Here is a 56572-nt window from a genome sequence, read left to right as displayed (position 1 = left end):
TTTCATCCAGGGTTACCTGCTGAGCCCCGCCGTCGCCGCCAGCGACATTATTGGCGTGATCCAGGGTCTACAGATGCGCAACCCGCTTTCCCCGCACGCTGGCGAAGGCACCCAGGAGCCGCCTGTGTCCAGGGAGCCGGGCCCAGGCCGCGTCAGCCCTGCCTCTGTCGTCAGGCCAATCCGCTGACGCCGATTCTTTGGCATTTCGCCATCATCTAGCTAAAGAACGCCGACGAACGGCCGATTCAACTGAGTCCGGCGCGGATTCCCCTTGTAAATTCAAGGTTAAATCCAACCATTCAGGACTCAGGCGCACTGTAAAGTCGCGAACTCTCACTCAGTGATGGCTCCTTGCTTTTCCAGCCATCCGTCCAGGTACATGGCGACAATGACCTCTAAAAATAACGCTGCCACCGTGGTATCCGACGTGCTGCCAACAGCGCCTGCGCAAAAGCCTTCAGGTACCCAGTCATTGAGCAGTGCCCGCCCGCTGGCCACCCAGCAGTACTTGTACTTCACCGAAACCAATACCGACCGCATCCTCGATAACCTCGATGGCCTGCGCGACATGGTATTCCCGAGCGTGCCCCAGCTCGAAGGCGACGGCGACCCGCGCAACGAGCAGGAATTCCCCTCGGTCTGCCTGATCGGCCTGGGCCGCTGCGGGTCGAACATTGCACTGGACGTGGCGGAGCTGGTGTACAACGCGCGCAAGTTCTACCTGAACGAATTCAGCACGCAAGACAAAACGGCCGACAAGGGCTACAGCCCGACCCAGTGGATCCGCAACAACCTTCGCCTGGGCGGCGGCAAAGCGGCCAAACCGGTGTTCCTGGTGGAGCCCCTGGTGATGCTGGGCGACCTGGACAAGGACATTGCCGGGCGCATCCGGTTTTCGCGCAAGGGCGAAAAAAGCGGTTTTCTGCGCGACTACAGCAAGATGAAGATCATGGACCTGTCGGAGGTTCATGCCGGTGGCGCCGGCAACGCGCCGATCCTCGGCCAATACCTGGCCAAAATCATCCTCAACAAGGACACCCAGCGTTTTTCCAGCCCCGACTGGAAGATGATCCACTCGTACCTGATCGATTCGTGCGGCATCAAGGCCAACCAGTCGCGCCTGTACTTCTCGATCTTCAGCGCCGGCGGCGGCACGGGTTCGGGCATGGCTTCCGAGTTCGGCCTGGCCCAGCAACACTCGTACATGAATAAGACCTTCGACACCAAGCCCGCCGACGAGCACGACAGCAAAAGCGGCCATGCTTTCGTGTTCGAGCCGATCTTCACCAGCGGCATCTGCGTGCTGCCGAATATCTCCGACCACCGCAGTGAAATGTCCGAAGCGCTGCACATCAATGCCGGGCGCCTGTTATGCAAATACCTGTCGGAAGAATGGGATTTCTCATACAACTTCGACAATGAAGACAGCAGCGAAGCCAGCGTGAAGGGACGCATCCGCCCCTGGAACGCGATGATGCTGATCTCCAACGACATCATGCGTTACGCCGAAGAAAGCGATGACGGCAATATCCAGAACATCGACGTCAACGCCATGGAAAAGCACGCCAACCAGTACATTTCCCAGCAAATCTTCAACATCCTCACCGCCCAGGCGGTGACCACCGACTATGACCAGAACTACTTCCGTCGCGCCGGCATCGACATCGGCGAAACCATCCGCCTGGATGCCAACGACCTGTTCATGAGTCTGGCCGGCCCGGTGGCGATTGCCTATGCCGAGTCCGTAGTTCCGGAAACCCCGGTGCCGTCGAATGACAAATTCAAGGTGTTCGAAAAAGAGCCACAGCGCCTGAATATCGATGACCTGTTCTTCCGCTCCATCGACCTGCCGCACTTCAACAAGGTCACCCAGGCCATCGAAGGCATCAGCCTGCTGCCGATCGAGTCCAAACGCTATAAGGCGTCGCTGGAGCAATACAAAAATTCCGGCTATGACGCGGCGGCGCTGCATGACCTGCATTTTTTCAAGAACTGCTCGTCGGTGGTGTCCATCGTCTCGCTGCCCAAGGACTACAAGCTGTCCTACATGGACCTGAACCGCTTGAAGACCCACCTCAATAGCCTGTTCCCCAACACCACGCTCAAGCGTTATGCCTTGGTGATCGGGGCGTCCGCGAACTTATCGCTGACCACCCTGATCGCCAAGAGCCCGTGCCTGTCGGATGATTTCCTGACGCTGATCGTAGCGTTTATCAAACGCTGCTTTGCACGCAATCCGTACCGGTTTGATGACACGCTGGACAATTCGATTCTGGATTTCATCATCCACGAAGATTTCGATGAAGACCGGATTGATGAGCTGCTTAATGAGTTCGAGAACCCGGCGAAAATTCTGGATACCAACTGGTACGCGATCAAACCGATGTATGAGAAGAAGTATCGCGAGCTGATCAACGACAAGGACAAGTTCGTATCGATCAACGACATTCGTTTGTCGCGTGATTGTGTGAAAAAGGCGATCAAGTACCTGCGTGAGATCTATCGTCACCGGATAGGTAAGACCAAAGTTATTTCATTGAATAACCACACGGGTAAGACGGCCTGATTCACATAGGTACCAGTACGAGGGGAGACAGTGATTCGGGGGCTAGGCATTGCGCTGAATGCCTCCCTCCTCTCGCGGCATCTGCTGGCTATAAAGGGCGCCGCCAGACGAAGCTTGAAACAATTAAATCCCTGAATGGCAATCGGTGTAACTGTTCCCATGACGTAGACGTCAACCGACAGACTGGCGGGTTGTGACGTTTCTCCACGGCGAAAGGCCATCACTGGACTTAAGGTTACCCGCTTACCCACTCCAGACCGGCGCCATCCGCACCATTTTGATGCATCAATCCGCAGCGCATGCCCTTTCCTGAATCAAAATCCACGGCGAAACCACCACTGCCCACAGGCCCGGATCCCGTGTAACCAAGTCCACCGCCCGCGTCGCAGACACTTCGCCAAGACTCCCCGCAGCCAGCCAGGCAGCGACTTTGTCGCGATTGTCTTCGGCCATCGCCTCGGCAGCTTCGATCAAATCCAGGCCGGCGTCGACCCACAATAGGGCACCCTTGGCAAAGAACGGTTCGAGCTCCTTCCAGGAAATTTCGGCCGTTTCACCGAGCAGCTTGGCATAGAGGGTGCTAGGTTCTTGCGTCATGGGAGTTCACCTGAGTAAAAAATCGGCGCAATCATAGCGTTGTGTCTCAGCTAGAAAAACCCAGTAGCAAATGAGGTAGCGATTGAAAGTGTCGGAAAAGCCAAGGAATGCTTGAAAGGCTGGCATTACCCCGCCGCAATTCTGTCTTTTTCTTTCATTTAAGCGACACAACCCGGTTTTGCCCCCAGCAGCCAGCTTTTCAAGCGCTCAACCGGCGCTCTACACTGTACCGGTACAGTTGCCAGGGCGTTGCCGGGGGATATCCGAGATATCCGATCCGGTTCTGCAGCTCACAAGGCCGCTAGAACTATAAAAAATACAACAGCAAGAGTGGAGCACTATGAATAAGGCTACTAAGCAGATTTCCAAACTGTTTGCCGCTATGGTCCTGGCTGGGGTTGCCGGCCATTCGTTCGCAGCCGACACCATCAAGATCGGTATTGCCGGCCCCAAGACCGGGCCTGTAACGCAATACGGTGACATGCAATTCATGGGTGCCAAGCAAGCTATCGCCGACATCAACGCCAAGGGTGGCGTGGACGGCAAGATGCTTGAAGCCAAGGAATACGACGACGCCTGCGATCCTAAACAAGCCGTTGCCGTAGCCAACAAAGTGGTCAACGACGGCGTCAAGTTCGTGGTCGGTCACCTCTGCTCCAGCTCCACTCAGCCAGCGTCCGATATTTATGAAGACGAAGGCGTCATCATGATTACCCCTGCGGCCACCAGCCCGGAAATTACCTCCCGTGGCTACAAGCTGATCTTCCGCACCATCGGCCTGGACAGCGCACAGGGCCCAGCCGCCGGCAACTACATCGCCGACCACGTGAAACCGAAGATCGTTGCCGTGCTGCATGACAAGCAACAATACGGTGAAGGCATCGCCAGCGCCGTGAAGAAGACCCTTGAAGAGAAAGGCACCAAGGTTGCCGTCTTCGAAGGCCTGAACGCCGGCGACAAGGACTTCTCCTCGATCATCCAGAAACTCAAGCAAGCCAACGTCGACTTCGTCTACTACGGCGGCTACCACCCGGAGCTGGGCCTGATCCTGCGCCAGGCCAAGGAAAAAGGCCTGAACGCCAAGTTCATGGGCCCAGAGGGTGTCGGCAACGACTCCATCTCGCAAATCGCCCAAGGCGCTTCCGAAGGCCTGCTGGTGACGCTGCCTAAATCCTTCGACACCGATCCGGCCAACAAAGCCATCGTTGAAGAGTTCGCCAAGAACAAGCAGGACCCAACCGGTCCGTTCGTGTTCCCAGCCTACTCGGCCATCGAAGTGATCGCCGGTGGTATCAAGGCAGCCAAGAGCGAAGACACCGCCAAGGTGGCCGAAGCCATCCACGCCGGTACCTTCAAGACCCCGACTGGCGAGCTGAGCTTCGACGCCAAGGGCGACCTGAAGGACTTCAAGTTCGTGGTCTACGAATGGCACTTCGGCAAACCAAAAACCGAAGTTTCCCCTCAGTAAGCCAGGCGTTACTGGTCCAACAAGCCCACTGTGAGAGCAGTGGGCTTTGTTTTACGAGGTTTATGGGCCTGTCACCCGCGATCCGGGCGCTGGCTCACCTGAAAATCTTAAAACCGTCACCAGCGGTTCGCTGGCAAACGCTTTGTGCAAATGTGCTCACAGAACACAGCGCAGGGCCGGAACATGACTCCACCAGTGAAATGCGTATCGGGTTTTTAGGAGCGCTGTAATGCCTGAGATCTATCATTTTTTCCAACAGCTGGTTAATGGCCTGACCATTGGCAGCACCTATGCCTTGATAGCCATTGGCTACACAATGGTTTACGGCATCATTGGAATGATCAACTTCGCCCATGGCGAGGTGTACATGATTGGTTCCTACGTGGCCTTCATCGCCCTTGCCGGGCTGGCCATGATGGGTATCCACTCCCTGCCGCTGTTGATGACCGCTGCGTTCCTTGCGTCGATCGTCGTGACCAGTGCCTATGGCTACAGTATCGAGCGTGTTGCCTACCGTCCCTTGCGCGGCAGCAACCGGTTGATCCCGCTGATTTCCGCCATCGGCATGTCGATTTTCCTGCAGAACACCGTATTGCTGTCCCAGGATTCCAAGGACAAGTCGATTCCCAACCTGATTCCGGGAAGCCTCTCCTTCGGCCCTGGCGGTGCGGAAGAAGTGCTGATTTCCTACATGCAGATCCTGGTCTTCATCGTCACCCTGGTGGCCATGCTCGGCCTCACGCTGTTCATCTCCCGCTCTCGTCTGGGGCGCGCCTGCCGGGCCTGCGCCGAAGACATCAAGATGGCCAACCTGCTGGGCATCAACACCAATAACATCATCGCCCTGACGTTCGTGATCGGTGCTGCGCTGGCGGCGGTCGCTGCCGTGTTGCTGAGCATGCAGTACGGCGTGATCAACCCCAACGCCGGCTTTCTGGTAGGCCTCAAGGCCTTTACCGCGGCGGTGCTGGGCGGTATCGGCAGTATTCCGGGCGCGATGCTCGGTGGGCTGGTGCTGGGCGTGGCCGAAGCCTTTGGCGCCGACATCTTCGGTGACCAGTACAAGGACGTCGTGGCGTTCGGCTTGTTGGTTCTGGTGTTGTTGTTCCGTCCGACCGGCATCCTGGGCCGTCCGGAGGTTGAGAAAGTATGAGCAGATATCTTAAATCGGCGTTTTTCAGCGCCTTGCTGGTATGGGCCGTGGCCTTTCCGGTACTCGGTCTCAAGCTGAGCATTGTTGGCATCAACCTGGAAGTGCATGGCACTGGTCCCGTGACGCTGACCATCATCGCCCTGTGTTCGGTGCTGATGTTCCTGCGCGTGCTGTTCACCCAGCAGGTCGGCGCGCTGTTCAAGGGCAACCGTGGCCCGTTGGTGTCGCCCAAGGTCAGCCAATTCTTGACCCTGCCGCGCACCCAGCGCTACATCATCATCGGCCTGATCATCGCCGCGTTGATCTGGCCGTTCTTCGGCTCGCGCGGCGCGGTCGACATCGCCACCCTGATCCTGATCTACGTGTTGCTGGGCCTGGGCCTGAACATCGTGGTGGGCCTGGCCGGGCTGCTCGACCTGGGTTATGTGGGCTTCTATGCCGTGGGTGCCTACACCTACGCGCTGCTGTCGCACTACCTGGGCTGGAGCTTCTGGATCTGCCTGCCACTGGCGGGGATGGCGGCGGCCACGTTCGGCTTCCTGCTGGGTTTCCCGGTGTTGCGCCTGCGCGGTGACTACCTGGCAATCGTGACCCTGGGTTTCGGTGAAATCATCCGTCTGTTCCTGCGTAACCTCACCGATATCACCGGTGGTCCCAACGGCATCAGCAGCATCCCCAAGCCAACGTTCTTCGGCCTGTCGTTCGACCGTAGCGCCGCCGAGGGCATGCAGACTTTCCACGAGTACTTCGGGATTGCCTACAACCCGGTGAGCAAGGTGGTGTTCCTGTACCTGGTCGCCCTGTTGCTGGCGCTGGCGGCACTGTTCGTGATCAATCGTTTGTTGCGCATGCCGATCGGCCGCGCCTGGGAAGCCTTGCGCGAAGATGAAATCGCCTGCCGCGCCCTGGGGCTGAACCCGACCATCATCAAACTCTCCGCTTTCACCCTCGGTGCTGCGTTCGCCGGTTTCGCCGGCAGCTTCTTCGCCGCGCGCCAGGGCCTGGTGACCCCGGAGTCGTTCACCTTTATCGAGTCGGCGATCATCCTTGCCATCGTGGTACTGGGTGGCATGGGCTCGCAACTGGGCGTGATCCTGGCCGCGATCGTGATGATCCTGCTGCCGGAAATGATGCGTGAGTTCAGCGAATACCGCATGTTGATGTTCGGCGCCATGATGGTGCTGATGATGATCTGGCGCCCTCAGGGCCTGCTGCCCATGCAACGTCCACACATGGAGCTGCGCAAATGAGCCGCGAGATCCTGAAAGTCGAAAATCTGAGCATGCGTTTCGGCGGCCTGCTCGCGGTCAACGGCGTCGCCCTGACCGTCAAGGAAAAACAAGTGGTCGCGCTGATCGGCCCCAACGGCGCCGGCAAGACCACGGTGTTCAACTGCCTCACCGGTTTCTACAAGCCGAGCGGTGGCAGCATCCTGCTGGACGGCCAGCCGATCCAGGGCCTGGCCGGTCACGAGATTGCCCGCAAGGGTGTGGTGCGTACGTTCCAGAACGTGCGCCTGTTCAAGGACATGACAGCGGTCGAAAACCTGCTGATCGCCCAGCACCGTCACCTGAACACCAACTTCTTCGCAGGCCTGTTCAAGACCCCGGCATTCCGCAAGAGCGAGCGCGAGGCCATGGAGTACGCGGCGTACTGGCTGGACAAGGTCAACCTGACCGAGTTCGCCAACCGCCCGGCCGGCACCCTGGCCTATGGTCAGCAACGTCGCCTGGAAATCGCCCGCTGCATGATGACCCGCCCGCGGATCCTCATGCTCGACGAACCGGCCGCCGGCCTGAACCCCAAGGAAACCGAAGACCTCAAGGCGCTGATCGGCGTGTTGCGTGAGGAAAACAACGCCACCGTGCTGCTGATCGAACACGACATGAAACTGGTCATGAGCATTTCCGACCATATCGTGGTGATCAACCAGGGCACGCCGCTGGCCGACGGGACGCCGGAGCAGATCCGCGACAATCCTGAAGTGATCAAAGCCTATTTGGGGGAAGCGTAAAATGCTGCAATTCGAAAACGTTTCCACTTTCTACGGCAAGATCCAGGCCCTGCACAGCGTCAACGTGGAAGTGCGCCAGGGTGAGATCGTGACCCTGATCGGCGCCAATGGCGCCGGCAAGTCGACGTTGCTGATGACCTTGTGCGGTTCGCCCCAGGCCCACAGCGGCAGCATTCGCTACATGGGCGAAGAACTGGTGGGCAAGCACTCCGCCGAAATCATGCGCAAAAGCATCGCGGTGGTGCCGGAAGGCCGTCGCGTGTTTTCGCGCCTGACCGTGGAAGAGAACCTGGCCATGGGCGGGTTCTTTACCGACAAAGGCGATTACCAGGAACAGATGGACAAGGTGCTGCACCTGTTCCCTCGGCTCAAGGAGCGCTTCAGCCAGCGCGGCGGCACCATGTCCGGCGGCGAGCAGCAAATGCTCGCCATCGGCCGGGCACTGATGAGCAAGCCCAAACTGTTGCTGCTGGACGAACCTTCCCTGGGCCTGGCACCGATCATCATCCAGCAGATCTTCGACATCATCGAGCAACTGCGCAAGGACGGGGTGACGGTGTTTTTGGTGGAACAGAACGCCAACCAGGCACTGAAAATCGCCGACCGCGCCTATGTGCTGGAAAACGGTCGGGTGGTGATGCAGGGCACCGGCGAGCAACTGCTGACCGATCCGAAGGTGCGAGAGGCCTACCTGGGCGGTTAAAACGGTTGCAGCATGAACCGGCTTGAAATGTGGGAGGGGGCTTGCCCCCGATAGCGGTGGGTCAGTTGATAACTATATTGACTGACACTCAGCCATCGGGGGCAAGCCCCCTCCCACATTTGCTTTGTGTGATGCTTAAATTTTTTCCGGCTGGCTTGTAACGAAGTTCGTCACCCTCTCTCTCTAGCGGTGTAAGCAGGCACTCAAGCCTGCCACATAAACCCACTGCTGGAGATACACCATGACTACCAAACTGTCCGCTGCCGCCCTCCTCCTGGCCCTCGGTTCGACCCTGAGCCTGTCTGTCCTGACCGCCACCGCTCACGCTGCCGACGACATGCAGAAATGCTTCGGCGTCGCCGAGGCCGGCAAGAACGACTGCGCCGCCGGCGCCGGTACCTCTTGCGCCGGCACCTCGAAAACCAAGGACCAGGCCAACGCCTGGAAACTGGTCCCGGCCGGCACCTGCCTGAAGACCCCAAGCACCACCTCGCCGACCGGTTTCGGCCAGGAAGCTGCTTTCACCGCAAAGTCCTGAAGCCCTGCGCAACCTGAGTACTGACGATGACTCTTTCATCCCTGCAAGCTGTCTCCCGGACTCAGGTATCCGGCCTGCCGCGTCGGGCCGGGTTGGGACTGAAGACCGAGCACTTCGCTGACGTGCTCGGTACTTCACCCGACATCGGTTTCTTTGAAGTGCATGCCGAAAACTACATGGTCGCCGGCGGCCCTTTTCACCACTATCTGGGCTTGATACGCGAACGCTACCCACTGTCGTTGCACGGCGTGGGTCTCTCCATCGGCGGCGAAGGCCCGCTCGACCCTGAGCACCTGGCACGCTTGGCCAGGCTGGTCGAACGCTACCAACCCCACTCGTTTTCCGAACACCTGGCCTGGTCCAGCCACGGCCCGGTGTTTCTCAATGACCTGCTGCCCCTGGCCTACGATGCGCAAGCCCTGGCACGTGTCTGCGAGCATGTAGACCAGGTGCAAAGCACGCTCAAGCGGCCGATGCTGCTGGAGAACCCCTCCACCTATGTGCAGTTCAAACGCTCCACCCTGGACGAAACGGACTTCATCAGCGAAATCATTCGGCGCACCGGCTGTGGTTTGCTGTTGGACGTGAACAACGTCTACGTGTCGTGTATCAACCATCAGCGTGATCCGCTGGCCTACATCGATGCCATGCCGTTGCAGGCAATCGGCGAGATACACCTGGCCGGCTTTGCCGAAGACACCGATAGCCTGGGCGACAGGCTGCTCATCGACGATCACGGTGCACCAATCGATGACGCGGTGTGGCAACTCTACGAACAGTTGCTCAAACGCACGGGGCCGGTCGCCACGCTGATCGAGCGAGATAATCAGGTGCCGGCCTTCAGCGTGCTGCACGCGGAGGCCAGGCTGGCCGAACGGTTCCTGTCGCAGGTGGGTGCATGAGCCTTGAGAATGCATTCGCCAACGCCCTGCTCGCGGCGCACGGCTCGTGCCCGGATGGCCTGTTCAGCAGCAACGGCGCCGACCCCGCCAGCCGTTTTGCGGTGTACCGCAATAACGTCCACAGCTCGCTGATCAATGCCCTGGCGGCCAGTTATCCGGTGACGCTGCAACTGGTAGGCGATGAGTTCTTTCGCGCCATGGCCGGCCTTTTCGTGCAGGCCAACCCTCCCACCAGCCCGCTGATCAACGCGTACGGCAGCAAACTGGCCGACTTTATCCAGGCATTCGAACCGGCCGCCAGCGTGCCCTACCTGGCGGATGTCGCACGCCTGGAGCGCCTGCGGGTTCGCGCTTATCACGCGGCGGATATTCCGGCGCTGTGCCAGCAGCGCATTCTCCAAGGCCTGCAAGCTCAAACGGATGTGGGGCAGTTACGCCTGCAACTGCATCCATCGCTCGCCACCTTGAACTCTGCCTATGCGGCTGTGGCGATATGGGCTGCGCACCAGACTGACGGCGGCCATACTGACTTGAACCCCTGGGATGCCCAAAACGCATTGATCCTGCGCCAGGGCTTGGCGGTGAAGGTCTTCGCCATCGACAGCGGCTCGGTGGCCTTTATCAACTGCCTGAACCAAGGCACAGGACTGGAATTGGCGGTGGAGCACGCTGTACAGGCCTCGCCCGACTTCGACCTGAATCGGTGTTTGAGGCTGTTGATCAGCCACGACGCCATTACCCATGTACACCTGAAACAAAAGGTATCGCCATGAACCGCCCCGCTGCCAACCTCATCAACCAGGCCATCACCCTGTTCGAAAAAATCCCTTACAGCCTGATCGCCTTCATTGCGCGCTTCTCCATCGCGGCGGTGTTCTGGAAGTCCGGACAAACCAAGGTCGAAGGGTTTGCCATCGATCTGGTCAGCGGCACCTTCCAGCTCGGCGCACCCAAACTCGCCGCCTCGACCTTGCCGCTATTTCGCAGCGAATACCACGTCCCGCTGTTGTCACCCGAAGTCGCCGCGCACCTGGCAGCGTTTGCCGAGCACTTTTTCCCGGTGCTGATCCTGATCGGATTTGCCACGCGGTTCTCGGCCCTCGCCTTGATCGGCATGACCCTGACCATTCAGTTGTTCGTCTATCCAGACGCCTACCCCACCCATGGCACCTGGCTGGCGCTGTTATTGCTGCTGGTGGCCAGGGGCCCGGGCCGGTTGTCCATCGACCACTGGATCGCCCGTCGCTACCGCTGAAGACGGTCCAGGGCCGCGCCGCTGCGCTTGAACCAGCCCACCAGGTAGTCGGCCAGTACCTGGGTGCGCCGCGGCAGGCCACCCTGATAGGGATGCACCAGGTACATCGGCAGGCTGCGCGTCTGATAGTCACGCAGCAGCCAGCGCAATCGACCATCAGCCAACTCCGCCGGCAGCAGGTAGGATGGCAGGCGCGCGATACCGGCGCCCACCAATGCGGCCTTTTTCAAGAGGTTGTAGTGGTTGGAAGCGAAGGTGCCACTCACCCGCACACGCACCAACTCATGTTGCTGGTGGTACAGCCACTCCTCGCGGCCGCTGTAATGACTGTTGAGCAAGCAGGTGTGGCCTGCCAGGTCCGCCGGGCGCAGTGGTTCACCGTACTGCTCCAGATAGGCCGGGCTGGCGCAGGTCATCTCATGCCAGGCCAGCAGAGGCTTGACCACCAGCCGCTCATTCTCGACGGCCTCCGAGCGTACGCCCAGGTCGAACCCATCCCGCGCCAGGTCCCGATAGCGGTTGTTAAGCTCCAGCTCGATCTGCACCTGCGGGTATTGCTTGGAAAACTCCAGCAACAAGCCATCGAAGAAAGTTTCTCCAAGCGAAACCGGAACCGTCATACGCACCGGCCCGGCCAGATCATCGTTGAGCCGCGCCAATGCCTGACGCGCCCGTTCCACCTGCACCACCAGCGCCTGTGCCTGAGGCAGCAATGCCGCACCGGCGGCGGTAAGGCTCAGCTTGCGCGTGGTGCGATGCAGCAGCACCACGGCGTACTGCGCTTCCAGCTGGCTGATCCGCTTGGACAACTGCCCCTTGCTGCAACCCAGTTGCTCCGAGGCGAGGGTGAAACTGCCGGCTTCGACCAGCACGGCGAAGGCGGCCAAGTCATCCATTTCGCTCATCGATTGTTTCCAATTGAAAACCAATAGTTGCCTATTAGTGCGTTTATCCAGCGAAAAAGCCACACTAGACTCACCCTTCACCTAGCCCCTGGAGGAACAGCACGATGAAAATTCTTTTGATTGGTGCCAACGGCACGATCGGCTCTGCGGTCAAGGCAGAGCTGGCGCAGCGTCACGAGGTGATCGCCATTGGTCGCAATAGCGGCGAGTTCCAGGTCGACATCAGTGACAAGGCCTCGATTCGCAAGCTGTTCGAGCAGACCGGCACGTTCGACGCGCTGATTTGTGCGGCCGGCAACGTGAATTTCGTGGCGCTGGGCGACATGAGCGAAACCGACTTCGAACTGGGCCTGCGTGACAAGCTGATGGGCCAGGTGAACCTGCTGCTGATCGGCCGTGAGTTCGCCAATGACGGCGCGTCGTTTACCTTCACCAGCGGCGTTCTCAACCGTGACCCGATTCGCACCGGCGCCTCGGCGGCGCTGGTGAACGGCGCGCTGGATGCGTTCGTCAAGGCGGTGGCAATTGAATTGCCACGCGGTTTGCGCATTAACGCCGTGAGCCCGACGGTGCTGGTGGAAGCCATGGGCAGCTACGCACCCTATTTCCGTGGGTTCAAACCGGTGGCCGGCGCCGAAGTGGCTTTAGCCTACGCCAAAAGCGTCGAGGGCTTGCAGACCGGTCAGACCTTTATCGTCGGTTAAGTATCAGGTTTGTAAGAATCGCCTGAAGCTGGGCGGCGGGCTTGTGATGCAGCGCGAGCCTGCGTAACGTGACGGCACTTGCCTGGAGACCGAAAATGCGTGCCGCCTCGACCCTTACGTTGCTAGCCCTGTTCCCCTTGTTCGCCGCTTGCCAGATGTTCGACAGCGAGCCTGCCAAGCTGTCTACCGTCGGGCTGACCCGCATGCAGGGTGAATTGACGGCGGTGGGCGGCAAGCTGCTGTTCCAGCCTTGCAACGACCAGCGCAACTACGTGGTCAACGACACCGGCGGCACCAGCATCCTGCAAGAGGCCGCCTCCCTGGCCGGCCAGCAAGGCGCATTGTTTGCCGATTTGCGTGGCAAGTTTTCCGGCGTTGCCAGCGGCACCCAGGGTTCGGTGGACCTGCAACAGCTGTATCGCGTCGAACGCTCGACCTCAGCCTGTGGCGACCCGGATTTCAAGCGCATGATCCTGCGGGCCAACGGCCATAAGCCGACCTGGGCGATGAGCGTCACGGCCAAGGGTATGGTGCTGGAACGCGAAGGCCAACCGCCCCTGGCAGTGCCTTATGTCGAAGAACAGATGGGTGATGGTCGCTTCAACCTGATGACCGACGCCAATAACCAGCACATCGAATTGTGGGTCGCCCCGCAACGATGTGTCGACAGCGTGAGCGGCAGCCTGCAGCACATGACCGCCGAACTGCGCGTTAATGGCCAGGTACAGCGTGGTTGCGCAGCCTTCGGTGGCTCCCGGGACGATTGAATTGCGCCCTGCGCTGTTTTTTAACCTGACGGAAAAACGCCATTGGGGCTTATAATCGCCGGTTTGCAAAACCGCCGGCCTCCTTGCCCGCCGCCTACCGGATCCTGTCATGTTACGAATCACCGAACTCAAGCTGCCCATCGACCATCCCGAAGAAGACCTGCGGCCCGCTATCGTGCAGCGCCTGGGCATCGCCAGTGATGACCTGCTCGATTTCACCCTGTTCAAGCGCAGCTACGATGCCCGCAAGAAGTCCTCGGAGCTGTGCTTCATCTACACCATTGACCTGAATGTGAAGGGCGAAGCCGCCTTGCTGCTCAAGTTTGCCGATGATCGCAACGTCAATCCGGCACCGGATGTCAGCTACCACGTGGTGGGTAAGGCACCGGAAGGCCTGGTAGAGCGGCCGGTCGTGGTCGGTTTTGGCCCCTGCGGAATCTTCGCCGGGCTGCTGCTGGCACAGATGGGCTTCAAGCCGATCATCCTCGAGCGCGGCAAGGAAGTGCGCCAACGCACCAAGGACACTTGGGGCCTGTGGCGCAAAAACGTGCTCAACCCCGAGTCCAACGTGCAGTTCGGCGAAGGCGGCGCCGGGACCTTCTCCGACGGTAAGCTGTACAGCCAGATCAAGGACCCGAAATTCCACGGGCGCAAAGTGCTGCACGAGTTCGTCAAGGCCGGCGCGCCGGAAGAGATCCTCTATGTCAGCAAGCCGCACATCGGTACGTTCCGTCTGACCGGCGTGGTGGAAAACATGCGCCAGCAGATCATTGCCCTGGGCGGTGAAGTGCGCTTCGAACAACGGGTCACCGACGTACTGATCGAAGATGGCCAGTTGCAGGGCGTGGTCATCGACGGCGGCGAGCAAATCCTCTCCCGGCACGTGATTCTGGCCCTTGGCCACAGCGCCCGCGACACCTTCCGTATGCTTCACGGCCGGGGTGTGTACATGGAGGCCAAGCCGTTCTCGGTGGGGTTCCGTATTGAACACCCGCAGTCGTTGATCGACGCCGCGCGCCTGGGCAAATACGCCGGGCACCCGAAACTCGGCGCCGCCGACTACAAGTTGGTGCACCATGCCAAGAACGGTCGCTCGGTGTATAGCTTCTGCATGTGCCCTGGCGGCACCGTGGTGGCTGCAACGTCAGAGCCCAACCGCGTCGTGACCAACGGCATGAGCCAGTATTCGCGTAACGAGCGCAACGCTAACTCGGGCATCGTGGTCGGCATCACGCCAGAAGTGGACTACCCAGGCGGCCCGCTCGCCGGTATCGAACTGCAGGAGCGCCTGGAGTCCCATGCCTACGTGCTCGGCGGCAGCAATTACGAGGCGCCGGCACAGTTGGTCGGCGATTTCATCGCGGGCAGGCCGTCAACCGCTATCGGCAGCGTTGAACCGTCCTACAAGCCGGGTGTAGCCCTGGGTGACTTGGCCCTGGCCCTGCCGGACTTCGCCATCGAAGCCATCCGCGAAGCCTTGCCGGCGTTCGAGAAGCAGATCAAAGGTTACTCGCTGCATGATGCAGTCTTGACCGGTATCGAGACGCGCACTTCGTCGCCGCTGCGGATTACCCGTAATGAGTCGATGCAGAGCTTGAACGTGAAAGGCTTGTTCCCGGCCGGTGAAGGCGCGGGTTATGCCGGGGGCATCCTGTCGGCGGGCGTCGATGGCATTCGAATTGCCGAGGCTTTGGCGCGGGACATGCTAGGCATCAAGGCCTGAGAACGCCGCTGTACATATGTGGGAGGGGGCTTGCCCCCGATAGCAGTCGTTCAGTCGGAGCATCTTTGACAGATACACCGCAATCGGGGGCAAGCCCCCTCCCACATTTGGCTTGTGGTGTATCAGATATTGGCGCGCAGGACAGTGTCGGGTAGCGCATCACCGCGTTCGACACTTGCTGCGACTGCGGCGATCAGGCCCTCCAACGCATAGCCCTGCCCTGCCAGCCATGCCTGATCATAGTAAGTGGTGGCATAGCGCTCGCCCCCATCACACAGGATCGCCACGATCGACCCCGACTCCCCTGCCGCCTTCATCTGTTGCGCAGCCATCAGGGCACCGATCAGGTTCGTTCCGCTGGAGCCGCCCACTCGCCGCCCCAACCGCTCGGCCAGGTAATGCATGGCCGCCAGCGACAGCGCATCCGGCACCTTGACCATCGCATCGATCACAGCGGGCAAAAACGATGCCTCGACCCGCGGCCGACCAATCCCTTCAATCCGCGAGCCGCAGTCCAGGCGTAAGCTGGCGTCGCCACTCAGGTAGTAATCGAAAAACACCGAACGTTCGGCATCGGCACACAACACGCGGGTGCAATGCTGGCGATAACGCACATAGCGCCCAAGGGTCGCGGTAGTGCCGCCGGTTCCGGGGCTGGAAATCAACCAGCTTGGCTCCGGGTGTTGCTCAAAGCGCAACTGCTGGAAGATCGACTCGGCGATGTTGTTGTTCGCGCGCCAGTCGGTGGCACGTTCGGCGTAAGTGAACTGGTCCATGAAGTGACCGCCGCTTTCCCGCGCCAGACGTTCGGATTCGGCGTAGATCTGCGTGGGGTCCTGCACCAGATGGCTCTTGCCGCCATAAAAGGCAATTTGCGCGATCTTTTCCTGGGAGGTGGTAGCGGGCATCACTGCAATAAAGGGCAGGCCGAGCAGGCGCGCAAAGTAGGCTTCGGAGATTGCCGTCGAACCGCTGGAAGCTTCGATCACCGGTGCACCCGGCTTGAGCCAGCCATTGCACAACGCATACAGGAACAGAGAACGCGCCAGCCGATGCTTCAGGCTGCCGGTCGGGTGGCTGGACTCATCCTTGAAATACAACTCGATACCCGGCAAGCCCGGCAATGGCAAAGGGATCAGATGGGTGTCAGCGCTGCGCTGGAAATCCGCTTCAATGATACGAATGGCTTCGCGGGCCCAGGGACGGTGGTCGCTCATAAGGAGGCTTCTCTAAGAATTTCAGCGCGATATTAGGGGGTTTCCTACACTGCACACAGATACAGTGACGACTCAATTGGACACACAATAGCTAGGCTTAGACGCAACGCCAGTTGGGCCTGACGCTTATAACAAATAAGAATATAACTTTTGTTTTAACAACTAACGGTACGGGTTAGGGTACCCACCTATTGAACCTGGATTGGAGAGCATCCCTTGCCTCTGCGTAGCACTTTCACCCGTTTCTTCCAGCTGGAAGCCGCCAGCGGCCTGTTGCTGATCGCCGCTGCTGCCTTGGCGCTGATTATCAACAATTCGCCGTTGTCACACCTGTACGGCGCCTTTCTCGACACGCCCGTGGTGGCGCAGGTGGGCGCGCTGCAGATCGCCAAGCCCGCCCTGCTGTGGATCAACGACGGCCTGATGGCGCTGTTCTTCCTGCTGATCGGTCTTGAAGTCAAACGCGAGCTGCTCGATGGCCACCTGTCCAAACCGTCGCAGGTGGTCCTTCCCGGTGCAGCGGCAATCGGCGGCATGGTCGTACCGGCGCTCATCTACTGGGCGCTGAACAAGGACAACCCGGCAGCCCTCGCCGGCTGGGCAATCCCCATGGCCACGGATATCGCCTTCGCGCTGGGGGTACTGGCGCTGCTGGGCAAACGCGTGCCGGTGTCGCTGAAACTGTTCCTGATGACCCTGGCAATCATTGACGACCTCGGTGCCATCATCGTCATCGCGCTGTTCTACTCCGCCGACCTGTCCGGTGCTTCCCTGGCGGGCGCAGCGGCGTGCTTGATCGCCTTGATAGCCATGAACCGCCTGGGTGTGGTCAAGCTGGGACCGTACATGATCATCGGCCTGATCCTGTGGGTGTGCGTGCTCAAGAGCGGCGTGCATGCCACCTTGGCCGGGGTAACACTGGCGTTCTGCATTCCGTTGCGCACAAAGAATGCCGAAACCTCGCCCCTGCTGACCCTGGAACATGCCCTGCACCCCTGGGTGGCCTACGCGATCCTGCCGCTGTTCGCATTTGCCAACGCCGGGGTGTCCCTCACCGGCGTCAGCCTAGAGAGTTTCACCCATTATGTGCCCATGGGCATCGCCGCCGGCCTGTTGATCGGCAAGACCGTGGGTGTGTTCGGCCTTACCTGGCTGGCCATCAAGACCGGTATCGCCTCGTTGCCCAGCGGTGCGAACTGGGGTCAGGTGCTGGGCGTGGCAATTCTGTGCGGGATCGGCTTTACCATGAGCCTGTTTGTCGGCTCACTGGCATTCGTGCCGGGGGCCAGCGAATTTGCGGGTGAGGATCGGATGGGGATTCTGACCGGGTCGATATTGGCGGCGTTCATTGGCTATGCCGTGACGGCGATGGCGAGTCGAAAGAAAGCCGTCATTTCGTAGTCAGGCTTCCAAACACCAAAAAGCCGCCTCGACTTGAATCGAGGCGGCTTCACTTCTCAGACCTTACAGATCATCGAAGCTGTCCCGCAGGAATACCCACACGTGATAAACACGCAGGATATTCATTACGAGGTTCCACATACGTCGTGCAAACTTAGACATACTAGGCCCTCCTGATGTTGGGCCTTACCTCCAGCACACTTACCGGAACATGTGAGCCTTCAAATGCTGTCATTGCGTTCTGTGAGGCGGCAGGGTTGACGGGCCTTCCGCATCAATCCGGCACGGATTACTAGCCCGTGGCGGCCGGTCCAAAACCGTGTGCACTGACCCAATCGGCTCACAGAGTGACGAATGTAGAACGGCCTCGATACTAACTGAGCGGCTCGCCAAAGGTGTGACCATGCGCAGGAAGAGTCTACATATCTATTTCCGTTTTTTTCTGACAAAAAAAGTATCAGAAACGATAGTCGCCGTCATAACTGCACCTTGCGTGACACCTCAAGCGACAGTAGTATTCCGAGCACGTCATTGCGTTCTGTGAGCATGCAAGCCAAGCGTTGAAAGGCCTGCAACAAAAAACCGCCCTACTAAGGCGGTTTTTTATTACGTCCAACTTTTGCGTTTTTGGCCGATAGGATCACTAGGCAAAGAAAAACCCCAACCGGTTACCCGGTTGGGGTTTTTCTTTGCCTGTTGCCGACGCTGTTAGCGAGTAACGCGGCTGGTACCGTCGACCGTCATGATGCGTACGCGGTCGCCAATGCGGAAGATTTCATTTTCCTGCACGGCTTGCACGTAGGCGCGCATGCTGCCGTCGTCTTCACGGACGGTGATTTCCACACCCTGGGTACGGGTCAGGCCTTCTTCAGTGGCCGAGCCCAGCAGGCCGCCGGCTACGGCGCCGATCACAGCGGTAACGATGCTGCCACGGCCGCCGCCGATGGCGCTGCCGCCAACGCCGCCGATAACCGCACCCGCAGCACCGCCGATTGGGGTCTTGGTGCCTTCGATCTTGACCGGACGCAGGGATTCGATGGTGCCCATGCGAACGGTCTGTACGCGACGCGCCTCGTCACGGGAGTACGAGTCGCCGGTCAGACTCGAGGCGCAGCCACCCAACAGCAATGACAGGGTGGTAAAGCAGGCAACTAGTAAAACGGACTTACGCATAGCATCAACTCCAAAGGACAGGTATTCATTAAACGCTGCAGCCTGGCGCCTGTCACGGCGCGCCAGGCAGAAAAGTGCTTTCATTCAGCCTGAGTACAGGCTGCTGGCACCACAGAAATCGACGAGCGGTCGCTAGACCGAACCATGCCATAGCGTGCGTGATCAGTGTAGCCATATAGCCGAAAACGCCGAAATCTCTTATGCAGAGACTTCGGCGCGAAGGGCTTGATTCAGTTGGAATGACGAAAGGGAGCGTTTAGGGCGCAAGACGCTCGCGCGTCCATTGGCCCGCTTGCAGGCGATAGTTGAGGCGATCATGCAGGCGGCTGGCGCGGCCCTGCCAGAACTCGATGCGCTCGGGCAATAGACGATAGCCTCCCCAATGCTCGGGGCAATCGGGCTGGCTGTCGCTGAAACGTTCTTCGGTCGCCTTGAGCAGTGCCTGCAGTTCTTCGCGATCAGCAATGACTTTGCTCTGCGGCGACGCCCAGGCGCCCAGACGGCTGCCCAGCGGGCGCACCTGATAATAGGCATCCGACTCTTCAGGCGTGACCTTGACCACCCGCCCTTCAATGCGCACCTGGCGCTCGAGGGTCGGCCAGAAAAAGGTCATTGCCGCGAACGGGTGCGCCGCCAGTTGTTCACCTTTGGCGCTCTGATAGTTGGTAAAGAAGGTAAAGCCCTGCGCATCCAGGCCCTTGAGCAACAGGATGCGACAGTGCGGCCGACCGTCCTGGTCGACCGTGGCCAGGGTCATGGCGTTGGCCTCCACCGGTGCCTGCTCGGTGTTCACCGCATCGGCGAACCACTGGTGGAACAAGGCAAACGGTTCGCCCGGGGCTTGCGCCTCGCTCAAACCATCCCGTGTGTAGTCACGGCGCATATCGGCCAGTGCCTGGGTCATGCGGCGTTATCCTTCTGGTTCAACGGATCAGTTTTTCGCCTGGTCGTTGCTCGCCGGTGCAGCCGCCTTGGCTTTGGCTGGAGCCGGTTTCTTGGCCGCTGGTTTGGCAGGGGCCTTTTTAGCGGCTGGCTTGGCGGCGGCTTTCTTGGCTGGCGCTTTCTTCGCAGGGGCTTTTTTGGCCGCTGGAGCCGGTGCGGGAACATCCTGCACGGCAACCATTTCGGCCACTGGCGGGGTCTTGCCCGAGTTGTACTGGCTCAGCAGCGCCAACATCGTTGTACGCTGAGTGAACATGATTTCCATGCGACGATTCAGCGCACGGCCCTGGGTGCTGTCATTGGCGGCACGTGGCATCAGGTCGCCCATGCCACGCAGCATCAGGCGATCCTGTTTCAAACCGCTGAGGCTGAAAATCGAGGCAATCGACTGTGCACGTTCCTTGCTCAGCGCCTGGCTGGCCGGCGCGCTACCGGTGGCGTCAACGTGGCCCAGCACCAGTACGGCGGTTTTTGGATCCGCTTCAACGGCCTTGGCGACACGGGTGAACGGGCCCAGGGTTACCGGCAGCAGCATCGCCGGGCGTTTCGGGTTGTAGGAGCCGTCGACCGGGGCAATCACTACCAGTACGTTGTCACGGCGTTCCAATTGCAGGTTGCTGTCCTTGATGGCAGCACGCAGGCGCGGCTCGTAATCGTCCAACCAGGCCTGGGTGACTTTCGGATCAGGCATCTGCACGTTGGCCACGTCGACCTTGGCCAGAGGCTTTGGCTTGGTCTCGAACGGCCACCACCAGTGGGCTTCAGTGTCGGTCTTGGCCACGGCCGGTGCCGGCGTTGCAGCCTTGAGGTCAGCTTTGAGGTCAGCCTTGGCGTCGGCAGCCTTCTCGTCAGCGCTCTTGGTGGAGAACGGCCACCAGCTGGAGCCCGTATCGGCCTTGGCTGCCGGAGCAGGTGCAGAGGCAGCAGCCACCGGCGCGGCAGGCTTGGCATCGGCAGCAGGCTTGGCAGCAGGCTTGGCATCCGGCTTGGCGTCAGTTTGGGTCACTGCGTCCTTGGTAGCAGCCTTGTCTGATCCAAATGACCACCAATGCCCACCTTCGGCATCATTCTGTGGAGTTTGTGCACAACCCGTAATAGTGAGGCACAGCGCCAGTGCCAAGGACTTGTTCGATAACATGAGATATCCACAAAATGAGAAAAACCAGGGGGGCCAGATGCCCCGTTAAACCGACGCTTAAAGAACATTGAAGTTACATCATTGCGTTCAGCGTCTTCTTATACGTGCCTTTGTAACAAAAAATTGTGAAACAGCAAGGGGTTTATAGACAACCGGCCAATATTCCGACCAACTTCTGCGCCCGCGGATCCATAAGTACGTAGGGCCCCAGGGTATTAGTCACAAAACCGAATGCTACATCATGTTCAGGGTCGGCAAAGCCTACCGAGCCCCCTGCGCCGGGATGCCCGAATGCGCGCGGGCCAAGGCCGAACGTCGCATTGGGCAACTCCGGTTGATCCAACATGCAGCCCAGGCCAAAACGGGTTTGGGTCAATAAGGTTTTATCCGGGCCGATACTGTGTTCACGGGTCAATTGTTCGAGCATGTCGCTTTCCAGCAAACTACCGTCCAATAAACCGCTATAAAACCCAGCCAGGCTGCGCGCATTACCGTGACCATTTGCCGCTGGCTGCTGCATACGCCGCCACTCGGGTTTATTAGTGCTGGTCAGAATAGACGGCGGGTTGGCAAATGCACGCGTAGTCATCGCTGCGGGTTCGCGCATCATTACTTGAAGTAACCGTTGTGCCGCTGCATCGCCCATATTGCCTTTGCTGCGGGCTATATGGGCAACACGATAAAACTCTTCATCCGCCAGGCCCACGTGAAAATCCAGCCCCAAGGGGCGCGCCACCCGCGCCACGATCGACTCCCCAGGCCCGCGTCCATCGGCACGGCGCAGCAGTTCACCGACCAGCCAGCCATAGGTGATCGCCTCGTAGCCATGGCCCTGGCCGGGTGCCCACCACGGCGCTTCGGCCGCCAGGGTATCGACCATCAGTTGCCAGTCGTACAGCGCTTCGGTAGGCAGCATCTCGCGGATCGCCGGCAGCCCGGCCTGATGGCAGAGCAACTGGCGCAGGGTGATGGATTCCTTGCCAGCCGCCGCAAATTCCGGCCAGTAGTCGGCCACGGGCGCGTCCAGCTTCAGCTTGCCTTCGGCCACCAGTTGCAAAGCAGTGACCGCAGTAAAGGTCTTGGTGCAGGAGAACAGATTGACGATCGTGTCGCTGTGCCAGGCTTCGGCGCCGTCCTTGTCGGCGGTGCCGGCCCACAGGTCGACGACCGTCTCGCCGCCGACCTGGACGCAAAGCCCCGCGCCGCGCTCTTGAGGGTCATCGAACAAGGCGGCAAAGGCTTCACGTACCGCTTCGAACTGGAGCTCGTAATGACCCTGAATCTGCACCTGAGCGACCTCGAAAGAACATCATAAAAGTGGCCGACATTGTTCCAGTCATTATGGGATTTGTGAACCCGTCAACGACGATTCAATGACCATTTCCAGAGTGCCCACCCGCGTGCCCGGCGCCTTGGCCCGCGCCTTTGCCTGCCTGGCCTGCTCGGCCGCCCTCGCTTTCACGTGCCGCACCGGCCGCCTTGGCCTTTTCGGCTGCCTTACCCAGTTGGTCGATCGTCGCGAGATTGCTTTTACGCACGCTGTCGACGAAGCCCTGAAAGGGCACATCAGTGATGCCAACGAGGCCGAAGTGGCCGTTTTCACCGTCCAGCAAGCGGCCGGTCACCGGCTGGTCCAGGTACTGGAACCAGTGCACGCCGACAATCGACGGCTCTGCCATGGCTTGCTTGAGGAACGCTGCGTAGGCCGCCCCACGCTCTTCTTCTGCGGCCAACTGGGTCACCCCGCCCCAGAACGGGCCACGGTCGGTCGAGCCGAAATTGAATTCGGTGATCAGCACCGGCTTGTCGAGCGCACGCAGGGCGGCGAAGTCATAACCGTCCTGGGGCTTGAGGGTATACATGTTGAAGCTCAGCACATCGCAATACTGTGCACAGGCTGCCACGGCTTCGGGAGTGCTCACCGCATAACGCCCACCGAGCAGCAACTGGTTGGGCGCATGCCATTTCAGCGAGTCGGAGAGGGTCTTGAAGTAGGCGTCGGCGAAGGTCTTCTGGAAATATTTGAAGTCGGCCTCAATCTCAGGGTGCTCAGGATTCGGCATCGGCGGCTCGAAGCCAGGATCTTCCATCAGCTCCCAGCCGGCCAGTTGGATGCCCCAGGCTTTCGACAGCCCTTCTTCATTGCGGTACTTGTCGCGCAATTGCTTGAGGAAGGCTCGCTTGGCCGGCACGTCGGTGGTCATGCGCAGGGTGCCGTAGGCCAGCGCGTAACGGGATTTGGCATCACCGCCGGGGCCGGCCCAGGCCAGTTCGTTGTCGGCAAAGAAACCGATCAGCCACGGGTCGTCGCGATGATCGCGAGCGGCAATGGCCACGGCGCGTTCAGTGGCCATGGCAAAACGTGGGTCGAACGGGTCGGGCATGCCGCCCCACCAGTCGGTGCCGGTGCTGATGCTGGCGTAGTCACCCACAATCGACAGCGGCAAGGTGTAGGGCACGCGGTCGGCCGTGGCCAGGTCCGGGTCACTCCAGTTACCGACGGTGTTGAAGCCCCAGGCTTGCAAGCGATCGAGGGTGTGGGTCACCCAGCGCTTCTGGTCGAAACCGTCGGAGCCGGTTTCAGTGCCATAGGTGCGTTGCAGGTTGGCGCCATAGAAATCATACCAACGCCCCGCGCCATAACCGCGCCCCTCGCCCGCACCGTTGCCGGTACGGTTATCCCCGCTGCCGTAATACTTGTCGAAGGGTTCGCCGGCCTTGGGCAGCGCCGCAAACATCCACTCACGCCCGGCCACGTAGGTCTGGCTGTTGTCCGGGGCCACGGTGTTGACACCCAGCGAATAGAACGGATGGCCTTCGGGCGTGACCAGATACCAGCGACCGTCGCGCTTTTCAGTGCGGAAGAAGCCACTGGCATCGAACGCCGGGCCTTTGTTCCAGCCGCCGTACTGGTCCAGCGAGGACTTGTCACGCTCGGCAAGCCACACTTTCAGCTGTTGTTGCTCCTTGGCCGCCGCGACCTTGAGCTGCTCGTCGCTGCTGACCTTTTCCGGCCAGCGCGCGCGGGTGGACTGGCCGTAAGCGTCCACCAGTTCGCTGTAGGCCGTCTTGATCACCGGCTCACTGTCTTGCACGCCAAAGCGCTCCAGCAGGATGCTTTGGGCAGCATTCGGGTTAATCATCGACAGCGTCACCGACACCACCTGGCTGCGGTCGATTTCCCCGGCGCTGGCGGCCAACAAGACACGCTGGCCGTCCACGGTCATCGGCATCGGCGGGCCGGCCTTCATGCCCTGGCTCAGCGGCGAGGTGGCTTGCAGTGGCACGAGCAAGGTCTGGGCCGGGCCGGCCGGCAGGTCGATGCGGCTGACCAGGGTCTTGCCGTCGGAACTTTGTACCTTTACGTAGAGGGTCAACGCCCAATTCATGGCGCTCTGGATACGCAGGCTCATGGCGCCCGATTGCGACCAGTCCCACACGCCCGTTTGCGGGCTGAGTACCAGGCTGGGCTCGGCCGCCGGGTTGAACGTGATGCGGCGCAGCACCTCGCCTTCGGGGGTTTGTTCGGCGTTGTATTGCGGCAGGCTGGCGTCCTGGGTCGCCACCTTGACCACATCGGCGGGCCGGACGAAGTTGAACAGGGTTTGTTGCCCGGCAGGCGCGGCCATCAACGGCGCAGCGAACAGTAGGGCAAAAAGAGCGGGCAGCGTGCGAATCATACGAACAAGGTTCTCCCAAACGGCCGATGACTGGCCTGATGACATACATGAGATAGACCACGAAGTGGGCGAATTCGCCCACGGTGGCTTAAGAAATTTCGCGCCTGAACGGCGGCAAGGCATTCAGGATCGCCTTGCCATAGCGCTGGGTGACCAGGCGGCGATCGAGCAAGGTGATGGTGCCGCGGTCCTGCTCGGTGCGCAGCAAGCGCCCGCAGGCCTGCACCAGCTTCAGGGAAGCATCGGGCACCGAGATTTCCATGAATGGGTTGCCGCCTCGAGCTTCGATCCATTCGGCCAGCGCGGCCTCGACCGGGTCATCGGGTACCGAAAACGGAATCTTGGCGATGACCACGTGTTCGCAGTAGGCGCCAGGCAAGTCCACGCCCTCGGCAAAGCTCGCCAGGCCGAACAGCACGCTGGAATCACCGCCATCGACGCGCGCCTTGTGCTTGTTCAAGGTTTCCTGCTTGGACAGGTTGCCCTGGATAAACACTTGTTTACGCCAGTCTCGGTCAAGGCCGTCGAATACGTCCTGCATCTGTTTGCGCGACGAAAACAGCACCAGGGTGCCCCGCGAACCTTCGACCAGCTCGGGCAGGTCGCGGATGATCGCCGCCGTGTGCGCCGCCGCGTCCCGTGGGTCGGCCTTGAGGTCGGGTACCCGCAGTACGCCAGCGTCAGCATGGTGGAATGGGCTCGGCACCACCGCCGTGACGGCCTTTTTCGGCAGGCCGGCGCGCATGCGGAAGCGGTCGAAAGTACCCAGGGCGGTCAGCGTAGCCGAGGTCACCAGGCAGCCGTAGGCCACGTTCCACAGGTTGCGGCGCAACATTTCGGCAGCAAGGATCGGGCTGGCGTTGACCTCGATATCGAACAGCGCACCGCTTTCCGACAAGGTCAGCCAGCGCGCCATGGGCGGGTTGTCTTCCGGGTCTTCGACGGTGAACGCCGTCCACAACTCCCAGTTGCCCTGGGAGCGAGACAGCAGGCTGCCAAACAGCGGGTACCATTCTTCGGCCTGGTTACTGGCGATGCCGATGTTGACCTCGCCATCCATGCCTTCCTTGAGCAAGTCCGTGAGACGGGTAAACAGGTCGGTCAGGCGTGAAAAGCCCTTCTTCAGTTCGATACCCATTTCGCGCATATGCTCGGGAATCATCCCGCCCACAAACCGGTGACGCGGCCGCTCACGGCCTTCCACGTCTTCGCCGGGCTTGAAGTCGGCCACCTGCTCGCAGGCGCTGAACATGAACTGCTGCTGGGTCTTGATCTCCCGCGCCAGCTCCGGCACCTGTTCGATCAACTTGCCCAGGTCGCCCGGCAGCGGATGCTGGGCCAGCAGCTTGGTGAGGTTCTTGGCGGTGGTTTCCAGCCAGTCGGCGGTAGAGCGCAGCCGCGTGTAATGGGCAAAGTGGCCGATGGCCTTGTCCGGCAGATGGTGGCCTTCGTCGAACACGTACAGGGTGTCGCGCGGGTCTGGCAGCACGGCGCCGCCGCCCAGGGCCAGGTCGGCCAGCACCATGTCGTGGTTGGTGACGATCACGTCGACCTTGCCCATGCCTTCGCGGGCCTTGTAGAAGGCGCACTGACCGAAGTTGGGGCAATGGCGGTTGGTGCACTGGCTATGGTCGGTGGTCAGGCGCGCCCAGTCGGCGTCTTCCAGGGCGGTGGGCCAGCTGTCGCGGTCGCCGTCCCACTTATTGCCGGCGAGCTTCTCGATCATGCTGGTAAACAACTTCTGACTGGCCTCGTCGACCTCGATCTTGAAGCCTTCTTCTTCGAACAGCGAGGCCGTGGCGGTTTGCGCGTGGCCTTCCTGCAGCAACACGTCGAGCTTGGACAGGCACATGTAGCGGCCACGCCCCTTGGCCAGGGCGAAGGTAAAGCTCAGGCCGCTATTGCGCATCAGGTCGGGCAGGTCCTTGTAGACAATCTGCTCCTGCAGTGCGACGGTCGCCGTAGCGATCACCAGGCGCTTGCCCGCGGCCTTGGCGGTGGGGATCGCAGCCAGGCTGTAGGCCACGGTCTTGCCGGTGCCGGTGCCGGCCTCGACGGCCACGACCGCCGGTTCGCCCGCGCGGCGACCCTCGTCGTCCGTGTCGATATCCCCGAGGACTTTCGCCACTTCGGCGATCATCAGGCGTTGGCCGTAGCGCGGTTTCAAGCTCTTGGCTTCGAGAAAACGCGAATAGGCGCCCTGGATCGTGGTTTTGAGTTCAGTGCTGATCATGGATAGTCGGGCGCAAAAAACGCTGGATAAATTTTCAGTGGTTCGGATCGGCCGCTATCATACCCCGCTAATTAATCCCGCGCAGAACGGAGTACCACAATGACCGCGTTTAGCCTCGCTTACACCCTGCATGTATTGGCCGCCTTGATCTGGGTCGGCGGTATGTTTTTCGCCTGGATGATCCTGCGCCCCGCCGCCATGACGGCGCTTGAGGGCCCTGCCCGACTCAAGCTGTGGGCAAATGTGTTTCAACGTTTTTTTGTCTGGGTGTGGGTGGCGGTGCTGATTTTGCCGATCAGCGGCGTCGGCCTGCTGCACTTGCGTTTCAATGGCTTTGAGACTGCGCCGCGCTATGTGCAGGTGATGATGGGCTTGTACCTGGTGATGACGGCGCTGTTTATCCGCATCCAGGCGTTGAAGTTTCCGGCGCTGAAGGCGGCGGTGGCGGCCGAGGATTGGCCGGCGGGCGCGGCGGCACTGGGGCAGATCCGCAAGTTGGTGGGGATCAATCTGATCGTGGGACTGGTGGTGGTGGCGATTGCTTCGGCTCGGCCGATGTTTTAAGCGAATCTGTAGACCGCTATCGGGGGCAAGCCCCCTCCCACATTTGGAATGCGCTCCCAAGGTGGGAGGGGGCTTGCCCCCGATGGCGGACTACCAGACGACTCAAAGCCTTTGAATGGTCACAGACCCCGCCGGCCCCACCGGCCCCGGCTGCCCTTCCAAGCCCGGCCGGCCTTTTTCGCCGCCGTCGGCGCGGTACACCAGGCAGCCCTTGGACTGCCCGCCCTTGCCAGGCTTGCCTGCTACGCCGGCCAAACCACCTGCGCCGCCATCCACCCAGACCTTGATCCGGTCGCCAGGAAAGTCCTGAGGCAGCTCGACACGCACCGCTGCGCCCGCCGCCCCCGGCAGGCCATTGCCGCCGTTGTCACCGTTGAACCCGCGCCCCGCCGAACCCCACGTACACCCTGGGTCTTCGCCGTTGGCACCGTCCAGGCCCGCATACCCTTGGGCGCCAGCGCCACCACGGGCATCCACCGAGAGTTCTTCGGCTGTCAGCGAATCAATGCGCAAGGTCAAGTCACGTCCGGCCTTGGCTGGTTTTTCATGGGTGCCAGGCGCGCCGCGGGAAGTGATCTGGCTGCCGTGCTCCAATTGAGCCTGGCGCACCTGTAGCTGCAGCGCGGTATTGCCAGGGACAATGGCGATACGTGCGTCACGCCCCAGATGCAGTTGCTCCACCGAGATCTGGCCGATGGTGGCCGGAATCAGCAGGGTGCCGTAGTCCGCCACGTCCAGGCGCTCGAGCTGCAACACGCTGGTGCTGCTGGGCAGGCGCATCAACGAATTGGTCTCGACACTGACACTCTGGGCCAGGGCAACGGGGCTGACCAACAGGGCCAGCAGAAAAACCTTACGCATCATGGGGCTCCCGAGTGTTTTCAAATTTTTCTTTGGACGCACAGTAACGACTTCTACGGGCGATTTGCCAGTGAAGGATCAAAAAACTTCAGCCACCCGCAGTATTGACTGGAATGCCCTAGGCCCGCACGCCCAGCCGCGCTAGTCTCTACGGTCCTGATGTGAGGATCTGCGATGACCGCTGGTATTTCTTCCCGTACGCCCCAGCAAGCGCTGGCTGCGCTGCTGGACCTGCACGCCCCCAAACGCCTGTTGCTGTTGGGCGCCAGCCAGTTTCCCGCGCTGGATGCGTTTAAAGCGGCGCACCCCGAGGTGCTGGTCAGCGTGGCCCCGCCTGGCCCGCTGCCGGCCGAACTGGCGGCGCAGCGTTTTGACCTGGCGCTGGTGGTCGATTGCCTTGAACACCTGCCCAAACCCCAGGGTCTGACATTACTGGGTGGCATCCGCAACCTCAATGCCAGCCGCATCGCGGTGCTGGTGGACCTGGGCGCCTGCGACTGGAAGGACACCGATTTTTTCTCCCTGGCCCTGCAGGCCGGTGAGCGATTCCAGCGCGATGAACAGGTGCTGACGCTGTTTACCTACGATCTGCTTGACTATAAACAAGTACCGGACTGGCTCAACGCACGCTTCTGGGCCAACCCGGAAAATTTTGGAAAGTATTGGTGGTAACACGATGAGTACATCCATTTGCCCCTGCGGCAGTGGCAACCTGCTGGATGCCTGCTGCGGCCATTACCACGCCGGCCACCCCGCGCCGTGTGCCGCGGCGCTGATGCGTTCGCGTTACAGCGCCTACGTGCTGGGCCTGGTGAACTATCTGGTGAGCACCACCCTGCCCGCACAGCAGGCTGGCCTGGACCGCGACGCCATTGCCGCCTGGAGCGCCCAAAGCACCTGGCTCGGCCTTGAAGTGGAAAGCTCGGAGGTATTCGGCGGCCAACCGGAACACGCCTTCGTGACCTTCACCGCACGCTGGCATGACAGCGCTGGCGAGCATAGCCACCGCGAACGCTCTTCTTTCGTACAGAACGAGGGGCGCTGGTACTTCATCGATCCGACGGTGGAGGTGAAGGCCGGGCGTAATGATGTATGTTTGTGTGGCAGCGGGCAGAAATTCAAGAAGTGCTGTTCCAGCTACTTTTAGCAACCTGACAGGGATAACGCCAATGCTTCGCACCTTCGGCTTGATGCTGGCGTTAACCCTGGGCCTGACCGGCTGCGCCTCGTGGTTCGAAGACGATGCGCCGCCGCCCCACGTTTCACTGGTCAACGTCGAAGTGGTGCGGGCCAAGCTGCTGGAGCAGAAGTTCAAACTCTACTTTCGCGTGGACAACCGCGACGATGCCGACCTGACCGTGCGCGGCCTGATCTACAAGGTCACCCTCGGCGATCTGGTGCTGACCGAAGGTGAGTCCAACGAATGGCTGACCGTACCGCCGCGCAGCCATAAATTCTTCAGGGTCTCGGTACGCACCAACCTGTGGCCACGCATACGCGATGTAGTGCAGATGCTGAAAAATCCCGAGCGCCCCGTGCCCTATCGCCTGGAAGGCGAGCTGAAAACCGGATTATTCATCGGTAATGACGTGCAGGTGGCCCACAATGGCGAGATAATCCCCGGCGATTTTATTCCGGAGCGACATCGATGACTCAGCAACCCCATGTCCATGGTCCTGACTGCAACCACGATCACGATCACCATGATCACGACCACGGCCATGTCCACGGCCCGAACTGCGGCCACGCTCATCAGGAGCCCGTGCGCAACGCGTTGAAAGACGTGGGCCGCAACGACCCTTGCCCCTGCGGCAGCGAGAAGAAGTTCAAAAAGTGCCACGGCGCTTAAGCCACTTGAAAATTTAAACTGTGGGAGGGGGCTTGCTCCCGACAGCGGTCAATCAGTCAATGCCTATATAGACTGATGCACCGCTATCGGGGGCAAGCCCCCTCCCACATTGGTGTGCGCATACGCAATTACAAAACTCCCGCTTGCGTCGTTTCACCGCGCTCACTAACGTAGCGCCTTTAATGACGCTACCCCCCCGCAGGAGCTTTGCCATGGCCTCGCCAGCCCTTACACATTTTATTCCCCGGTTCGGCGTTGCCGCGGCAGTGGCCAGTGCATTGAGCCTGGCTGGTTGCCAGCTCCAGAACACCCAGGACACCCTGCCCCCCGTTGCCGGCGTACAGCCGATCAAGGGCCTCGCGCAAAACGTGTCCATACGCCGCAATGCCCAGGGCATGCCGCTGATCGAGAGCAACACCTTCCACGACGCGCTGTTCAGCCTCGGCTATGTGCACGCCACCGACCGGATCACCCAGATGGTCACCTTGCGCCTGCTGGCCCAGGGCCGCCTGGCGGAAATGTCCGGCCCCGAGGTGCTCGATGTCGACCGCTTCATGCGCGCGGTCAACCTCAAAAAGAGCGCCGGCGAGCTGTACAACGCCTCATCGCCACGGCTCAAGCGCTTCTTTGAAGTCTACGCACGGGGCGTCAACGCCTACCTGTTCCGCTACCGCGACAAGCTGCCGACCGACCTGGCCCAGACCGGCTACAAGCCCGAGTACTGGAAGCCGGAAGATTCGGCGCTGCTGTTCTGCCTGCTGAACTTCAGCGAGTCGAGCAACCTGCAGCAGGAAATTTCATCGCTGGTGCTGGCGCAAAAATTCGGTGTGGACAAGCTCGCCTGGCTTATCCCCAGCGCGCCGGACGAAGCAATCCCGCTGGCCGAAGCCGACAAGCTCAAGGGTGTGAACCTGAGCCAGATCACGGGCCTCGCCGGCTTGGACACGGTCAGCCAGCAACTCAACAGCCTCAACGCGTTGGGCGTTACCACCTCCAGCAATTGGGCCATCGGGCCGCAACGCAGCCGCAGTGGCAAAAGCCTGCTGGCCAACGACATCGCCGCCCAGCCACAAGCGCCGTCACCCTGGAGCTATGTGCAGATCCGCGCGCCGAAATATCAGGCGGTGGGCGCATCGATCGCCGGTCTGCCCACCCTGCTGTCGGGCTTCAACGGCAAGGTGGCGTGGAGCATGAGCGCGGTCAAGGGCGACACCCAGGACTTGTTCCTGGAGAAGGTCAAGCGCCAGGGCAGCGCGTTGTACTACGAGAACAACGGCAAATGGCTACCGGCCGGCGTGCGTAACGAGACCTTCTTCATCAAAGGCCAGCGCTCGATTCGCGAAGTGGTGTATGAAACCCGCCACGGCGCCTTGCTCAACAGCAGCCAGGCCCTCACCAACGGTTTTGGCCTGGCCCTGCAAACCGCCGACTTAAAGGAGGACAAGAGCCTGGATGCGTTCTTCGACCTGTCCCGCGCGCAAAACGCCGGCAAGGCCTCGGACGCCACCCGCGAAATTCGCGCGATTGCGTTGAACATGATTTTCGCCGACGCCAGCAACATCGGCTGGCAGGTCACCGGCCGCTTCCCCAACCGCCGCGAAGGCGAAGGCCTGCTGCCCTCGCCGGGCTGGGACACGCGCTTTGACTGGGACGGTTACGCCGACGCGATGCTGCACCCCTATGACCAGGACCCGGCTCAAGGCTGGATCGGCACCGCCAACCAGCGTACCGCACCGCGCGGCTATGGCATGCAGCTGTCCAACTCCTGGGCTGCACCGGAGCGCAGCGAGCGCCTGGCGCAATTGGCCAACGCCGGCAAGCACGACAGCCGCAGCCTGATCGCCATGCAATATGACCAGACCACCACCTTCGCCGCGAAACTCAAGGGCATGTTCCAGGCGCCAGGCATGGCCCAGCCGCTGAAACAGGCCATCGATGCGCTGCCCGCCGCCGAGCAGGCCAAGGCACGCGAAGCACTCGGCCGGCTGATGGCTTTCGATGGGCGCCTTGCGCCAACGTCCGCCGACGCGGCGGTGTACGAGCTGTTCCTGCAGGAAAGTGCCAGGCAGATTTTCCTCGACAAACTCGGCCCCGAACACAGCGCCAGCTGGAACGCCTTTGTCAGCAACGCCAACGTCTCCTACGCAGCCATCGCCGACCACTTGCTGGGGCGCGAAGACAGTCCGCTCTGGGATGACACACGCACGCCGCTCAAGGAAGACAAGCCGGCGATCCTGGCACGCACGCTGGCCGCTGCGATCAGCAGCGGCGAGAGTTTGTTGGGTGCCGATCACAAGAGCTGGCAGTGGGGCAAGCTGCACACCATCACCTGGAAGAACACCAGCGGCCAGGTCATCCGTGGCCCGTTGGCCAGCGGTGGCGACCACAACACCCTGAATTCGGCGCCGTACACCTGGGGGGAGGATTTCAACGTGAGCCAGGCGTCGGCGTTGCGCATGATCGTCGACTTCGGCCAGCCGGAACCGATGATGGGCCAGGGTGGCATCGGCCAGTCCGGCAACCCGGCCAGCCCGAACTATGCCAACGGCATCGACCCGTCGCTCAAGGCGCAATACCTGAGCTTCCCGATGCAGCCGCAGAACTTCGACAAGGTGTACGGAAAAAACCGGCTGACCCTGACACCCGCCAAGTAACCCGGTTTTCTCAGAAGAAACCGAATCCAAATGTGGGAGGGGGCTTGCTCCCGATAGCAGTAGTTCAGTCAATGAATGTGTTGACTGTCACACCGCTATCGGGAGCAAGCCCCCTCCCACATCTGGACCCCATGCATTCAGATAGAACTTCTCTCACCGTCATATCCTCCTAAATGATAAGCCCACCTCCCCGGTCACCCCATGGACCTTGTCATCGCCAGACCCGAAGGCCTCTATTGTCCAGCCGGTGATTTCTACATCGACCCCTGGCGCCCCGTGGAGCGCTCCGTCATCACCCATGCCCACGGCGATCACGCCCGCACCGGCAATCAACATTACCTGGCCGCCGCCCCCGGCGAGGGCATTCTGCGTTCGCGCCTGGGCCAGGACATCAACCTACAAACCCTGGCCTACGGCGAGCCGTTGGTGCATCACGGTGTGACCATCAGTTTTCATCCGGCCGGGCATGTGCTGGGCTCAGCCCAGGTGCGCCTGGAATACCAGGGCGAAGTCTGGGTTGCGTCCGGCGACTACAAGGTCGAGCCCGATGGCACTTGCGCCCCCTTCGAGCCGGTGCGCTGCCACACCTTCATCACCGAATCCACCTTCGGCCTGCCGATCTATCGCTGGCAGCCACAGGCACAGATTTTTGCCGGCATTAATGACTGGTGGCAGGCCAATGTCGCCGTCGGCAAAGCCAGCGTGCTGTTCTGCTATTCGTTCGGCAAGGCCCAGCGCATTCTCCATGGCATCGACGCCAGCATCGGCCCGATCCTCAGCCACGGCGCCGTCGAGCCGCTGAACCGGGTGTACCGCGAAGCCGGTATCTATATCCCCGAAACGCTGTACGCCGGCGACTTCAAGAAAAACGACCCACTGCTGCGCCAGGCACTGATCATCGCCCCGCCCTCCACCGGTGGCAGCACCTGGATTCGCCGCTTTGGCGATTACAGCGACGCCTTCGCCAGCGGCTGGATGCGCCTGCGCGGCACCCGACGACGGCGCGGGGTCGACCGTGGCTTTGTGCTGTCGGACCATGCCGATTGGCCCGGACTGTTGTGGGCCATCGAACAGACCGGCGCCGAGCGGGTAATGGTCACCCACGGCTCGGTTGGCGTACTGGTGCGCCATCTGCGCGAGAAAGGCCTGGATGCCCAAGGTTTCAGCACCGAATATGGCGATGACGAAGAGGAGGCCAGCGCATGAAGGCCTTCGCCGAGCTGTACGCCAACCTCGACGCGACCACTTCCAGCAACGCAAAGCTGGCGGCATTGCAGGACTATTTTCAGCAGGCACCACCGGAGGACGCGGCGTGGGCGGTGTATTTCCTCTCCGGTGGGCGGCCACGACAATTGGTACCGACCCGTCTGCTGAGGGATATGGCGACCGAAGCGGCAAGCATCGAGCCGTGGTTGTTCGAGGAAAGCTACCAGTCTGTCGGTGACCTGGCAGAGACGATTTCCCTGCTGCTGCCCGAATCGCCCTACACCTCTGAGGACGGCCTGGCGGTATGGCTGGAAGAAAAACTGTTACCGCTGCGTGGCTTGGCGCCCGCTGATCTGGCCGAACGCTTGCCCGCGTTGTGGGCGCAGCTGGACCAACCAAGCCTGATGGTGTGCATCAAGTTGATCACCGGCAGCTTTCGCGTGGGCGTGTCCAAACTGCTGGTCACTCGCGCGCTTGCCGCCATGGCCGGGCTCGACAGCAAGCGCGTGGCTCAGCGGCTGGTGGGCTACACCGATTTGTCCAATCGCCCCACCGCTGCCGGCTACCTCAAGCTGATCGCCGCCGAATCGTCCGACGAGCATGCGCAGCGCGGCGGTCAGCCGTATCCGTTTTTTCTTGCTCATGGCTTGGCGCAACCGGTGGAGCAGTTCGAGGCCCTGCTTGGCGCCCCCGCCGACTGGCAGGTGGAGTGGAAATTCGATGGCATTCGCGCGCAACTGGTCAAGCGTGAAGGGCGCTTGTGGGTCTGGTCCCGTGGTGAAGAACTGGTGACCGAGCGCTTCCCGGAGCTGCACAGCCTGGTCAGTGGCTTGCCGGATGGCACGGTGATCGACGGTGAAATCGTGGTCTGGAAGGACGCGGTGCAACCCTTCGCCCTGCTGCAACAGCGGATCGGCCGCAAGACCCTGAGTAAAAAAGTACTCGAGGATGCGCCGGTGGCGGTGCTCGCCTACGACCTGCTGGAATATCAGGGCGACGACTGGCGCAACCACACACTGGCTGAACGCCGCACACAGCTGGAACGCGTGATCGCGGCGTGTAATCAACCGGTGTTATTGCCCTCGCCGCTGCTTGAGGGGCCTACCTGGCAAGCGTTGGCCGAGCAGCGCGAAGCCTCCCGCAGCCTCGGCGTGGAAGGCATGATGCTCAAGGACCGCAAAGGCCTCTACGGCGTGGGCCGCACCAAGGATATGGGCCTGTGGTGGAAGTGGAAGGTCGATCCGTTCAGCGTCGACGCTGTGTTGATCTACGCTCAGCGCGGCCATGGTCGACGCGCCAGCCTGTACAGCGATTACACCTTCGCGGTATGGGACGGCCCGCCGGGTAGCGAGCGCACACTGGTGCCGTTCGCCAAGGCGTATTCCGGACTGACTGACGAAGAAATGCGCAAGGTCGACGCAATCGTGCGCAAAACCACGGTAGAAAAATTCGGCCCGGTCAGCAGCGTGACGCCGAGCATGGTGTTCGAGTTGGGTTTTGAAGGCATCGCCCTGTCCAAGCGGCACAAGAGCGGGATTGCGGTGCGGTTTCCGCGGATGTTGCGCTGGCGCCAGGACAAGCCGGTGGAGGAAGCCGACAATCTCGCCACGCTGCAGGACTTACTGGCCTGACACAAATCAACTATGGGAGCTGGCTTGCCCCCGATGGCGGTATGACAGTCACAGCATTTGTGCCTGATCCACTGCTATCGGGGGCAAGCCCCGTCCCACAGTTGGATTTCCGTTCGATCTTAAATGGTGCACTACTCTATCAGTGCCCACTAATGGGCATTTCCTACGCTTAGAAATCCCTCATCCCACCTTTTAAAACGATCATTCGGAACTATGGTGCAGAAATTGCTACTTGGGATCCGTCTGACACCGTTCAGTAACAGTCCTAAACGCGCCACAAGCGCTTATCTTGGTTTCCAGGGAACACATAATGAAAAAAGCATTGCTGACCCTTTCTGCACTGGCTCTGTGCATGGCTGCAGGTGTTGCAACCGCCAAGGACTACAAGGAATTGCGTTTCGGTGTCGATCCGTCCTACGCGCCGTTCGAATCCAAAGCTGCCGACGGCAGCCTGGTGGGTTTCGACATCGACCTGGGCAATGCCATCTGCGCGGAGCTGAAGGTCAAATGCAAGTGGGTAGAAAGCGACTTCGACGGCATGATTCCGGGCCTGAAAGCCAACAAGTTCGACGGCGTGATTTCGTCCATGACCGTGACCCCGGTGCGCGAGAAGGCTATCGACTTCTCCAACGAGCTGTTCTCGGGTCCAACGTCTCTGGTGTTCAAGAAAGGCGCCGGGTATTCAACGCCTGCGTCGCTCAAGGGCAAATCCGTGGGCTACGAGCAAGGCACTATTCAGGAAGCCTATGCCAAGGCTGTGCTGGACAAGGCCGGCGTGACCACCAAGGCCTACGCCAACCAGGACCAGGTGTATGCAGACCTCACTTCCGGCCGTCTCGATGCCTCCGTGCAGGACATGCTGCAGGCTGAACTGGGTTTCCTGAAGTCCCCAGCCGGTGCTGACTACGAAGTCAGCGCTGCAATCGACGACCCGTTGCTGCCGTCGAAAACCGCGATCGGTATCAAAAAAGGTAACACTGAGCTCAAGGCTCTTTTGGATAAAGGTATCAAAGCGTTACACGATGATGGCACCTACGCCACCATCCAGAAGAAACACTTTGGCGATCTGAACCTGTACAGCGGCAAATAATGCCCGTGGCGCCCCTTTGCTGAAGGGGCGCTTTTTTATCGCCATAGGTCCTGATTTATGTTCGAAGATCTGTTGCAAACCCTCGGGCTGAGCGCATTCAGCTTGAAGGGTTTCGGCCCGCTGTTGCTGCAAGGCACCTGGATGACCATCAAATTGTCGGTGCTGTCCCTGGCCGTCAGCGTGTTGCTGGGCCTGCTCGGCGCCAGCGCGAAACTCTCCAGCCTGCCCTTCCTGCGTATCCCCGCCCAGCTCTACACCACCTTGATTCGCGGCGTACCCGACCTGGTGTTGATGCTGCTGATTTTCTACAGCCTGCAAACCTGGCTGACCAGCCTTACAGACTTCATGGACTGGGAATACATCGAGATCGACCCCTTCAGCGCCGGGGTCATCACCCTGGGCTTTATCTACGGGGCTTATTTCACCGAGACTTTCCGGGGCGCGATTCTCGCCGTGCCCCGCGGCCAGCTGGAAGCCGCCACCGCCTATGGGCTCAAGCGCGGGCAACGGTTTCGCTACGTGACCTTCCCGCAGATGATGCGCTTTGCCCTGCCGGGCATCGGCAATAACTGGATGGTGATGCTCAAGGCCACCGCGCTGGTGTCGATCATCGGCCTGGCCGATCTGGTGAAGGCGGCCCAGGACGCCGGCAAGAGCACCTACCAACTGTTCTACTTCCTGGTAATCGCCGCGCTGATCTACCTGTTGATCACCAGCGCCTCCAACTTTGTCTTGCGCCGTCTTGAACGTCGCTACGCCGCAGGCTCACGGGAGGCAGTGCGATGATCGAGCTTTTGCAGGAATACTGGCGCCCCTTCCTTTATAGCGACGGCCAGCACATCACCGGCCTGGCGATGACCATGTGGCTGCTCAGCGCCGCACTGGTCATCGGTTTTCTAGTATCGATTCCACTGTCTATCGCCCGCGTATCGCGCAGGCGCCTGGTGCGCTGGCCGGTGCAGTTCTACACCTACCTGTTTCGCGGCACGCCGCTGTATATCCAATTGCTGATTTGCTATACCGGCATCTACAGCATCGCCGCCGTACGCGCACAGCCCGTGCTCGATGCGTTCTTTCGCGATGCGATGAACTGCACGATCCTGGCCTTCGCCCTCAACACCTGCGCCTACACCACGGAAATTTTCGCCGGGGCAATCCGCAGCATGGCCCACGGCGAAGTCGAAGCGGCCAAGGCCTACGGGCTGAGCGGTTGGAAGTTGTATGCCTATGTGATCATGCCGTCGGCGCTGCGCCGTTCGTTGCCCTACTACAGTAACGAAGTGATCCTGATGCTGCACTCGACCACCGTGGCGTTCACCGCCACCATCCCGGACATCCTCAAAGTCGCCAGGGACGCCAACTCGGCGACCTTCATGACCTTTCAGTCATTCGGCATCGCCGCCTTGATCTACCTGGCCGTGACCTTCGCCCTGGTCGGCCTGTTTCGATTGGCGGAACGCCGCTGGCTGGCCTTTCTCGGGCCGAGCCATTAAGGAGCTTTCATGCGTCATCAGCAACATGACCTGATTGCGCCGGTGCCTGGCACGGCGCGGCAGATTCACAGTTTCCACTTCGGCCCGGAACAGGCCGGCAGCAAGGTGTATATACAATCGTCACTGCATGCCGATGAACTGCCGGGCATGCTGGTGGCCTGGCACTTGAAGGCGCGCCTGGCACAGCTGGCGGCCGCAGGGTGCTTGCGTAGCGAGATCGTTCTGGTGCCGGTCGCCAACCCCGTGGGGCTGGAACAGGTGCTGATGGACATCCCCCTGGGCCGCTACGAGCTGGAAAGCGGGCAGAATTTCAATCGCCTGTTCGTCGACCTCAGCGACACGGTTGGCGATCAGGTTGAAGGCTTGCTGGGCGATGACCCGCAGCGCAACGCCCAGTTGATCCGCAGCGCCTTATCCGACGCTCTGGCCGCGCAAACCGCGTCGACTCAATTGCAGTCCCAACGCCTGGTGCTGCAACGCCTGGCGTGCGATGCCGACATGGTGCTGGACCTGCATTGCGATTTCGAAGCGGTGGCGCACCTCTACACCACGCCCGAGGCCTGGCCACAGGTGGAACCGCTCGCCCGTTACCTGGGCTCTGAGGCCAACCTGCTGGCCACTGACTCCGGCGGGCAGTCCTTCGATGAATGTTTCACCCTGGTGTGGTGGCAGTTGCAGCAACGCTTCGGCGAGCGCTTCCCGATCCCACTGGGCAGTTTTTCCGTGACCGTCGAGCTGCGTGGCCAAGGCGACGTCAACCATGGCCTCGCGGCCCTGGACTGCCAGGCGATCATCGATTACCTGATCCACTTCGGCGCGATCGAAGGCCACGCAGCGCCACTGCCCGCGCTGGCCTACCCGGCCACACCCCTGGCCGGTGTGGAGCCGGTGGTCACCCCGGTGGGCGGCTTGCTGGTGTTCAGCGCCCTGCCCGGCGAATACCTGGAAGCCGGACAACTGATCGCCGAAGTCATCGACCCCATTACCGACCGCGTAACGCCCGTGCACTGCCGCAATGCCGGCCTGCTTTACGCCCGCTCGTTGCGACGCATGGCCACTGCCGGGATGGTCATCAGCCATGTCGCAGGCGCACAGGCCTACCGCAGCGGCTACTTACTTTCGCCTTGAGGATGCACGCTCCATGTACAAATTGACCGTTGAAGGCCTGCATAAAAGCTATGGCGACAATGAAGTGCTCAAAGGTGTCTCGCTCAAGGCCAGGACCGGTGACGTGATCAGCCTGATCGGCGCCAGCGGCTCGGGCAAGAGCACCTTCCTGCGCTGTATCAACTTCCTGGAAACGCCCAACGACGGCGCCATGACCCTGGACGGTCAAACCATCCGCATGGTCAGCGACCGCCACGGCATGCGCGTGGCCGACGATGCCGAGCTGCAACGCTTGCGCACACGGCTGGCCATGGTCTTCCAGCACTTCAACCTGTGGAGCCACATGAGCGTGCTGGAAAACATCACAATGGCCCCGCGCCGGGTGCTGGGGTGCAGCAAGAAAGACGCTGAAGACCGCGCCCGTCGCTACCTGGACAAAGTCGGCCTGCCCGCGCGGGTGGCTGATCAATACCCGGCGTTCCTGTCCGGCGGCCAGCAGCAACGGGTAGCGATTGCCCGCGCATTGGCGATGGAGCCGGAGGTGATGCTGTTCGACGAACCCACCTCGGCATTGGACCCGGAGCTGGTGGGTGAAGTGTTGAAAGTCATTCAGGGCCTGGCCGAAGAAGGTCGCACCATGATCATGGTGACCCACGAAATGAGCTTCGCGCGCAAGGTCTCAAGCCAAGTGCTGTTCCTGCACCAGGGCCTGGTGGAAGAGCAAGGTGCGCCGGCGGAGGTGCTGGGCAATCCGAAGAGCGAGCGGCTGCAGCAGTTTTTGAGCGGCAACTTGAAGTAAACCTTTGTGACGCCTGGAGTGTCTGTGCAATAGAGTCTCCAGAGCGTCAGTTGCCGCATGGCAAAACCCGTCGATTTTGCGAAACAATGGTTTGCTACCCGAGGCTGGCGTCCGTTCGCGTTTCAGAAAGAGGTGTGGAAGGCCGTCAAGGACGGCCAGTCAGGTTTGCTTCACGCGAGTACCGGCGCGGGTAAAACCTACGCACTGTGGTTCGCAGCGCTCAATCGTTTCGCCATTACCCGCCCACCCGCTGCCGGCAAGCGCAAGGCACCGGCCGAACCGCTGACCGTGTTGTGGATCACGCCGATGCGCGCTCTGGCCGCCGACACTGCGCGCGCCCTCGAAGCGCCGCTGGCGACCCTGCAGATCCCGTGGAGTGTCGGCCTGCGCACGGGCGACACCAGCAGCAGCGAACGCGCCCGCCAGACCCGCCGTCAGCCCACCACGCTGATCACCACCCCGGAAAGCCTGACGCTGATGCTGGCGCGCGCCGACAGTGAGGTCAGCCTGGGGCACCTGCGCATGGTCGTGGTGGACGAATGGCATGAACTGATCGGCAATAAACGCGGCGTGCAACTGCAATTGGCGTTGGCGCGGCTGCGGCGCTGGCACCCCGAATTGCTGGTGTGGGGTATTTCCGCGACTTTGGGTAACCAGGCTCACGCGCTGGATGTACTGGTCCCACACGGTGGCGGGGTCAATGTGCAGGGGCAAACGGTTAAACAGCTGCTGGTCGACACCCTGCTTCCGCCGGTCGCCGAACGCTTTCCGTGGGCCGGGCATATTGGTTTGAAAATGCTGCCGCAAGTGGTGGCTGAAGTGGACGCCAGCAGCAGTTGCCTGGTATTCACCAATACCCGCGCGCAGTCGGAAATCTGGTACCAGGCCCTGCTGGAGGCCAGGCCGGACTGGGCCGGCCTGATAGCGCTGCATCACGGCTCGCTGTCACGGGAGACCCGTGACTGGGTGGAACGCGCGCTCAAAGAAGGCCAGCTCAAGGCGGTAGTCTGTACCTCAAGCCTGGATCTGGGCGTGGATTTCCTGCCGGTGGAGCGGGTGCTGCAGATCGGCTCGGCCAAGGGCGTGGCGCGCCTGATGCAACGCGCCGGCCGCTCGGGGCATGCACCAGGGCGGCCCTCACGGGTGACACTGGTGCCGACCCACAGCCTGGAACTGGTGGAAGCCGCCGCCGCGAAGGATGCGATTGCCCAGCGGCGCATCGAAGGCCGAGAATCGCCCCACAAACCGTTAGACGTGCTGGTACAACATTTGGTCAGCATGGCCCTGGGCGGCGGGTTCATCCCTGATGCACTGCTGGCGGAGGTGCGCGGTGCCTGGGCCTACCGCGAGCTTACCGACGCCGATTGGGCCTGGGCCCTGGCCTTCGTGCGCCATGGCGGGCTGTCGCTCACCACTTACCCGGATTACCGCCGCGTAGAGCCCGACGAACACGGCATCTGGCGCGTTCCCGATGCGCGATTGGCGCGCCGTCATCGCATGAGCGTGGGCACTATCGTCAGCGATGCGAGTATCCATCTGAAGTACTGGAGCAAAGGCGGTGGCGGCAAGAACCTCGGCAGCGTCGAGGAAGGCTTTATTGCGCGACTCAAGCCGGGAGACGGCTTTTTGTTCGCCGGACGCCTGCTGGAGTTGGTGCGCGTGGAAAACATGACCGCCTATGTACGCCGCAGCACCGCGAAAAAAGCCGCCGTGCCACGCTGGAATGGCGGGCGCATGCCGCTTTCCAATGAACTGGCGCAGGCGGTGATCGAGCGCTTCGATGCCGCGGCTCAAGGCCGGTTCGAGGGCCCGGAAATGCAGGCGGTGCAGCCGCTTTTGCTGACACAACTGCGTTGGTCCGGCCTGCCGACTCGCGATCACTTGCTCGCGGAGGCGCTCAAGTCGCGCGAAGGCTGGCACCTGTTTCTCTACCCCTTCGCCGGACGCCAGGTGCATCTTGGGCTGGCGAGCCTGCTGGCATGGCGGGTCAGCCGGCAGCAACCGGTGACCTTTTCCATTGCCGTCAATGATTATGGGCTCGAGCTGCTGAGCGCCACCGAGCTGCACTGGCCCGCCCTATTGAACGAGGCGCTGCTCAGCCCACAGGATTTGCTGACGGATGTGGCAGCCAGCCTCAACGCCGGTGAATTGGCGTTGCGACGTTTCAGGGAAATTGCGCGCATCGCAGGGCTGGTGTTCGCCGGTTATCCCGGGGCACCGAAAAGTACTCGGCAGGTACAGGCTTCCAGTGGTTTGTTCTTCGAAGTGTTCAAACAATATGATCCGCAGAACCTGCTGCTGACCCAGGCTGGGGAAGAAGTCCTGCGCAATGAACTGGACATTCAGCGGCTGGAAGAGACATTACTGCGCCTGTCAGCGCTGCAACTGGACCTGCATGTAATCCAGCGGCCTACCCCCCTGGCCTTCCCACTGCTGGTGGAGCGGATGCGCGAAAGCCTGAGTTCGGAAAAACTCTCGGAGCGCATTGCGCGGATGGTCAAGGACCTGGAAAAAGTCGCGGACAGGGGGAAAGCTTGATGATGTGTCCGATAACGCTCGAGGGTGAGCAATTGTGGTTGCTGGCGGACAAGGCGGTGTATTGGCCAGCACGCCAAAGCCTGTTGATCGCCGACGCGCACTTCGGCAAGGCTTCGGCTTATCGAAGCCTCGGGCAACCGGTGCCGCAAGGCACCACCAGCGAAAACCTGCGGCGCCTGGACCGGTTACTGTCGGCATTTACATGCGAGCGGGTGATCTTCCTGGGCGATTTCCTTCATGGCCCAGGCTCCCACGCCAGCGGCACCCTGGGCGCGCTCAGGGCGTGGCGAGGGCGACATGCCGCGTTGCCGCTCACGCTGATTCGCGGCAATCACGATCAACGCGCCGGAGACCCGCCTGCCGACTTGGGCATCGAGGTGGTGCAGGAGCCTCTACTGATGGGGCCGTTCGCTCTGCAGCACGAGCCGGATGCCCATCCCAGCCACCATGTGCTGGCGGGGCATGTTCATCCGGTGTATCGCTTGCGCGGCAGGGGCCGCCAGAGTTTACGCCTGCCGTGCTTCCAGATTGGCCAGCACGTCAGCCTGCTACCGGCGTTTGGCGCGTTTACCGGCGGTTACGCGGTGGAGCTGGACAATGAGCGCCGAATCTTCGTGATCGGCGATCATGAGGTCTGGCCGGTTCAATGAAGCGCAATGCGTCCCGCGATCAGGCAACGGGCGAGGGAGGCGGCTCATCCGGCAGGGTCGGTTCACCCGGCTCGGTAGGCTGCGGATAGTCCGGTTCAGGTTGACCAGGGATGCCGCCTGCATAAGCAGGATCGGCCATCAGGGACCAGGCCAGAACACCAATCTGGTTGGGTTCAAGCCGGGCAAGTTCTGCGCTGATTCGCGGGTTGATCTTCATAGGGCACTCCTCAAGCGTGGCTCGGCGCGTTTTACACGCGCCGAGGCAGTACACCTAGATAGAGTCAATTTCCGCAGACTAATTCCCTTTGCCCGTAGGAGCTTTCGATCAAGCGCGTGGGAGAGTGACGCCGCGCTGGCCCTGGTACTTGCCAGCGCGGTCCTTGTAGGACACTTCGCACGCTTCGTCGGACTGCAGGAACAGCATCTGTGCCACGCCTTCGTTGGCGTAGATTTTCGCCGGCAAGGTAGTGGTATTGGAGAACTCCAGGGTCACGTGACCTTCCCACTCGGGTTCCAGCGGCGTCACGTTGACGATGATGCCGCAACGGGCATAGGTGCTTTTGCCCAGGCAGATGGTCAGTACGTCGCGCGGGATGCGGAAGAATTCCACGGTGCGGGCCAGGGCAAAGGAGTTCGGCGGGATGATGCAGACATCGCTCTTGACGTCGACGAAGCTTTTTTCATCGAAATTCTTCGGGTCGACAATCGCCGAGTTGATATTGGTGAACACCTTGAATTCATCGGCGCAGCGCACATCGTAGCCATAGCTGGAAACCCCGTACGAAATAACGCGGTCGTCGCCTTCGCCACGAATCTGGCGCTCAACGAACGGTTCGATCATGCCGTGTTCCTGCGCCATGCGGCGAATCCACTTGTCCGATTTGATGCTCATGGCGATGTCCTGAATGCGAGGTGAAAAAATTCTGTGGGGCATCTTACCGGGGCCGGCGATGGGGTTCAAAGGGCGCAGGGCTTTTAATGACGAATGCACTGGCGTGTATAACCCGCAGCCAGCGGGGCCGGGGCTGTTGTCACGGCTTTGCTGGACAATAAATACCACCGCCAGTCACGAAAATAGAGAAACCTTCGGAAATACCATTGGCACGTTCCGGAAAAAGGGTTAAGGTGGCGTCACTGTGTTGCTTGTGTCACTGAGAATCTCTACACGATATGTTGAATTTCGATCCAACCATCTCCAAGAATTTTTCCTGCTCTTTGCACTCAGTCTCGGCCAGGGCTTTTCCTGAGTCGCAGTTAACTTTGTTCAAGGAGTTACACCATGTCTAATCGCCAAACTGGTACCGTTAAGTGGTTCAACGATGAAAAAGGCTTCGGCTTCATCACTCCACAATCCGGTGACGACCTGTTCGTTCACTTCAAAGCTATCCAATCCGACGGCTTCAAAAGCCTGAAAGAAGGCCAACAGGTTTCTTTCATCGCTACCCGCGGTCAGAAAGGCATGCAAGCTGAAGAAGTTCAAGTTATCTAACTTGTACTGACTTAGTCGAAAAGACCCCGCCCTCAAAAGCGGGGTTTTTTTATGCCTGCAATTTGGTATTCACGCTCACCTAATGCCAGGCACAAAAAATGTGGGAGGGGGCTTGCCCCCGATAGCGATGCGGCAGTCGATATTGCATTGACTGACCCACCGCTATCGGGGGCAAGCCCCCTCCCACATTCAAGCATTCAAGCATTCAAGCTGCAGCGCTTATTGGAACAACGACTCACTCGACAAGCCGTTCTTCTCAAGGATCTCGCGCAAGCGCTTGAGCCCCTCTACCTGGATCTGCCGAACCCGCTCACGGGTCAGACCGATCTCCAGGCCTACGTCCTCCAGGGTGCTGCTCTCATGGCCGCGCAGGCCGAAGCGGCGAATCACCACTTCACGCTGCTTGTCGGTGAGCTCCGACAGCCATTGGTCGATGCTTTGGGACAGATCATCATCCTGCAACAGCTCGCACGGATCTGTTGGGCGATCATCCGTCAGGGTGTCCAGCAAGGTTTTATCCGAATCCGGACCCAGCGAGACATCGACCGAAGACACACGCTCATTCAGGCCGAGCATGCGCTTGACCTCCCCTACCGGTTTTTCCAGCAGGTTGGCGATTTCTTCGGGCGAAGGTTCATGATCGAGTTTTTGTGTCAGCTCGCGCGCTGCCCGCAGGTATACGTTGAGCTCCTTGACCACATGGATCGGCAACCGGATCGTGCGGGTCTGATTCATGATCGCCCGTTCGATGGTCTGGCGAATCCACCAGGTGGCATAGGTCGAGAAACGAAAGCCCCGCTCAGGGTCGAACTTTTCCACCGCCCGGATCAAGCCCAGGTTGCCCTCCTCGATCAGGTCCAGCAGCGACAATCCGCGATTGACGTAGCGCCGGGCGATCTTGACCACCAGGCGCAGGTTGCTTTCAATCATGCGTTTGCGCCCAGCCGGATCACCCTTTTGCGACAGACGCGCAAAATGGACTTCTTCTTCAGGGGTGAGCAGAGGGGAAAAGCCGATTTCATTGAGGTACAGCTGGGTCGCGTCGAGCGCCCGTGTGTAATCAATGTACTTGTGCTGCTTTAACGCGGAGGAGTTTTTGGATTTGGTGCGAACTGAAGGTGGTGACGCCCCCTCATTATCTGACATCGTTTCCGTAGCGATACCGGCCTCCATAAGGAGAACCTCATCGTCGATGTCAAACTCCGGCGCTTCTTTACTGAGAGCCATTGTTATAGTCCTTTGGTGAGTTCGACCTCAAGCTCAAGCGACGCCTTTATCCTTGGCAACGCTGGAGCCTGTTCCTTCTACGTGAGGGAACAGGCTGGCAACACATCAACGGCGGGGTAGGAATTGCAGTGGATCTACAGGCTTCCCTTGGCGGCGAATCTCAAAGTGCAGTTTCACCCGGTCTGTACCCGTTGAACCCATCTCGGCAATTGTCTGTCCGACCTTGACCTGCTGCCCCTCCCGAACCAACAACCTGCGGTTATGACCGTAGGCACTGACGTAGGTGTCGCTGTGTTTGATGATGACCAGCTCGCCGTAGCCCCGTAGACCACTCCCGGCGTACACCACTGTCCCATCAGACGCAGCCAAAACAGGCTGTCCCAAATCCCCGGCGATATCAATGCCTTTATTCAAACTGCCGTTTGAAGAGAATTTTCCAATCAATACGCCATTGGAGGGCCATCCCCAACCGGTCGGCGCGGGCCCTGCAGGTGGCAACGGCGCGGGTGCCGGCTTGCCCGCAACCGCAGGCGCAACGGTGCCTGCAGGCCGAGTAATGACGGTAGTTTTGCTCGACGAGGAAGGCGAAGATCCTGACTTTGTCACAACTGCCGTAGACGCCGAACCGGTGCGGCCATCGAAGCGAATTGTCTGCCCCGGATGTATCGTATAAGGCACAGGAATGTTGTTACGGGCTGCGAGCGCCTTGTAATCCCAACCATAACGGAAGGCAATCGAGAACAGCGTGTCGCCCTTGCGCACCACGTATTGGCCAGTGGTCACCGTGGGGTTCTGCGGCGCCGCATTCGTGCGGTCCACCACGCGCGCACCGCCGGATGGCGTGCTCGAGCAGGCTGCCAGTAAGGAACTCAAGACAAGGCCAAGCACCAGTCGCTGAAAGCTTGTTTTACTCATTCGCTGCGCAGGACCTGTGAGACTCACCCGCCGCTCCCTTTGTGGTGGCTGAACGTTAACGCCTGTATCAGGCTTGAAATATGACGCAAGTATAACGGGGCATTGGCTTTTTACCGGCACATGACTGAAACGAAAAATTCATCATGCTTAATAGCGGCTCCCAGCTGTTGAATCTATAGACCCCGCTGTAAGACACATCCGCGTCTATGGAATTCACTGCCTGGAAATAAATGATTAGGCCAGCGGGCCGTTGAGCAGCGGCACGAACCGCACCGCCCCCAGCACATGCCGGGAAAAGCCCTCGTCCTCTCGGATAATGAGCATCAATTGTTGCACTTCACCGGAGCCCACCGGGATGACCAACCGGCCGCCGGGCGCCAGTTGATCCAGCAACGCTTGCGGCACATCGGTGGCCACCGCAGTGACAATAATGCCGTTGTAAGGCGCCAGCGCCGGCCAGCCTTCCCAGCCATCACCCCAGCGAAACACCACGTTACGCAGGTTCAGCTCCACCAGTCGCTCCTTGGCGCGGTCCTGCAGCACCTTGATGCGCTCAACCGAGAACACCCGCTCGACCAGTTGCGACAACACGGCAGTCTGGTAGCCGGAGCCAGTGCCGATTTCCAGCACCTTGTCCAACGGCCCTGCGGCCAGCAACAGTTCGCTCATGCGGGCGACCATATAAGGCTGGGAGATGGTCTGGTTGTGCCCGATCGGCAACGCCGTATCTTCGTAGGCGCGGTGCGCCAGGGCTTCGTCGACAAACAGGTGCCGAGGCGTGCGCCGGATCACTTCCAGTACCTGCGCGTTGGACAAGCCTTCTTCGTACAGACGCTGGATCAAACGTTCACGCGTGCGCTGGGAGGTCATCCCGATGCCACGGCGCAGCAGGTCGTCTTGTTCACGAGCCATCAGCGCAGTCCCTCCAGCCAGCCATCAAGACCACTGAAGGCATCACTGAAGGTGCGATCGAATTGCAACGGAGTAATCGATACATAACCTTGCATCACCGCATGAAAGTCCGTGCCCTCGCCCCCATCCTCGGCGTCGCCGGCCGCTGCGATCCAGTAGCCTTCCTTGCCACGCGGGTCGACCACCTTCAACGGTGCCGCCGCACGGGCACGATGCCCCAGCCGCGTCAGCTGGATGCCGCGAATATGGTCGAGAGGCAAGTTGGGAATATTGACGTTGAGCACGGTTCGCGGCGGCAGGTCCAGGGAACCGTGCGCCTCTACCAGCTTGCGAGCGTAATACGCCGCCGTCGCCAAATTGTCCAGCTGCCGCGAGGCGAAGGAAAATGCGAACCCGATACCACCGAGAAAGCGCCCTTCAAGGGCTGCCGCTACGGTGCCGGAATACAGCACGTCATCGCCCAGGTTCGCGCCCAGGTTGATGCCCGACACCACCAGGTCCGGCGCGTGCTCCAGCAAGCTGTTGATCGCCAGGTGCACGCAGTCGGTGGGGGTGCCGTTCACGCTGATGAAGCCATTGGCCAGGATTTTGGGGTGCAACGGACGGTCGAGCGTCAGCGAACTGCTGGCGCCGCTCTTGTCCTGGTCGGGGGCCACCACCACGCACTCGGCGTAATCCGCCAGCGCAGCATGAAGCGCGGCGAGGCCGGGTGCGGTGGCACCGTCATCGTTTGATATCAGAATACGCATGGGTTGTCCGTCGGCCCCACCGGCACCAGATCAACAAGCTCGCGCACCAATACAGTGGCGAAGCATCCAGCCGGCAGGACGAATTCCAATTGCAGAATGTCAGGCCCGGGATAATGCCACGTCAACCCGCCAATGGGCAGTCGCAGAATGCGACGTTCTTGGCTCATACCCGCGTTTACCAGCCAATCACGCAAGTCGGCTTCTCCGGCGGCGACAGATTGTTCCAATTCGTATGTAAGACCTTTCGCCGGCGAGTCACCTTCACCCCACTGCGGGCCGGTGGGATGCAGGTCCAGGATCGCCAGGCGTGGGTCGTTGCATTCAGCCTCCCCCGCGGGGAAAAAACTGCGGCTGTCGGTGAAGGCCAGCAGGTCGCCGACCTGGGCGCGCTGCCAGGAACCGTCAGCGACACGCGCCGCCAACACTTTGTTGAACAGAAAGCTGCGGGCAGTGGACAGCAGCCGAGAACGCACATTGCGCTGTTCCGGCAAGGCCTTGCGAGCCGCCCAGTCACGGGCGTCGACGACGTTGCCGCCGTTATGGCCAAAGCGCTGGGTACCGAAATAGTTGGGAATACCGTGCTGGGCGATCAATTGCAGACGCGCATCGATGGCGGCGGTATCGCCGGCCAACTGGGTCAGGCGCAAAGTAAAGCCATTGGCCGCATGCGCACCGCGCTGCAGCTTGCGTTTGTGCCGGGCGGTTTTCAGGATCCTGAGGGTGTCGTTCTCGGCGGCACTCAAGTCCGGGTCGGCCTTGCCGGGCAATTGCACGCTGAACCACTGACGGGTCAATGCCTGGCGATCCTTGAGCCCGGCATAGCTGACGGTGCGCAAGGGCACGCCAGCCGCCTTGGCGATACGCCGCGCCGCTTCCTCGGTATTCAGGCCGCGCTTCTCCACCCACAACCACAGGTGCTCGCCTTCGCCGGTCAGCGGGATGTCGAGCACTTCGTCCACCTGGAAATCTTCGGCGGTGGCCTTCAGGACCGCGCTGCCCAATGCTTCGCCATAGGCACGCGGGCCGAGCAATTGAAGTTCATTCATGCGCGCAGCAACAAGGCGACGGAGTGCACGGCGATGCCCTCTTCCCGACCGGTAAACCCGAGCTTTTCGGTGGTGGTGGCTTTCACGTTCACTTGGTCCACTTCTATTTGCAGGTCGGCGGCAATCAGGGCACGCATCGATTCGATATGCGGGGCCATTTTGGGTGCCTGGGCCACGATGGTGTTATCGACGTTGCCGACCTTCCAGCCCTTGGCGTGGATCAAGCCGACGACATGGCGCAGCAGGACACGGCTGTCCGCGCCCTTGAAGGTAGGGTCGGTGTCTGGAAAGTGCTTGCCGATATCACCCAGCGCCGCTGCGCCGAGCAGCGCATCGCTCAACGCGTGCAACACAACGTCGCCGTCGGAATGAGCCAGCAGCCCATGGTGGTGCGCGATACGCACGCCGCCCAAAGTGATGAAATCGCCTTCAGCGAAACGGTGCACATCGTAGCCATGGCCAATACGCATAAAAAAACGCCCCGATTTAATTCAGGGCGTGATTCTACCTACTTTTGCCTCGGATTAACCGAGCAAAGCACGACCATGATGGCGCAAATGGTCGTCGATGAAGCTGGCGATAAAGAAGTAGCTGTGGTCGTAGCCAGGCTGCAGCCGCAGTTCCAGCGGATGGCCGGCCGCCTTGGCCGCTTGCTGCAGGGCCTCGGGCTTGAGCTGCACCGCAAGGAAATCGTCGCGATCGCCCTGGTCGACCAACAGCGGCAACTGTTCCGACGCTTCGCTGATCAGCACGCTGGCGTCCCATTCACGCCACTTCGAGCGCTCTTCGCCCAGGTAACGGGAGAAGGCTTTCTGGCCCCAGGGGCAATCCATCGGATTGTTGATCGGCGAAAACGCCGACACAGACTGGTAACGCCCCGGGTTGCGCAGCGCGCAGACCAGCGCACCATGGCCGCCCATCGAGTGGCCGCTGATGCCCCGCTTGTCCGAAGCGGGAAAATGCGCCTCTACCAACGCCGGCAATTCCTGCACCACGTAATCGTGCATCCGATAATGCCTGGCCCAGGGTTCCTGGGTAGCATTGAGGTAGAAACCAGCGCCCAGGCCGAAGTCCCAGGCGTTGTCCGGGTCATCTGGCACACCGGGGCCGCGCGGACTGGTATCCGGTGCCACGATGATCAAGCCCAGCTCGGCTGCCATACGGTGAGCACCGGCCTTTTGCATGAAGTTCTCGTCGGTGCAGGTCAAGCCGGACAACCAGTACAGCACTGGCAGCTTGCCGCCCTGCTCCGCTTGCGGCGGCAGGTAGACCGCGAAGGTCATGTCGCAATCGAGCACATCGGAGTGATGTTTATAGCGTTTGTGCCAGCCACCGAAGCTTTTCTGGCAGGACAGGTTTTCCAGACTCATGGCCGACCTCAGAAATGAATGACGGTACGAATGCTCTTGCCTTCATGCATCAGATCAAACGCTTTGTTGATGTCTTCCAGGCCCATGGTGTGGGTGATAAAGGTGTCCAGCGGGATCTCGCCGGTCTGGGCCATTTCCACGTAGCTTGGCAATTCGGTACGCCCGCGCACGCCGCCGAAGGCCGAACCGCGCCAGACGCGGCCGGTCACCAGTTGGAATGGACGAGTGGCGATTTCCTGGCCGGCACCGGCCACGCCAATGATCACCGACTCACCCCAACCTTTATGACAGCACTCCAGGGCCGCACGCATCAGTTGAACATTGCCGATGCACTCGAAGGAAAAGTCCACGCCGCCATCGGTCAGATCGACAATCACGTCCTGAATCGGGCGGTCATAGTCTTTCGGGTTGATGCAATCGGTAGCGCCCAGTTGCTTGGCGATTTCGAACTTGGCCGGGTTGATGTCGATGGCAATGATGCGACCCGCCTTGGCTTTCACCGCGCCAATGACCGCCGAGAGGCCGATACCGCCCAAACCGAAGATGGCCACGGTGTCGCCCGGCTTGACCTTGGCGGTGTTGATCACCGCGCCGATACCGGTGGTCACGCCACATCCCAGCAGGCAAACCTTTTCCAGCGGCGCTTCTTTGGGAATCTTGGCGACCGAAATTTCTGGCAACACGGTGTACTCGGAGAACGTCGAGGTACCCATGTAATGAAAAATCGGCTGGCCTTTGTAGGAAAAACGCGTAGTGCCGTCAGGCATCAAGCCCTTGCCCTGGGTGGAGCGGATGGCTTGGCACAGGTTGGTCTTGCCTGACCGGCAGAATTTGCACTGGCCGCATTCCGGGGTGTACAGCGGGATTACATGGTCGCCAACGGCAACCGAAGTCACGCCTTCACCAATGGCCTCAACCACCGCGCCGCCTTCATGACCAAGGATCGACGGGAAGATACCTTCCGGGTCTGCACCTGAAAGGGTGTAGGCGTCGGTATGGCAAACGCCGGACGCGACCACACGCAACAGCACTTCGCCGGCCTTGGGCATGGCGACATCGACTTCCACAATTTCGAGGGGCTTCTTGGCTTCGAAGGCTACGGCGGCGCGGGACTTGATCATCCGGGTTTCTCCATGGAGTAAAAGTTGATTGAATCAGTGTAAAACATGGCTCACTGATTAATAATCCAGACGAAAGCAAAACATTATTGCTGTACAGGGACAATAGCCATGCTGGAGAACCGCTGGGAAGGCATCGATGAGTTTGTCGCCGTGGCCGAATGCAGCCAATTCACCGCGGCGGCCGAGCGCCTGGGGGTATCGTCGTCCCATATCAGCCGCCAGGTGGCGCGCCTGGAAGAGCGGCTGCAAACGCGTCTGCTCTACCGCAGTACGCGCAAGGTCACACTAACCGAAGCGGGCCAGACCTTCCTGCAACATTGCCAACGTTTGCAGGACGGTCGCGAAGAAGCCTTGCGTGCGGTGGGCGACCTGACCAGCGAACCCAAGGGCATGCTGCGCATGACCTGCGCCGTGGCGTATGGCGAACGCTTTATCGTGCCGCTTGTGACCCAGTTCATGGCGCTTTATCCGCAGTTGCGCGTCGATATCGAGCTGAGTAACCGCCAGCTGGACCTGGTGCACGAAGGGCTCGACCTGGCGATTCGCCTCGGTCGCCTGCAAGACTCGCGCATGGTTGCCAGCCGCCTGGCTGCGCGACGCATGTATTTGTGCGCGTCACCTTCCTACCTCGCTCGGTACGGCCGGCCACACAGTTTGTCGGAATTGACTCGGCACAACTGCCTGGTCGGCAGTTCGGATATCTGGCAACTGGCCCAGGACGGACGCGAATTTTCCCAGCGGGTGCAGGGTAACTGGCGCTGCAACAGTGGGCAGGCGGTACTGGATGCCGCGCTGCAGGGCATGGGGCTGTGCCAGTTGCCGGACTATTACGTGCTGGAGCATCTGTACAGTGGCGCGCTGGTGTCGCTGCTGGAGGCGCATCAGCCACCGAATACAGCGGTGTGGGCGCTGTATCCGCAGCAACGGCATTTATCGCCGAAGGTCAGGAAGTTGGTGGATTTCTTGAAGGAAGGGTTGGCTGGGAGGCCGGAATATAGCGGGTGATTATTTGTTGCCTGGTCAGGCCGCATCGGGGGCAAGCCCCCTCCCACATTTTGTCTGTGAACCCAATCAACTGTGAGAGCTGGCTTGCCTGCGATGAAGTCGACGCGGTGCGACCGACTACCTGCGGTTGGCCCAGCGCAGCCGTAGCCACTCAAGATCTTCCGGCCGGGTCACCTTGAGGTTGTCCGAACGCCCCTCGATCAACCGCGGCGCCTGACCGGACCATTCCATGGCGGAGGCTTCATCGGTGATCACCGCGTCGGCCACCAGGCTGTCAGCCAACGCGCGGTGCAAGGCGCCCAGGCGGAACATCTGCGGCGTGTAGGCTTGCCAGATCAGGCGACGGTCAACGGTTTCGACCACACGGCCGTGCTTGTCGACGCGCTTGAGGGTGTCACGGGCCGGCACCGCCAGCAGGCCACCTACCGGATCGTCAGCCAGCTCAGCCAATAGCTTGTCGAGATCATCTCGGCTCAGATTGGGCCGCGCGGCATCGTGCACCAGCACCCAGTCATCATCACTGGCGCCCAGGGCATTGAGTTGCAGCAACGCATTGAGCACGGAACCTGAACGCTCCGAGCCGCCGTCCGCACGGTGAATACGCGGGTCAGCGGCACACGCCAGGCCGGACCAGTAAGGATCATCAACTGCAAGACTGACCACCAGCCCTTTCAGCGCAGGATGGTCAAGGAAACAGCCAAGGCTGTGTTCAAGAATGGTGCGCCCGCCCAGTTGCAGATACTGCTTGGGACGGTCGGCGGCCATACGGGCACCCACACCCGCGGCCGGAATCACGGCCCAGAAGGCCGGCAAATCGGTGTTCATTGGGCCAACTGGTAGAGGGTTTCGCCCTCCTTGACCATGCCCAGCTCATGACGAGCCCGCTCTTCGACGGTCTCCGTACCTTTTTTCAGCTCAAGCACTTCGGCGTCAAGCACGCGGTTGCGCTCCAGCAGGCGTTCGTTTTCAGCGTGCTGGTCGGCAATTTGCTGGGTCAGCTCTTCCACCTGCGCAAAGCTGCCGTTACCGACCCATAGGCGGTACTGCAGGCCAGCCAGCAACAAGAGCAAGACGAGAAACAACCAATTGGGACTGCGCATTGAAATCCGGGTATCCGTTGAAAAAAGACAGTCATGCAAACCTTTTGCAGCAACTGATAGCACGAAGCCTGGATAAACCAGGCTTGTGCTTGTCAGTCAGCAGATTAGCGCCGAAATTCCCACTGTCGTGAAATTTGCGACGCAATCAGCCAACTTTGTACCATTTACTGCTCAGCCGCGAAACTCGCTGCGACCGTTGTACTTGGCTTTACCCGCCAATTGTTCTTCGATGCGCAGCAATTGGTTGTACTTGGACACGCGGTCGGAACGGCACAGGGAACCGGTCTTGATCTGGCCTGCCGAGGTGCCCACGGCCAGGTCGGCAATGGTCGAATCTTCGGTTTCGCCGGAACGGTGCGAGATCACGGCAGTGTAGCCCGCAGCCTTGGCCATCTGGATGGCTTCCAGGGTTTCGGTCAGGGTGCCGATCTGGTTGAACTTGATCAGGATCGAGTTGGCGATCTTCTTGTCGATGCCTTCTTTCAGGATCTTGGTGTTGGTCACGAACAGGTCGTCGCCCACCAACTGGATTTTTTCGCCGATCTTGTCGGTGAGGATTTTCCAGCCGTCCCAGTCGGACTCATCCAGGCCGTCTTCGATCGAAATGATCGGGTAGCGCTGGGTCAGGCCCTTCAGGTATTCAGCAAAACCTTCGGAATTGAACACCTGGCCCTCGCCGGACAGGTTGTACTTGCCGTCTTCATAGAATTCGCTGGCCGCGCAGTCCAGGGCCAGGGTCACGTCGGTGCCCAGCTTGTAGCCAGCGTTGGCCACGGCTTCGGAGATCACTTTGAGTGCATCTTCGTTGGACGCCAGGTTCGGCGCGAAACCACCTTCGTCACCGACCGCAGTGCTCAGGCCACGGGCCTTCAGCACAGCCTTGAGGTGATGGAAAATCTCGGTGCCCATGCGCAGGCCTTCGGAGAAGGTCTTGGCGCCAACCGGCTGCACCATGAACTCCTGGATGTCGACGTTGTTATCGGCGTGCTCGCCACCGTTGATGATGTTCATCATCGGCACCGGCATCGAGTAAACACCCGGCGTGCCGTTCAGGTTGGCGATGTGTGCGTACAGCGGCAGGTCCTGGTCCTGGGCGGCGGCCTTGGCGGCGGCCAGGGACACGGCGAGGATGGCGTTGGCGCCCAGGCTGCCTTTGTTTTCGGTGCCGTCGAGCTTGATCATCGCGTGGTCCAGGGCTTTCTGGTCCAGCGGGTCCTTGCCCAGCAGCAGGTCACGGATCGGGCCGTTGATGTTGGCTACGGCCTTGAGTACACCCTTGCCCAGGTAACGGCTCTTGTCGCCATCACGCAGTTCCAGCGCTTCGCGCGAACCGGTGGAAGCACCGGACGGCGCGCAGGCGCTGCCGATGATGCCGTTATCGAGAAGCACGTCGGCTTCGACGGTGGGGTTGCCACGGGAGTCGAGAACTTCACGACCTTTGATGTCGACGATTTTTGCCATTGTTGTGAACACTCCAAAGTTGACGAAAACGACGCAGCTGAAGGAAATCTTTTGACCGACCGCAAGGGTGGAACAACAGGGCAGGCTTGCAGACGGCAAGGCTCAGGCCTGGGGCCTGAGCATAAAGCGTGGGAAATTCTACCGGAGAAACGACGCTTACGCGGTCTCTACCGTCGGAAAACTCTTGACCAGTTCGTCCAACTGCTTGAGCTGGGCCAGGAACGGCTCCAGCTTGTCCAGGCGCAGGGCGCAAGGGCCGTCGCACTTGGCATTGTCCGGGTCCGGGTGGGCTTCCAGGAACAGACCGGCCAGGGACTGGCTGATGCCCGCCTTGGCCAGGTCGGTAACCTGGGCACGACGCCCACCGGCGGAGTCCGAGCGACCACCGGGCATTTGCAGCGCGTGGGTCACGTCGAAGAACACCGGGTATTCGAACTGTTTCATGATGCCGAAACCGAGCATGTCCACCACGAGGTTGTTATAGCCGAAGCTCGAACCACGCTCGCACAGGATCAACTGGTCGTTACCCGCTTCCACGCATTTGTTCAGGATATGTTTCATTTCCTGGGGCGCGAGGAACTGGGCTTTCTTGATATTGATCACCGCGCCGGTCTTGGCCATGGCGACCACGAGGTCGGTCTGGCGCGACAGGAAGG

Annotated in this window: 56 protein-coding genes (2 of these 56 only partly in view); 32 read left to right on the top strand and 24 right to left on the bottom strand. The window is 60.6% G+C overall.

Going from position 1 to position 56572, the window contains the following annotated elements; genetic code table 11:
- Both C4J94_RS07035 and C4J94_RS07030 read left to right on the top strand, forming a co-directional pair.
- A protein-coding gene (locus C4J94_RS07035; protein ID WP_124388932.1) for a bifunctional diguanylate cyclase/phosphodiesterase crosses the window boundary here: on the top strand, positions 1-187 show its 3' portion. It extends 2078 nt beyond the left edge of the window; only the last 187 of its 2265 coding nucleotides appear in the window; the start codon falls outside the window, past its left edge; the stop codon is at positions 185-187.
- A gap of 201 nt (positions 188-388) precedes the next feature.
- On the top strand, positions 389-2566 hold the full coding sequence (locus C4J94_RS07030) for a hypothetical protein (protein WP_124385502.1): 2178 nt from the start codon (positions 389-391) through the stop codon (positions 2564-2566).
- Positions 2567-2851: 285 nt separating this feature from the next.
- Here the strand turns inward: C4J94_RS07030 and C4J94_RS07025 are convergent, their stop codons facing one another.
- Entirely contained in the window at positions 2852-3163 is a 312-nt protein-coding gene (locus tag C4J94_RS07025; protein ID WP_124385501.1) for a DUF2288 domain-containing protein, read from the bottom strand.
- 340 nt (positions 3164-3503) lie between these two features.
- On the opposite strand from C4J94_RS07025, the gene C4J94_RS07020 reads away from it, so the two are divergent.
- The 9 genes from C4J94_RS07020 to C4J94_RS06980 all read left to right on the top strand — a co-directional run bounded on the left by C4J94_RS07020 (position 3504) and on the right by C4J94_RS06980 (position 11196).
- Entirely contained in the window at positions 3504-4631 is a 1128-nt protein-coding gene (locus C4J94_RS07020) for a branched-chain amino acid ABC transporter substrate-binding protein (RefSeq protein ID WP_124385500.1), read from the top strand.
- A gap of 229 nt (positions 4632-4860) precedes the next feature.
- Complete coding sequence (gene livH / locus C4J94_RS07015) at positions 4861-5784, top strand: high-affinity branched-chain amino acid ABC transporter permease LivH (protein ID WP_124385499.1); 924 nt, start codon at positions 4861-4863, stop codon at positions 5782-5784.
- Positions 5781-7034, top strand: a complete 1254-nt coding sequence (locus tag C4J94_RS07010; RefSeq protein ID WP_124385498.1) for a high-affinity branched-chain amino acid ABC transporter permease LivM — start codon at positions 5781-5783, stop codon at positions 7032-7034. The genes livH and C4J94_RS07010 overlap by 4 nt, the downstream gene beginning before the upstream one ends.
- The gene (gene livG / locus C4J94_RS07005) at positions 7031-7798 is read left to right on the top strand and encodes a high-affinity branched-chain amino acid ABC transporter ATP-binding protein LivG (RefSeq protein WP_027604424.1); all 768 of its coding nucleotides are present in this window, start codon (positions 7031-7033) and stop codon (positions 7796-7798) included. Before C4J94_RS07010 ends, livG begins: the two co-directional genes overlap by 4 nt.
- A gap of 1 nt (position 7799) precedes the next feature.
- Positions 7800-8501, top strand: a complete 702-nt coding sequence (locus C4J94_RS28075) for an ABC transporter ATP-binding protein (protein WP_065932826.1) — start codon at positions 7800-7802, stop codon at positions 8499-8501.
- Positions 8502-8742: 241 nt separating this feature from the next.
- The gene (locus C4J94_RS06995) at positions 8743-9039 is read left to right on the top strand and encodes a DUF2282 domain-containing protein (RefSeq protein ID WP_124385497.1); all 297 of its coding nucleotides are present in this window, start codon (positions 8743-8745) and stop codon (positions 9037-9039) included.
- Between the two features lie 26 nt (positions 9040-9065).
- Entirely contained in the window at positions 9066-9941 is an 876-nt protein-coding gene (locus C4J94_RS06990; RefSeq protein WP_124385496.1) for a DUF692 domain-containing protein, read from the top strand.
- Positions 9938-10714, top strand: a complete 777-nt coding sequence (locus C4J94_RS06985; RefSeq protein ID WP_124385495.1) for a DNA-binding domain-containing protein — start codon at positions 9938-9940, stop codon at positions 10712-10714. Before C4J94_RS06990 ends, C4J94_RS06985 begins: the two co-directional genes overlap by 4 nt.
- On the top strand, positions 10711-11196 hold the full coding sequence (locus C4J94_RS06980) for a DoxX family protein (protein ID WP_124385494.1): 486 nt from the start codon (positions 10711-10713) through the stop codon (positions 11194-11196). Before C4J94_RS06985 ends, C4J94_RS06980 begins: the two co-directional genes overlap by 4 nt.
- Here the strand turns inward: C4J94_RS06980 and C4J94_RS06975 are convergent.
- Positions 11187-12101, bottom strand: coding sequence for a LysR family transcriptional regulator (locus C4J94_RS06975; protein ID WP_124385493.1), 915 nt, complete (start codon positions 12099-12101; stop codon positions 11187-11189). The genes C4J94_RS06980 and C4J94_RS06975 overlap by 10 nt on opposite strands.
- 104 nt (positions 12102-12205) lie before the next feature.
- Between C4J94_RS06975 and C4J94_RS06970 the strand changes: the two genes are divergently transcribed.
- The 3 genes from C4J94_RS06970 to C4J94_RS06960 all read left to right on the top strand — a co-directional run bounded on the left by C4J94_RS06970 (position 12206) and on the right by C4J94_RS06960 (position 15295).
- Positions 12206-12805, top strand: a complete 600-nt coding sequence (locus C4J94_RS06970; protein WP_124385492.1) for a short chain dehydrogenase — start codon at positions 12206-12208, stop codon at positions 12803-12805.
- A 95-nt stretch (positions 12806-12900) separates the two neighbouring features.
- Positions 12901-13572 carry a COG3650 family protein gene (locus tag C4J94_RS06965; protein WP_124385491.1) on the top strand — a complete coding sequence of 224 codons (672 nt, stop codon included), beginning with the start codon at positions 12901-12903 and terminating at the stop codon, positions 13570-13572.
- 109 nt (positions 13573-13681) lie between these two features.
- Positions 13682-15295 (top strand): NAD(P)/FAD-dependent oxidoreductase, encoded by a 1614-nt coding sequence (locus C4J94_RS06960; protein ID WP_124385490.1) that lies wholly within the window; start codon positions 13682-13684, stop codon positions 15293-15295.
- 122 nt (positions 15296-15417) lie between these two features.
- Here the strand turns inward: C4J94_RS06960 and C4J94_RS06955 are convergent, their stop codons facing one another.
- A complete protein-coding gene (locus C4J94_RS06955) occupies positions 15418-16512 on the bottom strand; it encodes a PLP-dependent cysteine synthase family protein (protein WP_124385489.1) in 1095 nt (364 codons plus the stop codon).
- Between the two features lie 216 nt (positions 16513-16728).
- Here C4J94_RS06955 and nhaA point away from each other — a divergent pair, with 216 nt between their 5' ends.
- Positions 16729-17913: a Na+/H+ antiporter NhaA gene (gene nhaA / locus C4J94_RS06950; protein WP_124385488.1), complete on the top strand. Its 1185-nt coding sequence runs from the start codon at positions 16729-16731 to the stop codon at positions 17911-17913.
- Positions 17914-18621: 708 nt separating this feature from the next.
- On the opposite strand, the gene C4J94_RS06945 is transcribed toward nhaA, so the two are convergent.
- The 6 genes from C4J94_RS06945 to dinG form a co-directional block, all read right to left on the bottom strand.
- Positions 18622-19086: a glycine zipper 2TM domain-containing protein gene (locus C4J94_RS06945; protein WP_003189251.1), complete on the bottom strand. Its 465-nt coding sequence runs from the start codon at positions 19084-19086 to the stop codon at positions 18622-18624.
- A 256-nt stretch (positions 19087-19342) separates the two neighbouring features.
- Positions 19343-19990 (bottom strand): pyridoxamine 5'-phosphate oxidase, encoded by a 648-nt coding sequence (gene pdxH, locus C4J94_RS06940; RefSeq protein WP_124385487.1) that lies wholly within the window; start codon positions 19988-19990, stop codon positions 19343-19345.
- 27 nt (positions 19991-20017) lie between these two features.
- Entirely contained in the window at positions 20018-21166 is a 1149-nt protein-coding gene (locus C4J94_RS06935) for an OmpA family protein (protein WP_124385486.1), read from the bottom strand.
- A 142-nt stretch (positions 21167-21308) separates the two neighbouring features.
- Positions 21309-22454: a serine hydrolase domain-containing protein gene (locus C4J94_RS06930; RefSeq protein WP_124385485.1), complete on the bottom strand. Its 1146-nt coding sequence runs from the start codon at positions 22452-22454 to the stop codon at positions 21309-21311.
- Positions 22455-22536: 82 nt separating this feature from the next.
- Positions 22537-24846, bottom strand: coding sequence for a beta-galactosidase (locus C4J94_RS06925; protein ID WP_124385484.1), 2310 nt, complete (start codon positions 24844-24846; stop codon positions 22537-22539).
- An 88-nt stretch (positions 24847-24934) separates the two neighbouring features.
- On the bottom strand, positions 24935-27079 hold the full coding sequence (gene dinG, locus C4J94_RS06920; RefSeq protein ID WP_124385483.1) for an ATP-dependent DNA helicase DinG: 2145 nt from the start codon (positions 27077-27079) through the stop codon (positions 24935-24937).
- Positions 27080-27178: 99 nt separating this feature from the next.
- On the opposite strand from dinG, the gene C4J94_RS06915 reads away from it, so the two are divergent.
- Entirely contained in the window at positions 27179-27643 is a 465-nt protein-coding gene (locus C4J94_RS06915; RefSeq protein WP_124385482.1) for a CopD family protein, read from the top strand.
- A gap of 102 nt (positions 27644-27745) precedes the next feature.
- Here C4J94_RS06915 and C4J94_RS06910 read toward each other — a convergent pair whose 3' ends face one another.
- Positions 27746-28504 (bottom strand): collagen-like protein, encoded by a 759-nt coding sequence (locus C4J94_RS06910; RefSeq protein ID WP_124388931.1) that lies wholly within the window; start codon positions 28502-28504, stop codon positions 27746-27748.
- Between the two features lie 174 nt (positions 28505-28678).
- Between C4J94_RS06910 and C4J94_RS06905 the strand changes: the two genes are divergently transcribed.
- The 14 genes from C4J94_RS06905 (at position 28679) to pdeM (ending at position 43521) form a co-directional block, all read left to right on the top strand.
- On the top strand, positions 28679-29176 hold the full coding sequence (locus C4J94_RS06905; RefSeq protein WP_124385481.1) for a DUF6231 family protein: 498 nt from the start codon (positions 28679-28681) through the stop codon (positions 29174-29176).
- A gap of 4 nt (positions 29177-29180) precedes the next feature.
- Entirely contained in the window at positions 29181-29651 is a 471-nt protein-coding gene (locus C4J94_RS06900) for a YchJ family protein (protein WP_124385480.1), read from the top strand.
- 22 nt (positions 29652-29673) lie between these two features.
- Complete coding sequence (locus tag C4J94_RS06895; protein WP_124385479.1) at positions 29674-30156, top strand: LEA type 2 family protein; 483 nt, start codon at positions 29674-29676, stop codon at positions 30154-30156.
- Positions 30153-30353 (top strand): SEC-C metal-binding domain-containing protein, encoded by a 201-nt coding sequence (locus tag C4J94_RS06890; RefSeq protein WP_003189235.1) that lies wholly within the window; start codon positions 30153-30155, stop codon positions 30351-30353. Before C4J94_RS06895 ends, C4J94_RS06890 begins: the two co-directional genes overlap by 4 nt.
- Before the next feature lie 212 nt (positions 30354-30565).
- Positions 30566-33007, top strand: a complete 2442-nt coding sequence (locus tag C4J94_RS06885; RefSeq protein ID WP_124385478.1) for a penicillin acylase family protein — start codon at positions 30566-30568, stop codon at positions 33005-33007.
- A 201-nt stretch (positions 33008-33208) separates the two neighbouring features.
- Positions 33209-34213, top strand: a complete 1005-nt coding sequence (locus C4J94_RS06880; RefSeq protein WP_124385477.1) for a ligase-associated DNA damage response exonuclease — start codon at positions 33209-33211, stop codon at positions 34211-34213.
- Positions 34210-35844, top strand: coding sequence for an ATP-dependent DNA ligase (locus tag C4J94_RS06875; protein WP_124385476.1), 1635 nt, complete (start codon positions 34210-34212; stop codon positions 35842-35844). The genes C4J94_RS06880 and C4J94_RS06875 overlap by 4 nt, the downstream gene beginning before the upstream one ends.
- 310 nt (positions 35845-36154) lie before the next feature.
- Positions 36155-36934 carry a transporter substrate-binding domain-containing protein gene (locus C4J94_RS06870; protein WP_124385475.1) on the top strand — a complete coding sequence of 260 codons (780 nt, stop codon included), beginning with the start codon at positions 36155-36157 and terminating at the stop codon, positions 36932-36934.
- Between the two features lie 57 nt (positions 36935-36991).
- Positions 36992-37720, top strand: a complete 729-nt coding sequence (locus C4J94_RS06865; protein ID WP_124385474.1) for an ABC transporter permease — start codon at positions 36992-36994, stop codon at positions 37718-37720.
- Positions 37717-38427, top strand: a complete 711-nt coding sequence (locus C4J94_RS06860; RefSeq protein ID WP_124385473.1) for an ABC transporter permease — start codon at positions 37717-37719, stop codon at positions 38425-38427. The genes C4J94_RS06865 and C4J94_RS06860 overlap by 4 nt, the downstream gene beginning before the upstream one ends.
- Before the next feature lie 9 nt (positions 38428-38436).
- Positions 38437-39555: a succinylglutamate desuccinylase/aspartoacylase family protein gene (locus C4J94_RS06855; RefSeq protein ID WP_124385472.1), complete on the top strand. Its 1119-nt coding sequence runs from the start codon at positions 38437-38439 to the stop codon at positions 39553-39555.
- Positions 39556-39568: 13 nt separating this feature from the next.
- Positions 39569-40333 carry an ABC transporter ATP-binding protein gene (locus C4J94_RS06850; protein WP_124385471.1) on the top strand — a complete coding sequence of 255 codons (765 nt, stop codon included), beginning with the start codon at positions 39569-39571 and terminating at the stop codon, positions 40331-40333.
- 57 nt (positions 40334-40390) lie between these two features.
- The gene (locus tag C4J94_RS06845; protein ID WP_124385470.1) at positions 40391-42871 is read left to right on the top strand and encodes a ligase-associated DNA damage response DEXH box helicase; all 2481 of its coding nucleotides are present in this window, start codon (positions 40391-40393) and stop codon (positions 42869-42871) included.
- A complete protein-coding gene (pdeM, locus tag C4J94_RS06840) occupies positions 42871-43521 on the top strand; it encodes a ligase-associated DNA damage response endonuclease PdeM (protein ID WP_124385469.1) in 651 nt (216 codons plus the stop codon). Before C4J94_RS06845 ends, pdeM begins: the two co-directional genes overlap by 1 nt.
- Before the next feature lie 19 nt (positions 43522-43540).
- Here pdeM and C4J94_RS06835 read toward each other — a convergent pair whose 3' ends face one another.
- Entirely contained in the window at positions 43541-43738 is a 198-nt protein-coding gene (locus C4J94_RS06835; RefSeq protein ID WP_057723177.1) for a hypothetical protein, read from the bottom strand.
- Positions 43739-43846: 108 nt separating this feature from the next.
- Entirely contained in the window at positions 43847-44413 is a 567-nt protein-coding gene (gene dcd, locus C4J94_RS06830; RefSeq protein WP_003172320.1) for a dCTP deaminase, read from the bottom strand.
- 387 nt (positions 44414-44800) lie between these two features.
- On the opposite strand from dcd, the gene C4J94_RS06825 reads away from it, so the two are divergent.
- A complete protein-coding gene (locus C4J94_RS06825; RefSeq protein ID WP_002554837.1) occupies positions 44801-45010 on the top strand; it encodes a cold-shock protein in 210 nt (69 codons plus the stop codon).
- A 219-nt stretch (positions 45011-45229) separates the two neighbouring features.
- Here the strand turns inward: C4J94_RS06825 and rpoS are convergent, their stop codons facing one another.
- From rpoS to C4J94_RS06785, 8 genes are all read right to left on the bottom strand, one after another.
- A complete protein-coding gene (gene rpoS / locus C4J94_RS06820) occupies positions 45230-46237 on the bottom strand; it encodes an RNA polymerase sigma factor RpoS (protein WP_065951955.1) in 1008 nt (335 codons plus the stop codon).
- Positions 46238-46342: 105 nt separating this feature from the next.
- Positions 46343-47179: a peptidoglycan DD-metalloendopeptidase family protein gene (locus tag C4J94_RS06815; protein WP_124385468.1), complete on the bottom strand. Its 837-nt coding sequence runs from the start codon at positions 47177-47179 to the stop codon at positions 46343-46345.
- Positions 47180-47386: 207 nt separating this feature from the next.
- The gene (locus tag C4J94_RS06810) at positions 47387-48022 is read right to left on the bottom strand and encodes a protein-L-isoaspartate(D-aspartate) O-methyltransferase (protein ID WP_169850588.1); all 636 of its coding nucleotides are present in this window, start codon (positions 48020-48022) and stop codon (positions 47387-47389) included.
- A gap of 41 nt (positions 48023-48063) precedes the next feature.
- A complete protein-coding gene (gene surE / locus C4J94_RS06805; RefSeq protein WP_124385467.1) occupies positions 48064-48813 on the bottom strand; it encodes a 5'/3'-nucleotidase SurE in 750 nt (249 codons plus the stop codon).
- A complete protein-coding gene (gene truD / locus C4J94_RS06800) occupies positions 48801-49859 on the bottom strand; it encodes a tRNA pseudouridine(13) synthase TruD (protein WP_124385466.1) in 1059 nt (352 codons plus the stop codon). The genes surE and truD overlap by 13 nt, the downstream gene beginning before the upstream one ends.
- On the bottom strand, positions 49856-50329 hold the full coding sequence (gene ispF, locus C4J94_RS06795; protein WP_124385465.1) for a 2-C-methyl-D-erythritol 2,4-cyclodiphosphate synthase: 474 nt from the start codon (positions 50327-50329) through the stop codon (positions 49856-49858). Before ispF ends, truD begins: the two co-directional genes overlap by 4 nt.
- A 54-nt stretch (positions 50330-50383) precedes the next feature.
- Positions 50384-51229 carry an S-formylglutathione hydrolase gene (gene fghA / locus C4J94_RS06790; protein WP_124385464.1) on the bottom strand — a complete coding sequence of 282 codons (846 nt, stop codon included), beginning with the start codon at positions 51227-51229 and terminating at the stop codon, positions 50384-50386.
- An 8-nt stretch (positions 51230-51237) separates the two neighbouring features.
- Entirely contained in the window at positions 51238-52350 is a 1113-nt protein-coding gene (locus C4J94_RS06785; RefSeq protein ID WP_124385463.1) for an S-(hydroxymethyl)glutathione dehydrogenase/class III alcohol dehydrogenase, read from the bottom strand.
- A gap of 108 nt (positions 52351-52458) precedes the next feature.
- On the opposite strand from C4J94_RS06785, the gene C4J94_RS06780 reads away from it, so the two are divergent.
- On the top strand, positions 52459-53355 hold the full coding sequence (locus C4J94_RS06780; RefSeq protein ID WP_124385462.1) for a LysR substrate-binding domain-containing protein: 897 nt from the start codon (positions 52459-52461) through the stop codon (positions 53353-53355).
- Between the two features lie 117 nt (positions 53356-53472).
- Here C4J94_RS06780 and ispD read toward each other — a convergent pair whose 3' ends face one another.
- The 4 genes from ispD to kdsA form a co-directional block, all read right to left on the bottom strand.
- The gene (ispD, locus tag C4J94_RS06775) at positions 53473-54180 is read right to left on the bottom strand and encodes a 2-C-methyl-D-erythritol 4-phosphate cytidylyltransferase (protein ID WP_124385461.1); all 708 of its coding nucleotides are present in this window, start codon (positions 54178-54180) and stop codon (positions 53473-53475) included.
- The gene (gene ftsB, locus C4J94_RS06770; RefSeq protein WP_057723188.1) at positions 54177-54455 is read right to left on the bottom strand and encodes a cell division protein FtsB; all 279 of its coding nucleotides are present in this window, start codon (positions 54453-54455) and stop codon (positions 54177-54179) included. Before ftsB ends, ispD begins: the two co-directional genes overlap by 4 nt.
- 171 nt (positions 54456-54626) lie before the next feature.
- On the bottom strand, positions 54627-55916 hold the full coding sequence (eno, locus tag C4J94_RS06765; protein WP_104501953.1) for a phosphopyruvate hydratase: 1290 nt from the start codon (positions 55914-55916) through the stop codon (positions 54627-54629).
- A gap of 156 nt (positions 55917-56072) precedes the next feature.
- Positions 56073-56572: the 3' portion of a 3-deoxy-8-phosphooctulonate synthase gene (gene kdsA / locus C4J94_RS06760; protein WP_124385460.1), read on the bottom strand. 346 nt of this gene lie beyond the right edge of the window; 500 of the gene's 846 nt are visible here — the last part of the coding sequence; its start codon lies off the right edge, out of view; it ends in the stop codon at positions 56073-56075.

The sequence above is a fragment of the Pseudomonas sp. R5-89-07 genome (assembly GCF_003851685.1).
Lineage (GTDB): Bacteria > Pseudomonadota > Gammaproteobacteria > Pseudomonadales > Pseudomonadaceae > Aquipseudomonas.
This window is presented reverse-complemented; position numbering and strand designations above follow the sequence as displayed.

Coding starts and splice junctions, on each gene's coding strand:
- dinG (WP_124385483.1), bottom strand. CDS start 27,079: ATGATCAGCACTGAACTCAAAACCACGATCCAGGGCGCCTATTCGCGT.
- C4J94_RS06780 (WP_124385462.1), top strand. CDS start 52,459: ATGCTGGAGAACCGCTGGGAAGGCATCGATGAGTTTGTCGCCGTGGCC.
- C4J94_RS06865 (WP_124385474.1), top strand. CDS start 36,992: ATGTTCGAAGATCTGTTGCAAACCCTCGGGCTGAGCGCATTCAGCTTG.
- C4J94_RS06970 (WP_124385492.1), top strand. CDS start 12,206: ATGAAAATTCTTTTGATTGGTGCCAACGGCACGATCGGCTCTGCGGTC.
- ispD (WP_124385461.1), bottom strand. CDS start 54,180: ATGAACACCGATTTGCCGGCCTTCTGGGCCGTGATTCCGGCCGCGGGT.
- C4J94_RS06925 (WP_124385484.1), bottom strand. CDS start 24,846: ATGATTCGCACGCTGCCCGCTCTTTTTGCCCTACTGTTCGCTGCGCCG.
- C4J94_RS06860 (WP_124385473.1), top strand. CDS start 37,717: ATGATCGAGCTTTTGCAGGAATACTGGCGCCCCTTCCTTTATAGCGAC.
- C4J94_RS06810 (WP_169850588.1), bottom strand. CDS start 48,022: ATGACCTCCCAGCGCACGCGTGAACGTTTGATCCAGCGTCTGTACGAA.
- rpoS (WP_065951955.1), bottom strand. CDS start 46,237: ATGGCTCTCAGTAAAGAAGCGCCGGAGTTTGACATCGACGATGAGGTT.
- C4J94_RS07030 (WP_124385502.1), top strand. CDS start 389: ATGACCTCTAAAAATAACGCTGCCACCGTGGTATCCGACGTGCTGCCA.
- C4J94_RS06850 (WP_124385471.1), top strand. CDS start 39,569: ATGTACAAATTGACCGTTGAAGGCCTGCATAAAAGCTATGGCGACAAT.
- C4J94_RS06875 (WP_124385476.1), top strand. CDS start 34,210: ATGAAGGCCTTCGCCGAGCTGTACGCCAACCTCGACGCGACCACTTCC.
- C4J94_RS06845 (WP_124385470.1), top strand. CDS start 40,391: ATGGCAAAACCCGTCGATTTTGCGAAACAATGGTTTGCTACCCGAGGC.
- pdeM (WP_124385469.1), top strand. CDS start 42,871: ATGATGTGTCCGATAACGCTCGAGGGTGAGCAATTGTGGTTGCTGGCG.
- livH (WP_124385499.1), top strand. CDS start 4,861: ATGCCTGAGATCTATCATTTTTTCCAACAGCTGGTTAATGGCCTGACC.
- C4J94_RS06960 (WP_124385490.1), top strand. CDS start 13,682: ATGTTACGAATCACCGAACTCAAGCTGCCCATCGACCATCCCGAAGAA.
- C4J94_RS06975 (WP_124385493.1), bottom strand. CDS start 12,101: ATGAGCGAAATGGATGACTTGGCCGCCTTCGCCGTGCTGGTCGAAGCC.
- surE (WP_124385467.1), bottom strand. CDS start 48,813: ATGCGTATTCTGATATCAAACGATGACGGTGCCACCGCACCCGGCCTC.
- C4J94_RS06965 (WP_124385491.1), top strand. CDS start 12,901: ATGCGTGCCGCCTCGACCCTTACGTTGCTAGCCCTGTTCCCCTTGTTC.
- C4J94_RS06955 (WP_124385489.1), bottom strand. CDS start 16,512: ATGAGCGACCACCGTCCCTGGGCCCGCGAAGCCATTCGTATCATTGAA.
- C4J94_RS06935 (WP_124385486.1), bottom strand. CDS start 21,166: ATGTTATCGAACAAGTCCTTGGCACTGGCGCTGTGCCTCACTATTACG.
- C4J94_RS07010 (WP_124385498.1), top strand. CDS start 5,781: ATGAGCAGATATCTTAAATCGGCGTTTTTCAGCGCCTTGCTGGTATGG.
- C4J94_RS28075 (WP_065932826.1), top strand. CDS start 7,800: ATGCTGCAATTCGAAAACGTTTCCACTTTCTACGGCAAGATCCAGGCC.
- C4J94_RS06990 (WP_124385496.1), top strand. CDS start 9,066: ATGACTCTTTCATCCCTGCAAGCTGTCTCCCGGACTCAGGTATCCGGC.
- C4J94_RS06910 (WP_124388931.1), bottom strand. CDS start 28,504: ATGCGTAAGGTTTTTCTGCTGGCCCTGTTGGTCAGCCCCGTTGCCCTG.
- ispF (WP_124385465.1), bottom strand. CDS start 50,329: ATGCGTATTGGCCATGGCTACGATGTGCACCGTTTCGCTGAAGGCGAT.
- C4J94_RS06855 (WP_124385472.1), top strand. CDS start 38,437: ATGCGTCATCAGCAACATGACCTGATTGCGCCGGTGCCTGGCACGGCG.
- C4J94_RS06880 (WP_124385477.1), top strand. CDS start 33,209: ATGGACCTTGTCATCGCCAGACCCGAAGGCCTCTATTGTCCAGCCGGT.
- C4J94_RS06915 (WP_124385482.1), top strand. CDS start 27,179: ATGACCGCGTTTAGCCTCGCTTACACCCTGCATGTATTGGCCGCCTTG.
- dcd (WP_003172320.1), bottom strand. CDS start 44,413: ATGAGCATCAAATCGGACAAGTGGATTCGCCGCATGGCGCAGGAACAC.
- C4J94_RS06905 (WP_124385481.1), top strand. CDS start 28,679: ATGACCGCTGGTATTTCTTCCCGTACGCCCCAGCAAGCGCTGGCTGCG.
- C4J94_RS06785 (WP_124385463.1), bottom strand. CDS start 52,350: ATGATCAAGTCCCGCGCCGCCGTAGCCTTCGAAGCCAAGAAGCCCCTC.
- C4J94_RS06825 (WP_002554837.1), top strand. CDS start 44,801: ATGTCTAATCGCCAAACTGGTACCGTTAAGTGGTTCAACGATGAAAAA.
- C4J94_RS06895 (WP_124385479.1), top strand. CDS start 29,674: ATGCTTCGCACCTTCGGCTTGATGCTGGCGTTAACCCTGGGCCTGACC.
- C4J94_RS07020 (WP_124385500.1), top strand. CDS start 3,504: ATGAATAAGGCTACTAAGCAGATTTCCAAACTGTTTGCCGCTATGGTC.
- C4J94_RS06870 (WP_124385475.1), top strand. CDS start 36,155: ATGAAAAAAGCATTGCTGACCCTTTCTGCACTGGCTCTGTGCATGGCT.
- C4J94_RS06885 (WP_124385478.1), top strand. CDS start 30,566: ATGGCCTCGCCAGCCCTTACACATTTTATTCCCCGGTTCGGCGTTGCC.
- C4J94_RS07025 (WP_124385501.1), bottom strand. CDS start 3,163: ATGACGCAAGAACCTAGCACCCTCTATGCCAAGCTGCTCGGTGAAACG.
- C4J94_RS06985 (WP_124385495.1), top strand. CDS start 9,938: ATGAGCCTTGAGAATGCATTCGCCAACGCCCTGCTCGCGGCGCACGGC.
- C4J94_RS06995 (WP_124385497.1), top strand. CDS start 8,743: ATGACTACCAAACTGTCCGCTGCCGCCCTCCTCCTGGCCCTCGGTTCG.
- truD (WP_124385466.1), bottom strand. CDS start 49,859: ATGAATGAACTTCAATTGCTCGGCCCGCGTGCCTATGGCGAAGCATTG.
- pdxH (WP_124385487.1), bottom strand. CDS start 19,990: ATGACCCAGGCACTGGCCGATATGCGCCGTGACTACACACGGGATGGT.
- C4J94_RS06890 (WP_003189235.1), top strand. CDS start 30,153: ATGACTCAGCAACCCCATGTCCATGGTCCTGACTGCAACCACGATCAC.
- C4J94_RS06835 (WP_057723177.1), bottom strand. CDS start 43,738: ATGAAGATCAACCCGCGAATCAGCGCAGAACTTGCCCGGCTTGAACCC.
- fghA (WP_124385464.1), bottom strand. CDS start 51,229: ATGAGTCTGGAAAACCTGTCCTGCCAGAAAAGCTTCGGTGGCTGGCAC.
- ftsB (WP_057723188.1), bottom strand. CDS start 54,455: ATGCGCAGTCCCAATTGGTTGTTTCTCGTCTTGCTCTTGTTGCTGGCT.
- eno (WP_104501953.1), bottom strand. CDS start 55,916: ATGGCAAAAATCGTCGACATCAAAGGTCGTGAAGTTCTCGACTCCCGT.
- livG (WP_027604424.1), top strand. CDS start 7,031: ATGAGCCGCGAGATCCTGAAAGTCGAAAATCTGAGCATGCGTTTCGGC.
- C4J94_RS06980 (WP_124385494.1), top strand. CDS start 10,711: ATGAACCGCCCCGCTGCCAACCTCATCAACCAGGCCATCACCCTGTTC.
- C4J94_RS06945 (WP_003189251.1), bottom strand. CDS start 19,086: ATGCGTAAGTCCGTTTTACTAGTTGCCTGCTTTACCACCCTGTCATTG.
- C4J94_RS06900 (WP_124385480.1), top strand. CDS start 29,181: ATGAGTACATCCATTTGCCCCTGCGGCAGTGGCAACCTGCTGGATGCC.